Genomic DNA, 56,563 nt, shown 5'->3' on the forward strand with positions numbered 1-56,563 from the left:
TACGCAACCATTACCGCCATCACCTGCCACGACCAGGATCGTTGCTTCATCAACAAACTTCATTTTACTCTCCGTAAATCATTCGCCTGAGCGGGGGACAACTACAACCGCTTCACTTTTGCGCCAACGTCCCCAAAGACGATGACCAATGGCGGAATACATCGCGCCCGCAACCACGACAAACGCACCGATATAAGCCAACAGGTTTAACATCGGTTTGACGAAGAAATCGGGCCAGGCCATTGATAATAAATCTGAAAATAACAGCGTAAACAGCGGGGTAAGCGTAATCAGTGCGCTCACCTGTGCTGCCTGCCAGCGCGCCATCGCTTCCGCCAGGGCGCCATAACCGACTAACGTGTTCAGACCACAAAAGATCAGACACGCCAGCTGCCAGTCGCTTAACTGGGTAATGACTCCCGGCTTCGCCAGCGGCAACAGTGCAATAGTACATAAAGTGTACAGCAAAAACAGGATCTGCTGTGACGCCAGACGACGCAATAACACCTTTTGCGCGACGCCATAACTTACCCACACCGCCGCCGCACTCACGCCGAAAATCACACCCCAGGTGTAATCCGTCAGGCGGGTAAAGATCTCTATCAGACTGGTATTGAAGAACAACACCAGACCGCAAAGCAGCATCATTGCCCCAATCACCTGCGTGCCGCGCATCTTCTCTTTGAGGATAACGACACTGGCGATCATCATGCCAACCGGTGACAGCTGACCGATAACTTGCGAGGCGGTAGGGCTAAGATACTGCAGGGAAGAACTGAACAAGATGAAGTTGCCGAACAGACCACCTGTCGCAATCGCCAGTACAATAATCCAGCGCGGCTTGCGAAAAATGCGCATCGGCGGAAGCTTACCCTTGATTGCCAGGATAGTTCCCAGACCAACACCGGCCATCAGGAAGCGATAAAACACCACCGTTGGTGGTTCCATCACTTCAAGAACCTGCTTCATTGCAATGGGCAATGCGCCCCAGCACATCGCGGTGATGAGTGCCAGGAGAATACCAATGCCGGCTTGCTGCTTCATGCCCGTTTTCCCTACAGAAAAAATTACCGGGTTTCCAATGTAAAAAGCCCCGCAACACGTTGCGGGGCTTTAATCCGTTACCGGACCGAGAAAACCTTACTCAGCAACAATGCTGATGTATTTACGGTTGTTCGGGCCTTTAACTTCAAATTTCACTTTACCGTCTGCTTTAGCAAACAGAGTGTGGTCACGACCGCAACCTACGTTGTTACCAGCGTGGAATTTGGTGCCACGCTGACGAACGATGATGCTACCCGCCAGAACAGTTTCGCCACCGAAACGCTTAACGCCAAGGCGTTTAGCTTCTGAATCGCGACCGTTACGTGTGGAGCCGCCAGCCTTTTTATGTGCCATTTAAATCTCTCCTCAGGTCTTAGGCGCTGATGCCAGTAATTTTCACATCAGTGAACCACTGACGGTGGCCCTGCTGCTTACGGTAGTGTTTACGACGACGAAACTTAACGATCTTAATTTTCTCGCCACGACCATGAGCAACAACTTCAGCTTTGATAACGCCGCCATCAACGAAAGGAACGCCGATTTTGACTTCTTCACCGTTTGCGATCATCAGAACTTCAGCGAACTCAACAGCTTCGCCAGTTGCGATGTCCAGCTTTTCCAGGCGAACGGTCTGACCTTCGCTTACTCGGTGTTGTTTACCACCACTTTGGAAAACCGCGTACATATAAACTCCGCTTCCGCGCACATCCTCGTGTGATTCAGAGTGCGCTATAAATATTCACAATAGGGCGCGAATATTACGCAAAACGCGAGCCTTTGACAAGTGCTACCGTCAATACATGAAGAAAAAAAACACAACACGTACGGTAACGTTTATCTGAGGCGTTTTTTCAGTACAATCAGCGCTACTATTGATAAACCGAACCCTACGTTAACCCATTTGAAATGTGGAAAACAGGACTACAAGCCCGGCTTTTGCGATGAATTTAGAAAAAATCAATGAGTTAACCGCGCAAGATATGGCGGGTGTAAATGCAGCGATCCTGGAACAGCTCGACTCTGACGTTTCCCTAATCAATCAGTTGGGTTACTACATCGTCAGCGGTGGGGGCAAACGCATCCGTCCAATGATCGCTGTGCTGGCCGCTCGCGCGGTAGGCTATCAGGGGAATGCGCACGTCACTATTGCGGCGCTGATCGAATTTATTCATACCGCTACGTTGCTGCATGATGACGTTGTCGATGAGTCCGACATGCGTCGTGGCAAAGCCACCGCCAACGCGGCATTTGGCAATGCTGCCAGCGTGCTGGTCGGTGATTTTATCTATACGCGCGCCTTCCAGATGATGACCAGCCTCGGCTCGCTGAAGGTGCTGGAAGTGATGTCCAAAGCGGTGAACGTGATCGCGGAAGGCGAAGTTCTGCAGCTGATGAACGTCAACGACCCGGACATCACCGAAGAGAACTACATGCGGGTGATCTACAGCAAAACCGCACGTCTGTTTGAGGCAGCGGCCCAGTGCTCCGGTATTCTTGCTGGCTGTAGCGAGGAGCAGGAACGTGGCCTGCAGGATTACGGGCGCTATCTTGGCACCGCCTTCCAGCTGATCGACGATCTGCTCGATTACAGCGCCGATGGCGAGACGCTGGGCAAAAACGTCGGGGACGACCTCAATGAGGGCAAACCGACGCTCCCGCTGCTGCATGCCATGCGTAACGGCACCCCTGAACAGGCAAACCTGATCCGCGAAGCCATTGAACAAGGAAACGGCCGACACCTTCTGGAACCTGTACTGGAAGCAATGGCAACCTGTGGTTCACTGGAATGGACGCGTCAACGTGCCGAGGAAGAAGCGGATAAAGCCATCATCGCACTTCAGGTGATCCCTGACAGTCCATGGCGTGATGCCCTGATCGGTCTCGCCCATATTGCTGTACAACGCGATCGATAAGCAGTTCCAGGAACTCTCTTTTTCATGAAAAGAGAGTTCCGATAAGTTCCAAATAATATCCATAACGTTGTTAAAGAATCCGCTTACAGGCCGCATGATTAAAGCCCTGGCAAAATCTGAATGTTGCTTCCAGTAACGCGAACTTTTTAGAACCGCTGTTCGAAGAAGGTATAGTAAAAACGTCATTTAATTGAAATGACGTAAACGTACCAGAACAGAGGGACCGCTGAATGGATAAGAAATTTATCGACTGGCACTCGGCCGATATTATTGCCGCGCTGCGTAAAAAGGGAACATCACTGGCGGCAGAATCCCGTCGTAATGGCCTCAGTTCATCCACCCTGGCAAACGCGCTGACGCGCCCCTGGCCGAAGGGAGAACTGATCATTGCAACGGCGTTAGATACCGATCCCTGGGTCATTTGGCCATCACGCTACCATGACCCGCTAACCCACGAATTTGTCGACAGAACGCGCATGATGCGCCAGAGCAGAAAACAAAAAGAGCGCCAACAATGACGCTCCTTTAAACGGGACCAGCAACCCCCCGGTCGAAATGGCAGGGGGCTGCCTTAACGATTACTCGCCTTTCACACGCTCAATATTTGCGCCCAGGGCACGTAGTTTATCTTCGATGCGCTCATAGCCGCGATCGATGTGATAAATACGGTCCACCAGCGTTGTACCTTCCGCAATACAGCCCGCCAGCACCAGGCTCGCAGACGCACGCAGATCCGTCGCCATCACCTGCGCCCCGGACAATTTTTCCACACCATGACAGATCACGGTGTTGCTTTCGATCTCAGCATGGCCACCCATACGGATCAGTTCCGGTACGTGCATAAAGCGGTTTTCGAAGATGGTTTCGGTAATGAAGCCAGTCCCTTCTGCCACCAGGTTCAACAGAGTGAACTGCGCCTGCATATCGGTCGGGAACGCAGGATGCGGAGCAGTACGCACGTTCACGGCCTTAGGACGCTTACCGTGCATATCCAGGCTGATCCAGTCTTCACCGATTTCGATGTCCGCACCGGCATCACGCAGCTTAGCCAGTACCGCATCCAGCGTATCAGGCTGTGCATTGCGACAAACGATCTTACCGCCGGAGATGGCCGCTGCGACCAGGAAGGTCCCGGTTTCAATACGGTCAGGTAGAACGCGATACACGCCGCCGCCCAGGCGCTCAACGCCTTCAATGGTGATACGGTCGGTACCCTGGCCGGTGATCTTCGCCCCCAGCGTATTCAGGAAGTTCGCGGTGTCCACAATCTCTGGCTCACGCGCGGCGTTCTCGATAATGGTGGTACCTTCAGCCAGGGTTGCTGCAGACATAATGGTGACGGTTGCGCCAACGCTCACCTTATCCATCACGATATGCGCGCCCTGCAGGCGGCCATTGACGGAAGCTTTGACGTAACCCTCTTCCAGCTTAATTTCGGCGCCCAGCTTCTCGAGGCCGAAAATATGCAGATCGACCGGACGCGCGCCAATGGCACAGCCGCCCGGCAGTGAGACCTGGCCCTGACCAAAACGGGCCACCAGCGGACCCAGCGCCCAGATGGAAGCGCGCATGGTTTTCACCAGGTCGTACGGCGCGGAGAAGTTGTTCACGTTACTGGCGTCGATCCACACGGAGCCGTTACGTTCTACCTTGGTACCCAGCTGGCCGAGCAGCTTCATGGTGGTATCAATGTCTTTCAGTTTCGGGACGTTCTGGATCTCTACCGGCTCTTCCGCAAGCAGTGCGGCGAAAAGGATCGGCAGCGCGGCGTTTTTGGCACCGGAAATTGTGACTTCGCCCTGGAGACGCGTAGGTCCCTGAACACGAAATTTGTCCATGTGATTACTCTCTGTATGAATTCAACCGTGCTGCGGGCAACTCACCCTCAGCTCAAAAACCGTTCAGTTTGCGATCGCGTGCCCACTCAGTCGGGGTGAACGCCTTGATCGACAGGGCATGGATGCGATTATCCGCGATATATTCCATCAGCGGCGCATAAACAGCCTGCTGTTTTTTCACGCGGCTCATGCCGTCAAAGATCTCTCCCACAGCAATAACCTGAAAGTGGCTGCCGTCGCCGGAGACGTGGGCTTCCTGGAGGGCAAGTGCGTTCATCAGCACGGTCTGGATTTCATGATTTTCCATGGGATCTCTATCATCTGGTGTGAAAACAAGCCCAACATCTTAGAGCAAAGTGGCGCGGTCTTAAACAAGCAAAAAGCCCCGACGATGAAACAGTCGGGGCTTTTGATAGTAACGTACTGAAAAAATTAGCGAGGCAATACGTCTTCCGGCAAATTATAGAGCTGAGCCAGGGTGATGACGTTGTCGCTGGCGCCCGCCAGCGTCACCTGCCTGCCCTGCCCTTTGCCTGCTGCCACCAGATGAACCAGCAGCGCGACGCCTGCCGTATCCACGCGAGAAATGCCGCCAAGGTCGATACAGGAGATTCCCTGCATGGCTTCATGACGCGCATCCCACAGAGGATTCAGATAATCCTGATCCAGCTCGCCAGTGAGTAACAGCGTCTCGCCCTCACGGGTCCAGCTGAGCTGCGACGTCATTATTTCTTCTCATCCAGGGTGATTTTCTGACGCGAGATGCTGTTCAGCTGGGCAGTCAGGCCATCAATGCCCTTGGTGCGCAGCAGGTCACTCCATTCGTTCTGCTTGGTGGTAATCATGCTGACGCCTTCAGCAATCATGTCGTATGCCTGCCAGTTACCGTTCTGGCTGTTCTTACGCCACTGGAAGTCCAGACGCACTGGCGGACGACCGTTCGGATCGACGATGGTCACGCGAATAGGCAGGATGGTGGCAGAACCCAGCGGCTGTTCCGGCGCAATCTGATACGTCTGGCCGTGGTACATCGCCAGCGCCTGACCGTAAGCCTGCTTCAGGTACTCACGGAACGCCGCAAAATAGGCATCACGCTGGGCTGGCGTTGCGTCTTTGTAGTAACGACCCAGCACCAGGGCCCCGGCATATTTTACCTGCACATACGGCAGTAGCTCCTGATCAACCACCTCGCGCAGATAATCGGGATTGGACCGAATTTTCGGTTGCTCATTTTTAAGGCGATCGAAGGTTTTCTTAGCCGCCTCATTCATCTGTTGATAGGGATTGCTCTGATCGGCTGCGTTAGCGGCAGTCAAAGGGGCAATCATCAGCATGGCAACCATTAATAGTCGTTTAATCATGAATTACTTCTCCTGAGATGAATTCGTCGTGCCAACAGGCGGCGTAATGTCACTCTGCGCAGGTGTCTGAGCAGCTTGATTCTCGTCACCCCCTTTACTGTTGCTGTTGTAAAGGAACTGACCAATCATATCTTCCAGCACCATGGCTGACTTCGTATCCTGAATCACGCCACCGTCTTTAAGGATAGCCGTTCCCAGTTCGGGATCTTCAAAACCGATGTTCAGCGCCAGGTATTGTTCACCTAACAGGCCGGAGGTACGGATAGACAGGGAGCTGGTATCCGGGATGTGGTTGTAGCGCTCTTCAATATCCAGCGCAACGCGCGGCAGATAGGTTTTCTCGTCGAGAGTGATGTCGGCCACACGCCCGACCACGACCCCGCCAATACGCACCGGAGAACGGCTTTTCAGGCCACCGATATTATCGAAGGTGGCATAAATGCGGTATGTCGGCTCGGTACGGATCGTCGTGACATCTGCCACTTTGAAGCTTAAAAACAGTGCGGCCAGCAGTGCCAGCAAAACAAATACGCCTACCCAAATTTCTACTTTTTTCGTTTGCATGAACTCATTTCCCAAACATCAGTGCGGTGAGCACAAAATCCAGAGCCAGTATGGCCAGCGACGAATGCACAACAGTGCGGGTGGTTGCCCGGCTGATACCGGCAGACGTCGGGATGGCATCGTAGCCATTGAACAACGCAATCCAGGTGATCGTTATGGCAAATACCGCGCTTTTAATCAGGCAGTTAACCAGATCCAGACGCCAGTCAACGGCGCTCTGCATCGCCGACCAGAAGAAACCGGCATCGATTCCTTTCCACTGCACGCCAACCATCGATCCGCCCCAGATCCCCACCGCAACAAACAGGATAGTCAGCAGCGGCAAGGAGATCATGCCCGCCCAGAAGCGCGGCGCGATCACCCGACGCAGCGGATCCACCGCCATCATCTCCATACTGGAGAGCTGCTCGGTGGCACGCATCAGGCCAATTTCTGCCGTCAGCGCCGACCCGGCACGCCCGGCGAACAGCAGCGCAGCAACCACCGGCCCCAGCTCACGCAGCAGGGAGAGCGCCACCAGCATACCGAGGCTGGTTTCCGCACTGTAGGTGGTGAGGACCAGATACCCCTGCAGCCCCAGCACCATCCCGATGAAGACACCGGAAACGATGATAATGAGCATCGACAGCACGCCGACATTGTACAGCTGGCGAACCAGCAGAGGGGCATGTTTGCGGAATTCCGGTTTCCCGACCAGCGCATTGAATAACATCAACCCGGCACGCCCGAACGTCCTGATGGTTTTTATGCCACGGTGTCCAAGAGCGGCCAACGCATTTAACAGCATGAGTGGCTTAACTCCCTATTCCCAATAAATCTTTATGATAATCGCCCGCCGGATAACGGAACGGCACGGGGCCATCTGCAATACCGTCGAGGAACTGACGGACGCGGGCATCGCAGTTACTCTGTAATGCTTGTGCGCTACCGTGCGCCACAATTTTTTTATCCGCCACGATATAGGCGTAATCGGCAATGCTCAGCACTTCGGGTACGTCATGGGTGACCACAATACAGGTCACGCCCAGGGCGCTGTTCAGTTCAGAGATCAGTTTGACCAGCACGCCCATGGTGATGGGATCCTGGCCGACGAACGGCTCATCGAACATGATCAGATCGGGTTCCAGCGCGATCGCGCGCGCCAGGGCCGCGCGACGAGCCATCCCGCCGGAGAGTTCGGAAGGCATCAGTTTGGCTGCGCCACGCAGGCCGACAGCCTCGAGCTTCATCATGACGGTGCTTTTTAACAGTTCCGGCGGCAGATGCGTATGCTCACGCAGCGGATAAGCGACATTATCGAAGACGTTCATGTCAGTAAAAAGCGCGCCGGACTGAAAAAGCATGCTCATGCGTTTACGTACGGTATAAAGGCGCGAGCGGGACATCGCCGGGATATTTTCGCCGTCAAAGAGGATCTCGCCCTGGCTCGGCGGGATTTGCCCACCAATCAGGCGCAATAACGTCGTTTTACCAATGCCGGACGGGCCCATGATGGCGGTGATTTTACCGCGAGGCACGGTGAGAGAGATGTTGTCAAAAATGACCCGGCTGCTGCGCGTGAAGCTGACGCCACGGACATCGACTATATTCGCTCCATTCAGGCTCATGTACATTTCCTTTCTATTGCCGGTTCAGGATCAGCTTGATGCCTGATTTCGCCGCAAACCCAACATTTTTACAGAATATTACCTCTGCAGGTAAGCGAAAGCTGGCATTTGTTTTACTTTTACAACGCATAAAGTCAAAATTAGGAATACGTTACGTCTACAGACAGTATGCAGCGGCAGAGATTTTTTCTCGGTGGACCGGCGAGTATACCTGAAGAAAGGACTTTTGATGCTTCTTGCAACGGCACTGTTAATAATTGGTTTACTTTTGGTGGTCTACAGTGCCGACCGTCTGGTGTTCTCCGCATCAATTCTGTGTCGTTTATTGGGCGTTCCCCCCCTGATTATTGGGATGACGGTGGTCAGCGTAGGTACCTCCCTGCCGGAGATTATCGTCTCTGTCGCCGCCTCGCTGCACGATCAGGTTGATCTCGCCGTAGGAACGGCCATTGGCTCCAACATCGTCAACATCTTGCTCATCCTGGGACTTGCCGCACTGCTTCATCCATTTCGCGTGCATTCTGATGTTCTGCGACGCGAATTACCGCTAATGTTAATTGTCAGTCTGCTGGCCGGTTATGTGTTATATGACGGGCAGTTAACGCTTAGCGATGGCATTTTCCTGCTGGCACTGGCGGTCATCTGGCTGTTTTATATTGTTAAGCTGGCCCGGGCGGCAGAAAAGCAGGGCAATGACACCCTGACCCTTGAGCAGGTTGCAGAGCTACCGCGTGAGGGAAATTTACCTGTCGCGCTGCTCTGGCTGGGCGTGGCGTTAATCATCATGCCGATGGCGACGCAGATGATCGTTGATAATGCGACGGTGCTGGCCAACTACTTCGCCATGAGCGAATTAACCATCGGCCTGACGGTGATTGCCATTGGCACCAGTCTCCCCGAGCTGGCCACGGCGATTGCCGGCGCGCGTAAAGGCGAAGATGACATAGCGATTGGTAATATCATCGGTTCCAATATTTTCAATATTGCCATTGTGCTGGGTCTGCCGGCCCTGATTGCTCCCGGCGCCTTTAATCCGCTGGCGTTCAGCCGGGATTACGGCGTGATGGTGTTAGTCAGCGCTATCTTCGCCCTGCTCTGCTGGCGGCGTAAAAGGCAGATTGGTCAGGGCGCTGGCGCGCTGCTGACGGTGGGATTTATCGTATGGATGGCGATGCTGTACTGGCTCTCGCCTCTTCTCTCTGGGTAAACGGAAACGCATTATGTCGCAAATAGAATTGCAGCCGGGTTTTGACTTTCAGAAAGCAGGAAAAGAAGTTCTGGAGATAGAACGTGAAGGTCTGGCGCAGTTAGATCAATACATTAATCAGGATTTTACCCTCGCGTGTGAGAAAATTTTCCACTGCACCGGCAAAGTCGTGGTGATGGGGATGGGTAAATCCGGGCACATTGGTCGTAAAATGGCGGCCACCTTCGCCAGTACCGGCACCACCGCCTTTTTCGTTCATCCCGGTGAAGCGGCGCACGGTGACCTCGGCATGGTCTCAGCGCAGGATATCGTCATCGCGTTATCCAACTCGGGTGAATCAAATGAGATCCTGGCCCTGATCCCGGTGCTGAAGCGGCTCCACGTTCCCCTTATCTGTATCACCAGCCGCCCTGAGAGCAGCATGGCGCGCGCCGCTGATATCCATCTGTGCGTCAAAGTGCCAAAAGAGGCCTGCCCGCTGGGACTGGCACCGACCTCCAGCACCACCGCTGCGCTGGTAATGGGAGATGCGCTGGCCGTCGCCCTGCTCGAAGCCCGCGGCTTTACCGCCGAAGATTTCGCCCTCTCCCATCCGGGTGGTGCGCTGGGACGTAAATTGCTGCTGCGGGTGAATGACATCATGCATACCGGGGATGAAATTCCACGCGTCAGTAAAGAGGCCTCCCTGCGCGATGCGCTGCTGGAGATCACCCGTAAAAACCTCGGCATGACCGTCATCTGCGATGATCAGATGAAAATTGACGGGATTTTCACCGATGGGGATCTGCGCCGCGTGTTCGATATGGGTGTAGATGTTCGTAAGCTGGGTATCGCCGATGTGATGACCCCCGGGGGGATTCGGGTGCGTCCCGGCCTGCTTGCTGTCGAAGTATTAAACCTGATGCAGTCCCGCCATATCACCTCCGTCATGGTTGCTGATGGCGACCAGTTGCTGGGTGTGGTACATATGCATGATCTGCTGCGCGCAGGCGTAGTGTAATGAAGGATAAGACAATGATTAATGCGGGTGCATCCCTTGCAACCTGTTATGGCCCGGTCAGTGCGCAGATGATGTCGCAGGCCGAAAACATTCGCCTGCTGATTCTGGATGTCGATGGCGTGCTGTCTGACGGCCTGATTTATATGGGCAACAATGGCGAAGAGCTGAAGGCCTTCAACGTTCGTGATGGTTATGGCATTCGCTGTGCGCTCACGTCTGGCATAGAAGTTGCCATTATCACCGGGCGTAAGGCTAAACTAGTAGAAGATCGCTGCGAAACGCTGGGCATTACCCATCTCTATCAAGGACAATCCGATAAGATGGTCGCTTTCAGGGACTTACTTGGTAAACTGGCCATCGCCCCGGAAAACGTCGCCTACGTCGGAGACGATCTGATTGACTGGCCAGTGATGGCAGAAGTGGGTTTGAGCGTCGCCGTGGCTGATGCCCATCCGCTGTTGATCCCGCGCGCTGACTATGTCACCCGTATCAACGGTGGCCGCGGCGCAGTAAGAGAAGTCTGCGACCTGCTGCTGCTGGCGCAAGGTAAGCTTGATGAGGCCAAAGGGCAATCGATATGAGTAAAACCAGACGTTGGGTTATTATTCTGCTTTCGCTGGTAGCACTGGTACTGATTGGCGTGAATCTCGCTGACAAGGACGACGAACAAGCGCCGGCGGTCAATACTAACGATCCAACATACAAAAGCGATCATAGCGATACCGTGGTGTACAGCCCGGAAGGGGCTTTGAATTATCGCCTTATCGCTCAGCATGTTGAGTATTTTTCCGAACAGGGCGTCTCCTGGTTTACCCAACCGGTGATGACCACGTTTGATACCAATAAAGTGCCGACCTGGTCGATTAAATCAGACCGGGCAAAACTGACGAATGACCGTATGCTTTATCTGTATGGTCATGTTGAGGTGAATGCGCTGACCGCAGACTCACAGCTGCGCAAAATCACAACCGATAACGCACAGATTAACCTTGTGACGCAGGATGTCACGTCGCAGGATCTGGTTACGTTATACGGCACCACATTTAATTCCAGCGGTCTGAGAATGCGCGGGAACTTACGCAGCAAGAACGCAGAGCTGATTGAAAAGGTTAGAACCTCCTATGAAATTCCAAGCAAACAAACTCAGCCTTAAATTTGTTATTGCCAGCGCGCTGCTGGCCGTCAGCCTGCCCGCGCTTGCTGTAACGGGTGATACCGAGCAGCCGATTCATATCGAATCCGATACGCAGTCGCTCGATATGCAGGGCAACGTGGTGACCTTTACCGGCAATGTGGTCGTGACCCAGGGCACCATCAAAATCAACGCCGACAAGGTGGTGGTGACGCGTCCTGGCGGGGAAGACGGTAAAGAGATTATCGATGGCTACGGCAACCCGGCCACCTTCTACCAGATGCAGGACAACGGTAAGCCGGTGAAAGGCCGTGCCTCCCAGATGCACTACGAGCTGGCGAAAGACTTCGTGGTGCTGACCGGCAATGCGTTCCTGGAGCAGCTCGACAGCAACATCAAGGGCGACAAGATCACCTATCTGGTGAAAGAGCAAAAAATGCAGGCCTTCAGTGAAAAAGGCAAACGCGTAACCACCGTCCTGGTTCCATCGCAGCTGCAGGACAAAAACAACACTCAGGCCCCGGCACAGAAAAAGAGTAACTAATTCGTTATGGCAACATTAACTGCAAAGAATCTCGCCAAAGCCTACAAGGGCCGTCGCGTAGTGGAAGATGTCAGTTTGACCGTCAACTCCGGCGAAATTGTCGGCCTGTTGGGTCCTAACGGTGCGGGTAAAACCACTACCTTTTACATGGTGGTAGGGATTGTGCCGCGCGACGCGGGTAACATCATCATCGATGACGAAGATATCAGCCTGCTGCCGCTTCATGCACGTGCGCGTCGCGGTATCGGTTACCTGCCACAGGAAGCGTCGATCTTTCGCCGTCTGAGCGTCTTCGACAACCTGATGGCGGTGCTGCAGATCCGTGACGATTTGACCTCCGAGCAGCGTCAGGATCGCGCCAACGAGCTGATGGAAGAGTTCCATATCGAACATCTGCGCGACAACATGGGCCAGGCGCTCTCCGGTGGTGAACGTCGCCGTGTGGAAATTGCCCGCGCGCTGGCAGCCAACCCGAAATTTATTCTGCTTGATGAACCTTTTGCGGGCGTCGACCCGATTTCGGTTATTGATATCAAACGAATTATTGAGCATCTGCGCGACAGTGGTCTGGGCGTGCTTATCACCGACCATAACGTGCGTGAGACGCTGGCGGTCTGTGAGCGGGCTTACATCGTCAGCCAGGGCCATCTGATTGCCCACGGCACACCGCAGCAGATCCTCGAAGACGATCATGTTAAGCGCGTGTATCTTGGGGAAGACTTCAGACTCTGATAGGGTAGAAGTTCAGTCTCGCGTAAACGGAGAAAAATGCTCTGAACATGAAGCAAGGTTTGCAATTAAGGCTCAGCCAACAGCTGGCAATGACGCCGCAGCTCCAACAGGCCATTCGTCTGTTGCAGCTGTCGACGCTAGAACTCCAGCAGGAGCTCCAGCAAGCGCTGGACAGCAATCCCCTGCTTGAGCAAACCGATCTTCACGACGAGGTAGAAACTCAGCAAACTCAGGACACCGAAAATCTCGACAGCGTTGATGCGCTGGAGCAAAAAGAGATGCCTGACGAGCTTCCTCTGGATGCCAGCTGGGATGAGATCTATACCGCAGGCACGCCATCCGGCACGCGCGCAGACTACCAGGATGATGAATTACCGGTGTATCAGGGCGAGACCACCCAGTCGCTGCAGGATTACCTGATGTGGCAGGTGGAGCTCACGCCGTTTTCCGATACCGATCGCGCCATCGCTACCTCCATTGTCGATGCCGTCGATGAGACCGGCTATTTGACCGTGTCGCTGGACGACATTCTGGAAAGCATCGGTGATGATGAGATCGATCTTGAAGAGGTCGAAGCGGTTCTGAAGCGTGTTCAGCGTTTCGATCCGGTCGGCGTCGCAGCACGCGATTTACGTGACTGCCTGCTGATTCAACTTTCGCAGTTCGTTAAAGAGACGCCGTGGCTGGAAGAGGCTCGCCTGATCGTCAGCGAGCATCTGGATCTGCTGGCCAACCACGACTTCCGCTCATTGATGCGCGTAACGCGCCTGAAAGAAGAGATCCTGAAAGAAGCGGTTAATCTGATTCAGTCGCTGGATCCACGACCGGGGCAGTCTATCCAGACCAGCGAGCCCGAGTACGTTATTCCCGATGTGCTGGTGCGCAAGCATAACGGCCTGTGGGTTGTGGAACTGAATTCCGACAGCATCCCGCGCCTGCAAATCAATCAGCACTACGCCTCGATGTGCACCAGCTCGCGCAACGATTCGGATAACCAGTTTATCCGCAGCAATCTGCAGGAGGCGCGCTGGCTGATCAAGAGCCTCGAGAGCCGCAATGACACCCTGCTGCGCGTCAGCCGCTGCATCGTCGAACAACAGCAGGCGTTTTTTGAGCAGGGTGAAGAATTTATGAAGCCGATGGTGCTGGCCGATATCGCCCAGGCCGTCGAGATGCATGAATCGACGATTTCCCGTGTGACGACGCAGAAGTATCTGCACAGTCCGCGCGGTATTTTTGAGCTTAAGTATTTTTTCTCCAGCCACGTCAATACCGAAGGCGGCGGCGAAGCCTCGTCGACGGCCATTCGGGCGCTGGTGAAAAAATTGATCGCCGCGGAAAACCCCGCGAAACCACTGAGCGACAGTAAGTTAACCACCATGCTGTCCGATCAAGGTATCATGGTGGCACGCCGTACTGTTGCGAAGTATCGAGAGTCTTTATCCATTCCGCCGTCAAACCAGCGTAAACAACTGGTCTGACACAACCGATAAGGAAGACACTATGCAGCTCAACATCACTGGACACAACGTCGAAATTACTGAGGCCTTGCGCGAATTTGTGAATACAAAATTCGCCAAGCTTGAGCAGTACTTCGAGAGGATCAATCAGGTCTACATTGTGTTAAAAGTGGAAAAAGTGACTCATATCTCGGATGCGACCCTGCATGTCAACGGAGGCGAAATTCATGCCAGTGCGGAAGGACAAGACATGTACGCGGCTATCGACGGCTTGATTGACAAGCTCGCACGACAGCTAAACAAACATAAAGATAAACTGAAACAACACTAATTGTCCGGGCAGTTAACGGGTGCAGGTTGGCCTGTTGTGAAACACAACGGGCCCTTTGTACAGTTAGCGCTTAGGTGAAATTATGATGAATAACGATTCAACTCTACAACTGAGCAGTGTCCTTAATCAGGAATGTACCCGCAGTGCCGTCCACTGCCAGAGCAAAAAACGTGCGCTGGAGATCATCAGTGAACTGGCCGCAAAACAGCTGAGCCTGCCGCCACAAGTGGTATTTGAAGCGATTCTGACCCGTGAAAAAATGGGCAGTACCGGCATCGGCAACGGCATCGCCATTCCCCATGGCAAACTTGAAGAGGATACCCTGCGTGCTGTAGGGGTGTTTGTTCAGCTGGAAACACCTATCGCCTTTGATGCTATTGATAACCAGCCTGTCGATTTGCTGTTTGCCCTGCTGGTGCCAGCGGATCAGACCAAAACACATTTGCACACCCTCTCGCTGGTGGCCAAACGCCTGGCGGATAAAACCATCTGTCGCCGTTTGCGCGCGGCTCAGAGCGATGAGGAGCTTTATCAAATCATTACGGAAACGGAAGGCAATCAGGATGATGCGTAATCGGGTGATGGCGTTGACATCTGTAGTCCTGAGGAGAAACGGTACATGGTGCTGATGATCGTCAGCGGTCGTTCAGGGTCCGGAAAATCGGTGGCCCTGCGAGCGCTGGAAGATATGGGCTTTTACTGCGTGGATAACCTGCCGGTAGTGCTGCTGCCCGAGCTGGCGAAATCACTGGCCGATCGGCAGATTTCCGCCGCGGTCAGCATCGACGTGCGTAACATGCCGGAATCCCCGGAGATCTTTGAGCAGGCGATGAGCAGTTTGCCGGAGGCGTTTTCACCTCAGCTGCTGTTCCTTGATGCCGATCGCAACACGCTGATCCGTCGCTACAGCGATACCCGTCGTCTGCATCCGCTCTCCAGCAAAAACCTGTCGCTGGAAAGCGCCATTGACCAGGAGAGCGATCTACTGGAGCCGCTGCGCTCCCGCGCCGATCTGATCGTTGATACCTCCGAAATGTCTGTCCATGAACTGGCGGAAATGCTGCGTACCCGCCTGCTGGGCAAACGCGAGCGCGAGCTGACGATGGTGTTTGAATCCTTCGGCTTTAAGCACGGTATTCCGATCGATGCAGACTATGTGTTTGACGTGCGCTTCCTGCCGAACCCGCACTGGGATCCGAAGCTGCGTCCGATGACCGGCCTGGATAAACCCGTCGCCGCGTTCCTTGACAGGCATACGGAAGTGCATAACTTTATCTATCAGACGCGCAGCTACCTTGAACTCTGGTTGCCGATGCTGGAGACAAACAATCGCAGCTACCTGACGGTGGCGATTGGCTGTACTGGGGGCAAACACCGTTCGGTCTATATTGCTGAGCAACTGGCTGACTATTTCCGCTCGCGCGGCAAAAACGTGCAGTCCCGTCATCGTACGCTGGAAAAACGCAAAACATGACCGTAAAGCAGACCGTTGAGATCACCAATAAGCTGGGCATGCATGCACGCCCGGCGATGAAGTTATTTGAACTGATGCAAGGGTTTGACGCGGAGGTTCTGCTGCGTAATGACGAGGGCACCGAAGCCGAAGCCAACAGCGTAATTGCCCTGCTGATGCTCGACTCCGCCAAGGGCCGACAGATCGAAATCGAAGCTACCGGCCCGCAGGAAGAAGAGGCGCTGGCAGCAGTCATTGCGCTGTTCAACGCCGGCTTTGATGAGGATTAATGCAGCTTATTGGCCTGCATAAACCCTTCCCCGCCTAACTGCCGCATCTGGCGCAGGATCCACGCCTGACGGTTGCGTACATAGCCTGAAGGCGCACTGGCCTTAAAGCGGATGGGGTTCGGTAGCACGGCGGCCAGCAGCGCGGCCTCGGATGCCGACAGACGGCTAGCGGGTTTATGGAAATAGCGCTGGGCAGCAGCTTCGACACCAAACACCCCCTCGCCAAACTCCGCGATATTCAGGTATACCGTCAGGATGCGTTTTTTACTCCACACCGTTTCGATCCCCAACGTCAGTCCGGCTTCAAATCCTTTTCTCATCCAGCTGCGTCCGTCCCACAAAAACAGGTTTTTCGCCGTTTGCTGAGAAAGGGTTGATGCGCCGCGAATGCGGCTCTCATTACGCTCGTTGTGCGCTAACGCCTTTTCTATTGCCCCAACATCAAACCCCCAGTGATCCGGGAATTTCTGATCCTCGGCGGCAATAACGGCTAGCCCCATCCACGGCGAGATCTCATCCATACTCACCCAGTCAGAATGGGCGATATAGCTGAAATCGCCTCGCAGCCAGCTCCCCAACTGACGTTCAATCATCACCGCGGAAAACGGTACCGGCAGGAAGCTGAACAGGGCGATACCGCCGCCCCAGAAGACCGCCATCACCACCAGGACACGAATGACGATCCGTCTTACCCAGCCGGATCGGGGACGCTTCAATCTCATGCCGTCAGCACCAGCACGCGGGTGACCAGCTTCTCAATACCTGTCGCAGCTTCGGCAATGTTCTCCGCCAGCATATACGCGGGGGTGGTCACGATTCGGTTCTCTTCGTCGACCACGATATCGTCTAACGGACACGGAATATGCTCTCCGCCCATGTCTTCGATGGCTTCAGCGGTATCAATGTCGGTGCCGATAGTCAGACGCAGCGGGATATCAAAGATGGCTGGCAGCATCGCCGGGGCGATACAGATAAAGCCCAGCGGTTTACCGGCCTCATGCATCTGCAGCGCCAGGGTTTTTAAATCGCTATCCACCTGGCAGGCGCTGCCCTGGTGGGCAAAATCACTGAGGTTTTTTGCGGCACCAAAACCGCCCGGCACAATTAGCGCATCCAGTTCGGCAGCATGGGCCTCACTGAGCGGACGGATCTGCCCGCGGGCGATCCGCGCCGCCTCAATCAGGACATTTCGGCTTTCCGCCAGCGGTTCACCGGTAAGGTGGTTGATGACATCGGACTGAGTTTTGTCTGGTGCGAAACAGACCGCTTCTGCACCGTTGCGCGCCAGCGCCAGCAGCGTCAGAACCGCTTCATGTATTTCAGAACCATCGTAAACACCGCACCCGCTCAGTACTACGCCGACCTTTTTCATCCTGCGATCCCTCTCGAAAAATGTTACATGCACATTAAAAATTCTGATTAAAACGGTGTGCTTCACACATTTAACTGATTCATGTAACAAAGTATTTAAGATTTGCTATCTTAACTGCGTGCGGCCTGAATTTTCCGGCTACGCCATTATCCTAAAAATAACCTATCAAGGCGCAGCCAAGATTTCCCTGGTGTTGGCGCAGTATTCGCGCACCCCGGTTTAGCCGGGGTCATTTTTTTCTGCTCTCCACCCAGGCTTTCAGGACGGCCACATCGTTCTGCCACTCCTGCTTCATCTCTTCAACCCATTCACCCACGTTATCTTCCCACGCCGGTAAATCCGGGGACTGGATCTGTTTACCCAGCTGCTGCAGATGGCGCAAACCAATAGAACCGGCGGCACCTTTGATCTTATGGCCCTCTTCAACAACGCCTTTTTGATCCCGCGCCGTCAGGTTGGACTCCAGCACGTTCAGATAGCCTGGCATCATTTTTTCGAACATGGCTACACCGTCAGTGATCAACTTCGGACCCACCAGATCGATGTACTGCTCCAGCATCTCGATATCCAGCAAAGACTGCGCTTTTTCCGTATCTACCGTCGTCATGGTGCTCTCCTCTTCGTCACTGGTGTCCCAGTACTTCTTAATCATGGCGGTTAAGGCAGGTACCGCCAGCGGTTTGCTCAGTACATCGTCCATCCCGGCATCAAGGTACTCTTTTTTGTCTTTCAGCACGTTAGCAGTCAGCGCCACCAGCGGCGGCAATTCGTCGCTGGCGTAACGGCTGGTCAGTTCACGGGAGATGTCCAGCCCGGTCATGTCCGGGAGCTGAATATCCAGCAGCACCAGATCGTATTCCCCTGGGGTGAACATCTCCAGTGCGGCCTTGCCGGTCATGGCGACATCGACGCTGCTGCCGAGTTTCTCCAGCACCGAGCGCGCCACAATCACGTTCAGTTCAATATCTTCCACCAGCAGCACGTGCAGAGCAGGCAGCGGCATATCGTCATGGGCAAAGGTATCTTCGACCTCTTCCGCCACGGCCGGAGCACGAACGCTCAGTTTAAACACCGAGCCGTGTCCAGGGTTGCTGCTCACCGTAATGTCGCCCCCCATGCTCTTCGCCAGGCGACGTGATACCGCCAGGCCAATGCCGGTGCCAGTGGCGGGCTTGCCTCCCTGGCTGTCTTTAACCTGATAATACATGGCGAAGATCTTGTCCTGCTCCTCCTGCGGAATCCCGATCCCGGAATCTTCCACCTCGAAGTGCAGCATTTCGCCTTCGCCGTAACGCACGCGAACCGCCACCTGGCCGCTCTGGGTAAACTTGACCGCATTGCTGATCAAGTTCCAGAGGATCTGGCGCAGGCGCGTGCCGTCAGTCACCACTTTGTGTGGCAACGGCAGCGTTGGCTCCATCACAAAGCGTAGCCCTTTCTGCTGCGCCTGCAGGCCGGAGAGATTTTCCAGATCGGCCAGGAAACCGGTGAAGTCCACCGGCTGGTTATCCAGCTGGACTTTGCGCCGCTCCATCTTATCCATATCGATAATATCGTTGAAGATATTGCCGAGCGTGACCGCTGAAACGTGGATCGTTTTCAGATATTTCTCCTGCTCGGTCGTCAGGTCGGTATCGAGCAGAATGCGGCTTAATCCCACAATGCCGTTAAGCGGGGTACGCAGCTCATGGCTGATGGTGGAGATAAAGGTGGTTTTATCGCGGCTGGCGCGCTCGAGGGCATCCTGATAGCGCTTACGCTCGGTAATGTCGCGCCCGAAGCCCATCAGCCCGTGGCGTTTCCCGACCCGGTCGTAATACGGCACTTTGCGGATTTCGAAGCAGGCTTTGCGCCCGTCCGGGTAGTCGAGCCACTGCTCGTAGGTCAGGGAGACGTTATGACGGAATACCTTCTCGTCGGTTTCGATAACTTTGGCGGCCGCCTCGGGTGAGTAGACGTCCTGGGGGCGCAGACTGACGAGCTGCTTTTCGCTTTTGCCGGTCAGGAGCTCCATCGCCCGGTTACAGCCGGAGAACTCTTTATCTTCATTGCGGTAGAAGACCAGATCCGGGGAGGCGTCGAGGAAAGAGCGCAGGAATGAGGATTGCTGCTCAAGCTGGATCTGCGTCTGCTCGCGCTCCTTCATTTCGATTTTCAGCTGTTCCAGGGTGGTCTGGCGCTCGGCCTCGGCTTTCTCACGATCTGAGATCTCCTGGTTCAGTTGAGCGATGTTATCTTTCAGCTGCACGTTGAGCTTCAGATCGCGTTCGCGCATCTCCTCCAGCTTTTCCACTACCCTGGTCAGCCGCTGGCGGGACTCCTCCAGCTGTTCAACCACTACCGAGAGGAAATAGACCGCCCAGGGGGTGATCAGCAGGCCGAAGAAAATAGACCGAATGAGGTCAATGCTCTCAACCTGGCCGTGCAGCACCATGGTAATGGCCATCTGCACCACAATCGCCAGCACCACCAGCGCCAGCGCCAGCAGCAGGGAGAAGCGTACCAGGCCGAGCTTCATCATCAGATCGACATAGTATTGCGCCAGTAACCGAATTTGCTTCATAGGGGATCTCTTCACGACGTCATCGCACAATAATACTCAAATTCCAGGCAAGACGTTGAAGGTTGTGCAAAAAAGTGAGGGGTAGAACAGAGGATGCACCTCACCTCCCAAAGGAGGAGGTGAGGTGTCAGGGGTCAGGAGCGCTTCAATAGCATCCAGAGGCTGATCAGGAAGAAGGAGGCGCTTGGCAGCAGCGCGCCAATAACCGGCGGGATACCGTAAACCAAGGTCAGCGGACCAAAAATCTGATCGAGGACGTAGAAGACGAAACCGAAGCTGATGCCGGTCACGACACGTACCCCCATCGGAACGCTACGCAGCGGGCCGAAGATAAACGACAGCGCCATCAGCATCATCACCGCCACGGAGAGCGGCTGGAAGATCTTGCTCCACATATTGAGCTGATAACGTCCGGCGTCCTGGCCACTCGACTTCAGGTACTTCACGTAATTGTGCAGGCCGCTGATGGACAGCGCATCCGGATCCAGCGCCACCACGCCGAGCTTGTCGGGGGTCAGGTTGGTTTTCCAGGTGCCAGTGACCGTCTGCGAACCGGTGATCTGTTTTGGATCCTGCAGGTTTGACTCATCCACTTGGGACAAACGCCAGACCTTTTTCTCCGTATCGAAGGTCGCAGAGGTCGCATAACGCACTGCCTGCAGACGACGCTGATCGTTAAAGCTGTAGATGCTCACGCCGCCGAGCGTGTTCTCGCCGGTAACGCGTTCGATATAGACAAAGTTATTCCCGTCTTTCGCCCACAGCCCCTGCTGGGTCGAGAGCAGCGAGCCGCCATACATCATCTGCGCACGATAGTTACGCGCCATCTGCTCGCCCTGCGGCGCAACCCACTCACCCATCGCCATGGTCAGGAATACCAGTGGGATCGCGGTTTTCATCACCGACAGCGCAACCTGCATACGGGTAAAGCCCGATGCCTGCATCACCACCAGCTCACTGCGCTGCGCCAGCATCCCCAGCCCCAGCAGAGCGCCTAACAGCGCCGCCATCGGGAAGAAGATCTGCACGTCTTTCGGAATACTGAGCAGGGTATACATACCCGCCCCCAACGCATCATAGCTCCCCTGCCCGGCCTTTTTCAGCTGGTCGACAAACTTGATGATGCCGGAGAGCGACACCAGCATAAATAACGTCATCATGATGGTGGTAAAGATGGTTTTACCGATATAGCGGTCAAGAACGCCAAACGCCTGCATTACACCGCTCCTTTACGCGTAAACCGGGCTCGTACACGGCGCATCGGCACGGTATCCCACAGGTTGAGGATGACCGCCAACAGCAGATAGAGTCCGTTAATCACCCAGGTCCAGATAACCGGGTCGATTTTTCCTTTACCGCCATTCGATTTGATCGAGGTCTGCAGCAGGAAGAACACCAGATAAAGCAGCATCGCGGGCAGCATGGAGAGCACGCGGCCCTGACGTGGGTTGACCACGCTGAGCGGCACCACCATCAACGCCATCATAAAGACGGTGAATACCAGAGTCAGTCGCCAGTGCAGCTCCGCGCGGGCGCGATTGGTATCGGTGTTGATAAGCGTACGCATGCTCATCTGCTCAGTATCGGTAGGATCCAGCGCCACCGTCTGATGACCAATAATCGCCTGATAGTTCTGGAAGTCGGTAATGCGGAAATCACGCAGCATCGCCGTGCCTTCAAAGCGAGTGCCCTGGTTCAGGGTCACGATCTGCGAACCGCTTTTATCCTGGGCGAGCTGACCGGAATCGGCCACCACCACGGACGGACGGGCATTACCTTTGGTACGGATTTGCGCGAGGAAGACGTCGTTAAAGCGGCTGCCATCCACGCTTTCAATAAACAGCACGGAGTTACCGTCGGTTGCCTGCTGGAACTGCCCCTGCGCCAGTGCGGCCATGCCGGGGTTCGCTTTCGCTTCAGCCAGCACTTCGTCCTGATGTCGCGAGGAGACGGGGCCGGCCCACATCACGTTCACCGCGGCCACGATGCCGGTAAACAGCGCCAGGACCATCGCAGCTTTAATCAGTACCGCTTTGCTCAGACCACATGCGTGCATGACGGTGATTTCACTTTCGGTATAGAGTTTACCGAGCGTCATCAGCAGTCCGAGGAAAAGGCTTAATGGCAGGATAAGCTGCGCCATTTCAGGCACGCCTAACCCGAGCAGAGAAAGCACCAGATTTGTGGGAATTTCACCGTCGACCGCCGCGCCGAGGATCCTCACCAGTTTCTGACAGAAAAAGATCAGAAGCAGGATGAAGAGTATCGCCAGCTGGCTTTTGAGCGTCTCCCGCACCAGATATCTTATGATTATCACATTAAATACGCCCGTAAAAACCCGTCTCTTTGCAGGAAAATCGCTTGTTTCATGGCTTAAACGTCATTTATTCTCTTGAGTCGTCGAAATCATCGCTAAGATTAGAACACCCGGCGGATTCGCGCTTCAGTAGTTACTATGACGTGTCGAAACCGTAATAACGTAAGATTAACACGAAGTCACCGCAACAGCGGGCATGAGTTACGAAAGGTTTCAATTCTATCCGTAGCTGCCGCTGTTGTCTTTAAGATTCAGGAGCGTAGTTCATGGAGTTCAGTGTAAAAAGCGGTAGCCCGGAGAAACAGCGGAGTGCCTGCATCGTCGTCGGCGTGTTTGAACCCCGCAGACTCTCTCCGATCGCAGAACAACTCGATAAAATCAGCGACGGCTACATCAGCGCCCTGCTGCGCCGTGGCGAGCTGGAAGGCAAACCGGGTCAGACGCTGCTGCTGCATCATGTGCCGAACGTACTGTCCGAGCGCATCCTGCTGATTGGCTGTGGCAAAGAGCGCGAGCTGGATGAGCGCCAGTACAAACAGGTTATTCAGAAAACGATTAATACACTGAATGATACTGGCTCAATGGAGGCCGTGTGCTTCCTGACCGAACTGCACGTCAAAGGCCGCAACACCTACTGGAAAGTGCGCCAGGCGGTTGAGACCGCAAAAGAAACCCTCTACAGCTTCGATCAGCTGAAAACCACTAAAAGCGAACCTCGTCGTCCGCTGCGTAAAATGGTCTTTAACGTTCCGACTCGTCGTGAGCTGACCAGCGGCGAGCGCGCCATTCAGCATGGTCTGGCGATCGCTGCAGGTATCAAAGCCGCGAAAGATCTGGGCAACATGCCGCCAAACATCTGTAACGCCGGTTATCTTGCCTCCCAGGCGCGCCAGCTGGCTGACTCCTACAGCAAAAATGTCGTCACCCGTGTGATTGGCGAGCAGCAGATGAAAGAGCTGGGGATGCACTCCTACCTGGCCGTCGGCAACGGTTCACAAAATGAATCCCTGATGTCGGTCATCGAGTACAAGGGCAACCCATCTGAAGACGTGCGTCCGATTGTGCTGGTCGGTAAAGGCCTGACCTTCGACTCCGGCGGTATCTCCATCAAACCGGCCGAAGGCATGGATGAGATGAAGTACGACATGTGCGGTGCGGCGGCGGTCTACGGTGTGATGCGTATGGTGGCGGAACTCCAGTTGCCTATCAACGTGATCGGCGTGCTGGCAGGCTGTGAAAACATGCCGGGCGGCCGCGCCTATCGTCCGGGCGACGTGCTCACCACCATGTCCGGCCAGACCGTTGAAGTGCTGAACACCGACGCCGAAGGCCGTCTGGTGCTGTGCGACGTGCTGACTTACGTAGAACGCTTCGAGCCTGAAGCGGTGATCGACGTGGCAACCCTGACCGGTGCCTGCGTGATTGCGCTGGGTCACCACATCACCGGCCTGATGTCGAACCACAACCCGCTGGCCCATGAGCTGATCGGTGCTTCCGAACAGGCGGGCGACCGCGCCTGGCGTCTGCCGATGGCTGATGAGTACCAGGAGCAGCTGGAGTCCAACTTTGCAGATATGGCCAACATCGGTGGGCGTCCTGGCGGTGCCATTACCGCAGCCTGCTTCCTGGCGCGCTTTACCCGCAAATACAACTGGGCCCACCTGGACATCGCCGGTACCGCATGGCGTTCCGGTAAAGCCAAAGGCGCCACCGGCCGCCCGGTTGCCCTGCTGTCGCAGTTCCTGCTGAACCGCGCCGGGTTTAACGGCGAAGAGTAATGTTAAACGCCGGGTGGCGGCTTCGCCTTACCCGGCCTACAACGGCAACAAACCGTAGGCCCGGTAAGCGCAGCGCCACCGGGCAATACGTTTAAACTCACCACAAGAAGCCCCATATATGAAAAACGCGACGTTCTATCTTCTGGACAATGACACACAACAGGATGGCCTCAGCGCCGTCGAACAGCTGGTGTGTGAGATTGCCGCAGAACGTTGGCGCGGTGGAAAACGCGTGCTGATTGCCTGTGAAGATGAGCAGCAGGCCATCCGTCTGGATGAAGCCCTGTGGGCACGACCGCCGGAAAGTTTTGTTCCGCATAATCTCGCGGGGGAAGGACCACGCGGTGGGGCACCGGTGGAGATCGCCTGGCCGCAAAAACGCAACAGCAGCCCACGGGATATTTTAATCAGCCTGCGTACCGGCTTTGCAGATTTTGCCACCGCTTTCACAGAAGTGGTAGACTTTGTCCCTCACGAAGATTCTTTGAAACAACTGGCGCGCGAACGCTATAAAGCGTACCGCCTGGCTGGTTTTAACCTGAATACGGCAACCTGGAAATAATGGAAAAGACATACAACCCACGCGATATCGAACAGCCGCTTTACGAGCACTGGGAACAGCAGGGCTATTTCAAGCCTAACGGCGACGAAAGCAAAGAGTCCTTCTGCATCATGATCCCGCCGCCGAACGTCACCGGCAGTTTGCATATGGGGCATGCCTTCCAGCAGACCATCATGGATACCATGATCCGTTACCAGCGCATGCAGGGCAAAAACACCCTGTGGCAGGCGGGTACCGACCATGCGGGTATTGCTACCCAGATGGTGGTCGAACGTAAAATTGCCGCTGAAGAAGGTAAAACCCGCCACGACTACGGTCGCGACGCGTTCATCGACAAAATCTGGCAGTGGAAAGCGGAATCCGGCGGCACCATTACCCGTCAGATGCGCCGTCTCGGCAACTCCGTGGACTGGGAGCGCGAGCGCTTCACCATGGACGAAGGCCTGTCCAACGCCGTTAAAGAAGTGTTTGTCCGTCTGTATAAAGAAGACCTGATCTACCGTGGCAAGCGCCTGGTAAACTGGGATCCAAAACTGCGCACCGCCATCTCTGACCTGGAAGTGGAAAACCGCGAGTCTAAAGGCTCCATGTGGCATATCCGCTATCCGCTGGCCGACGGCGCGAAAACCGCAGACGGTAAAGATTACCTGGTGGTGGCCACTACCCGTCCGGAAACCCTGCTGGGCGATACCGGCGTGGCCGTTAACCCGGAAGATCCGCGTTACAAAGATCTGATCGGTAAATTCGTGGTGCTGCCGCTGGTAAACCGCCGTATTCCGATTGTGGGCGATGAACACGCCGACATGGAAAAAGGCACCGGCTGCGTGAAGATCACTCCGGCACACGACTTTAACGACTATGAAGTGGGTCGTCGTCACGCCCTGCCGATGATCAACATCCTGACCTTTGATGGCGACATCCGCGAAAGCGCGGAAGTGTATGACACCAAAGGCGAAGAATCTGACGTCTATTCCAGCGATATCCCGGCTGAGTTCCAGAATCTGGAGCATTTTGCCGCGCGTAAAGCGGTAGTTGCCGCTGTTGACGCCCTGGGCCTGCTGGAAGAGATCAAACCGCACGACCTGACCGTTCCTTACGGCGACCGTGGCGGCGTGGTGATCGAACCGATGCTGACCGACCAGTGGTACGTGCGTGCCGACGTGCTGGCAAAACCGGCTGTTGAAGCGGTTGAAAACGGCAGCATCCAGTTCGTGCCAAAACAGTACGAAAACATGTACTTCTCCTGGATGCGCGATATCCAGGACTGGTGTATCTCCCGTCAGCTGTGGTGGGGTCACCGTATTCCGGCGTGGTACGACAACGAAGGCAATGTCTACGTTGGCCGCACCGAAGACGAAGTGCGTCAGGAAAACAACCTGAGCGCTGACGTCGCCCTGCGTCAGGACGAAGACGTGCTGGATACCTGGTTCTCTTCCGCGCTGTGGACCTTCTCCACCCTCGGCTGGCCAGAGAATACCGATGCGCTGCGTCAGTTCCACCCAACCAGCGTGATGGTCTCCGGCTTCGACATTATCTTCTTCTGGATCGCCCGCATGATCATGATGACCATGCACTTCATCAAAGATGAAGATGGCAAGCCGCAGGTTCCGTTCCATACCGTCTACATGACCGGTCTGATCCGTGACGACGAAGGCCAGAAGATGTCCAAGTCCAAGGGTAACGTTATCGACCCGCTGGACATGGTTGACGGTATCTCGCTGGAAGATCTGCTGGAGAAACGTACCGGCAACATGATGCAGCCGCAGCTGGCTGAGAAGATCCGCAAGCGCACCGAGAAGCAGTTCCCGGACGGCATCGAGCCACACGGCACCGACGCCCTGCGTTTCACCCTGGCGGCGCTGGCCTCAACCGGTCGCGACATCAACTGGGACATGAAACGTCTGGAAGGTTACCGCAACTTCTGTAACAAGCTGTGGAACGCCAGCCGCTTTGTGCTGATGAACACCGAAGATCAGGATTGCGGCTTTAACGGCGGCGAAATGACTCTGTCGCTGGCTGACCGCTGGATCCTGGCGGAATTCAACCAGACCACCAAAGCGTTCCGTGAGGCGCTGGACAGCTACCGCTTCGATATCGCGGCAGGCATCCTGTACGAGTTCACCTGGAACCAGTTCTGTGACTGGTACCTGGAGCTGACCAAGCCGGTGATGAACGGCGGATCTGAAGCGGAGCTGCGCGGCACGCGCAACACCCTGATTACCGTTCTGGAAGGTCTGCTGCGCCTGGCGCACCCGATCATCCCGTTCATTACCGAAACCATCTGGCAGCGCGTGAAGGTGATTGCCGGTATCAATGCCGATACCATCATGCTGCAGCCGTTCCCGGCCTTCGATGCTGCGCAGGTTGATGAAGCTGCCGCTGCCGATACCGAGTGGCTGAAGCAGGCGATCGTTGCCGTGCGTAACATCCGTGCAGAGATGAACATCTCCCCGGGTAAACCACTGGCACTGCTGCTGCGTGGTTGTAGCGAGGCTGCGGTTCGTCGCGTGACGGAGAACAACACCTTCCTGCAGACCATGGCGCGTCTGGAGAGCATCACCGTGCTGCCGGCAGATGATAAAGGTCCGGTCTCCGTGACCAAAATCATCGACGGTGCCGAACTGCTGATCCCGATGGCTGGCCTGGTTGACAAAGAGGCTGAGCTGGCGCGTCTGGCAAAAGAAGTGGCTAAAGTTGAAGTTGAAATCGGTAAGATCGAAAGCAAACTGTCTAACGAAGGCTTTGTCGCCCGCGCACCGGAAGCGGTTATCGCTAAAGAGCGTGAGCGTCTGGTTGGTTTCGCCGATGCTAAAGCGAAACTGATCGAGCAACAGGCTGTCATTAGCGCGCTGTGATGAGTGAAGCTATGCATGTAAATGCCTCTGTAACGGCGCATCTGCGCCGTATCACCGCCACGGATAACCCGGCAATCGCCGGCGTTATCCGCCGGGTATCTGCCGAATACGGCCTGACGGCCGATAAAGGTTATACCGTTGCGGATCCCAATCTCGATGAACTGTACGCGGTGTACAGCCAGCCGGGACATGCCTATTGGGTGGTGGAGCAGAATGGCCAGGTTGTGGGTGGCGGTGGCGTTGCGCCGCTCTCCTGCAGCGAGCCGGACATCTGCGAACTGCAAAAAATGTATTTCCTGCCCGTCGTCCGTGGACAAGGCTTAGCCAAAAAACTGGCGTTACAGGCACTGGATCATGCCCGCGCGCAGGGTTTTAAACGCTGCTATCTTGAAACCACCGCCTTTCTGACCGACGCCATCAGACTGTACGAACATCTCGGCTTTGAGCATATCGACCAGCCGCTGGGATGTACCGGCCATGTTGATTGCGAAGTGCGAATGTTGAAAACGTTATAATTCCTTTCCTGCCCCCTTCTGTTAAGCGGCTGTAAACTGAATGCTCTACACTCTCAGTTCCACACCATCAGGGGGTAATATCATGTCGAAGATAAAAAGCTACGCCGCACCGCAGGCGGGTGCAGAACTTGAGCTGTACGAATACGATGCGGGCGAGCTGAAAGCAGAAGACGTTGAAGTCCAGGTTGATTACTGCGGGATCTGCCATTCCGATCTGTCGATGATCGATAACGAATGGGGCTTTTCGCAATACCCACTGATTGCCGGGCACGAAGTGATTGGCCGCGTGGTGGCCCTGGGCAGTGCCGCGCAGGAAAAAGGGCTGAAGATTGGCCAACGCGTGGGCATCGGCTGGACTGCACGCAGCTGTGGTCACTGCGACGCCTGTATCAGCGGTAACCAGATTAACTGTCTGGAAGGCGCCACCCCTACCATTCTGAATAACGGCGGTTTCGCTGACAAACTGCGCGCCGACTGGCAGTGGGTCATTCCTCTTCCTGAGCAGATGGATATCGAATCTGCCGGTCCGCTGCTGTGCGGCGGGATCACGGTCTTTAAACCACTGCTGATGCACCACATCACCGCCACCAGCCGCGTGGGGGTAATCGGTATTGGTGGCCTGGGCCATATTGCCATCAAGCTTCTGCATGCGATGGGCTGTGAAGTGACGGCGTTCAGCTCCAACCCGGCGAAAGAGCAGGAAGTGCTGGCGATGGGTGCTGACAAGGTGGTGAACAGCCGCGATCCTGAGCTGTTGAAAGCCCTGGCCGGTCAGTTTGATCTGATCATCAACACCGTTAACGTCGATCTCGACTGGCAGCCGTACTTTGAAGCGCTGGCCTACGGCGGTAATTTCCATACCGTGGGTGCTGTCCTGAAGCCACTGCCGGTTCCGGCGTTCACGCTGATTGGCGGCGATCGCAGCGTGTCGGGTTCTGCGACGGGTACACCTTATGAGCTGCGTAAGCTGATGAAATTTGCCGGCCGCACCAAAGTCGCGCCGACCATCGAGATGTACCCGATGTCGAAAATCAACGACGCTATCCAGCACGTCCGTGACGGCAAAGCTCGTTACCGCGTGGTGCTGAAAGCAGACTTTTAAGCTGTTGTTGCCCGGTGGCGGGGCGGTCTGATGCCCTCACCCCGTCCCTCTCCCACCGGGAGAGGGAGCAAACATTAAAAACGGTAACGGTTGTTACCGTTTTGCATTTACCTCGCCACCCGGCAATTTCCCACTACCGCACCAGGGCCGCAAATACCTCAGCCACTGCCACCGCCCCAGGATCGGCTACCCCGTCAAGATTCTCTTTATTCACATAGGATGAGCGCCCCGCTCCGGCTTTGCTCATACTCGCCGTGGCATCCGCCCCCTCTTGTGCAGCCCTGGCGGCAGCCTGAATATCCCCTGTCTGAAACGCTTCCAGCGCGGGCTGGAGCGCGTCGATCAAGGTGCGATCCCCGCGATCGGCCCCGCCATACTGTTTCATTTGCGCAAGCCCGGTCAGCAAGGCAGCGGGCAAGGCTTTCCCGCTCCGCAGTGCCTGCCCGGCGGCGGTAAAGAAGATCGACATCAACACCCCGCTCGATCCCCCCATCACCGTCGCCAGCCGCTCGCCCACCACCAGCAGCAGCTGCGGCAGATCGTTCAGCGGCAGGCGCTCCTCCTCCAGCCATTGCGCAATGTCCCGTGCACCTTGCGCAAAGGTCGACCCTGTATCGCCATCCCCCACTTTTGCATCCAGGGCGTTAAGGCGATTTTCCAGGGCGATTAAGCAACCCGTGGCCGCGGCGAGGTACTGCGCGACGTTCGCATTCGTTGACGGGGTAAATTCCTCGCTGTCATGCAGCGGGGTGTGTGCCAGCGAACGCAGCGGCGCAAAGGCCACCGACTTTTGCCAGCCCAGCGTCTCTACCGGCGCGTTGAGCGCCTCCTCAAAGTCCGGGTTCAGCTTCAGCAGGGACAAGGAAAAGCCCTTCATGTCCAGCGAACTCACCAGCGGTGCCGGACCAATCAAATACGCGATCTGATCTTTCAGCGCCGAATGCGCCAGCTCTTTGGTCAGCAGCGCCATCTCCAGCGCCGAGACGCCGCCGAGGTTATTGATCAGCACCGCCAGCCGCCCAACACCTGCCTGCGCCAGCAAGGGTTTCACCAGCGTCTCGATAATCGCCCTACTGTTTTGCGTCTCGACCACCGACGCCCCGGGCTCACCGTGGATCCCCAGACCCAACTCGACGTGACCTTTTCTGATGCGCCCCGCTTCATCGTCATCGTCGCTGCCCGGCAGATTGCAGGTCTGCATCGCCACGCCCAGACTCCAGAGATTATCGCAGGCCTGAAGGGCCATATCCCGCACGTCCCTCAGCGATTTCCCCTGTTCGGCAGCATGCCCGGCAATTTTATGCACCAGCGCGGTTCCGGCAATGCCCCGCGGCTGTTTGTTATCCGGGAGAGCGATATCATCGGCCACAATCACCATCTCCACTTTGAGCCCGAAGCGCTTGGCTTTTTCTGCTGCGAGGCCAAAGTTGAGACGATCCCCGGTGTAGTTTTTGACGATCAGCAGACAGCCCTGCTCGCCGGTCACCGCCACGATGGCATTAAGCACCGCCTCTACGCTCGGGGAAGCAAACAGATCGCCGCAGACGGCAGCGGTCAGCATCCCTTTACCCACAAACCCCGCATGCGCCGGTTCATGACCGGATCCGCCGCCGGAAATCACCGCCACGCGGCTTTTATCCCAGTCGGCGCGCACCACCACACGGATCGCCGGATCGCTATCCAGTTTGACGAGATTGCCGTGCGGGGCGGAGATGAGCATACCTTCAATGGCGTCATTAACCAGCTGTTTGCGGTCATTAAAGAAGAATCTGGACATAGCTTTCCAATATGTTGTGAATCGTATGCAAAAGCATAGTCCGTGCTGGATATCGCGCCGCAAAGTCAGAAATTGACCCGCTCTTTTTGCCGTCAGGTTGCCTATACTCCACGCAGGACTGAACGAGGAAGCCGACCATGAGTACACCCCTGCTGATTGCCCGGACGCGGGATAACGAACAATTTCTCCTGCCCGCAATGGCTAACCGACATGGCCTGATTACCGGTGCCACCGGCACGGGTAAAACCGTGACGCTGCAAAAGCTGGCCGAGTCATTTTCGAGTATTGGCGTGCCGGTTTTTATGGCCGATGTTAAAGGCGATCTCAGCGGCGTTGCCCGGGAAGGGGTCGGCTCGGAAAAGCTCCTTGAACGGCTGAACAACATCGGCGTTACCGACTGGCAACCACAGGGTAATCCGGTGGTGGTCTGGGATATTTTCGGGGAGAAAGGGCACCCGGTGCGCGCCACTGTGTCCGATCTCGGCCCGCTGCTGCTGGCGCGCCTGCTCGACCTCAACGAGGTACAGACTGGCGTGCTGAACATCATCTTCCGCATTGCCGACGATCAGGGGCTGCTGCTGCTCGATTTCAAAGATCTGCGGGCCATTACGCAGTACATCGGGGATAACGCCAAATCTTTCCAGAATCAGTATGGCAATATCAGTAGCGCCTCCGTGGGGGCTATCCAGCGTGGATTGCTGACGCTGGAGCAACAGGGTGCTGAACACTTCTTTGGCGAACCTATGCTGGATATCAAAGACTGGATGCGCACCGACAGCAACGGCAAAGGCATCATCAATATTCTGAGTGCGGAAAAGCTCTACCAGATGCCAAAGCTCTACGCCGCCAGCCTGCTGTGGATGCTCTCCGATCTCTTTGAGCAACTGCCGGAGGCGGGCGACCTGGAAAAACCGAAGCTGGTCTTCTTCTTTGACGAAGCCCATCTGCTGTTCAGCGATGCCCCGCAGGTGCTGCTGGATAAGATCGAACAGGTGATCCGCCTGATCCGCTCTAAAGGCGTGGGTGTCTGGTTTGTTTCGCAGAACCCCGCCGATATTCCCGATAACGTGCTGGGCCAGTTGGGCAACCGTGTCCAGCATGCCCTGCGCGCCTTTACGCCAAAAGATCAGAAGGCGGTGAAAGCCGCAGCGCAGACCATGCGCGCCAACCCGGCCTTTGATACCGAAGCGGCCATTCAGGCGCTGGGGACCGGCGAGGCGCTGATCTCTTTTCTTGATGCCAAAGGCAGCCCATCAGTGGTAGAGCGCGCAATGGTAATCGCCCCCAATTCCCGGATGGGGCCGATCGGTGACGATGAGCGTAACGGGCTGATTAACCACTCCCCGGTCTATGGGAAATACGAAGACGACGTCGATAGAGAATCGGCGTACGAGATGCTGCAAAAAGGGGTACAGGCCAGCCCGGCCCAGCAGGAGGCCCCCGCCGCAAAGGGCCAGTCGGTTGAGGTCGATGATGGGCTCCTCGGCGGGTTGAAAGACATCCTGTTTGGCAGCACCGGCCCGCGCGGCGGAAAACGCGACGGGGTGGTGCAGACCATGGCGAAAAGCGCGGCGCGTCAGGTGACGAATCAGATTGTACGCGGTGTGCTGGGCAGCTTATTAGGCGGACGCCGACGGTAACGCAGGCATCCACGGCGTGCCCAGCGCCGAGCCCTGAACCCCCTGCTCGTTCAGGTAGCGATCCAGCTCCACCATCCCCGTCCAGCGGTTCTCGCACCACAGCGGTGCCAGCAGCGTTGGACGGCGGGCACTGGCGGAGATGCGGTGATACACCACCTCTGGCGGCGTGTGGCGGATCATCTCTCCGGACGTCGCCACGTAGTCGTCCAGCTCAATACCATTCAGTCGCCCGGCTTCCCAGGCTTTAGCCATAATGCTGCCCGTCACGATATGCAGCGGGTGCAGCTTAATACCGTCGACGCCGGTCTCTACCACGCGGTGCAGCGTTTCCAGGCCGTGATGCTGTTCTTCTCCCGGCAGGCCGACAATCAGATGGGTACAGACCTTCAACCCACGCTCGCGTGCCAGCCGGGTGGTGCGTTGATAGCAGGCAAAATCATGACCGCGGTTGATACGGTGCAGGGTTTTATCGTGGGCGGTCTGCAATCCCAGCTCCAGCCAGATCTCATACCCCTGCTCTTTGTATTCGCTGAGCAGATCCAGCACCGCCTCCGGCACGCAGTCAGGCCGTGTCCCGACGCAGAGCCCGACGATATTGGCCTGGCTCACCGCCTGCTGATACATGGAGCGCAGCACCTGCACTTCCGCCCATGTGCTGGTATAGGCCTGAAAATAGGCCAGATACTGATTTGCCCGGTTAACCCGCGTTGCCTGGTGGGCGAGCTGTGCCGCGATAGACTGATGCTGCTGCGCTTCGTCGGCAAACGAGGCCACATTACAGAAGGTACAGCCGCCACGCCCGATAGTGCCGTCGCGGTTCGGGCAGCTAAATCCCCCGTGGAGCGACAGCTTATGGACCTTCTGCCCGTAGCGGCGTGAAAGATCCCCACCAAACATATTGACTAATTTCTGTAACTGCATAATCTGATAGACCGCCCCATTGAAAGGGGACAAGCCTGCCATTTTTCACCTCCGACGGCGATGACCTGGATCAATCGTCCCGGCGTGCTTTTATCCTTTGCATAAATACCCAGGATAATTGCAATTTCATTCATCGCCTTTCTAATTACTTTTCCTTATGTTCGACAGGATTTTTTCATTTATATCGCCTGCGCTGAAAAACAGTGACATCATGCGGGCCACTACCAATAAGCAGTATTAAATCCTGCTTAAATCGCACTATTTAGCATGCTACCGCTCTAATACCGCTTTCATATAGTGAGTAAGATCACACTCCCCTAAAGCCCACAGCAAGGTTACCGGGATGTGAATCCCGTTAAATACCTAATAAAATCAGATTGATAACCTTCCTTTAGCACATTTTTGTATAAATAAGATTGCCATTTGACCTGTGTACGGATTCCCGATAAGTTGGAAATCCGCTGGAAGCTTTCTGGATGAGCAGCCTGCTCATCATATTTATGCAGTAGTTGAGATTCCCTCTGAAGCAAGTCCTCAAACTTGTTTGACCTGTGCGAAAAGGATATTAAGAGGGCGAATGCGAGGTACGCGTATGAAACGCAAACCCCGTCGCCGCGCTCTTGCTGTGCCTGTGCGCCACGGTCCGGAGAGAAGTCCCGAAGAGCCTGGGGAGGTTCACTGATATGTTGTACGATAAATCCCTTGAGAAGGATAACTGTGGTTTCGGCCTGATCGCCCACATAGAAGGCGAACCTAGCCACAAGGTAGTGCGTACCGCTATACACGCACTGGCCCGTATGCAGCACCGTGGCGCTATCCTTGCGGATGGTAAAACCGGCGACGGTTGCGGTCTGCTGCTGCAAAAACCGGATCGTTTCTTTCGCATCGTAGCGGAAGAGCGCGGCTGGCGTTTAGCCAAAAACTACGCTGTCGGCATGCTGTTCCTGAATCAGGACGCGGAAAAAGCCGCCGTATCGCGCCGCATCGTCGAAGAAGAACTTCAACGCGAAACCCTGTCTATCGTCGGCTGGCGCGAAGTGCCCACCAACGAAGGGGTACTCGGTGAAATCGCCCTCTCCTCGCTGCCTCGTATCGAGCAAATCTTTGTCAACGCGCCTGCGGGCTGGCGTCCACGTGATATGGAACGCCGCCTGTTTATCGCCCGTCGCCGCATTGAAAAACGTCTCCAGGAAGACAAAGAGTTCTACGTCTGTAGCCTCTCGAACCTGGTGAACATCTATAAAGGTCTGTGTATGCCGGCTGACCTGCCGCGCTTCTACCTGGACCTGGCGGACCTGCGTCTGGAATCGGCCATTTGCCTGTTCCACCAGCGCTTCTCCACCAACACCGTTCCACGCTGGCCACTGGCTCAGCCGTTCCGCTATCTGGCGCACAATGGCGAGATCAACACCATCACTGGTAACCGCCAGTGGGCACGCGCCCGTACCTATAAATTCCAGACCCCGTTGATCCCGGATCTGCACGATGCAGCGCCGTTCGTCAACGAAACCGGCTCTGACTCCAGCTCCATGGATAACATGCTGGAACTGCTGCTGGCCGGCGGGATGGATATCGTCCGCGCCATGCGCCTGCTGGTTCCGCCAGCCTGGCAGAACAACCCGGATATGGATCCTGAGCTGCGTTCCTTCTTCGACTTCAACTCCATGCACATGGAGCCGTGGGATGGCCCGGCCGGTATCGTGATGTCCGATGGGCGCTTTGCCGCCTGTAACCTCGACCGTAACGGCCTGCGCCCGGCGCGCTACGTCATCACCAAAGACAAGCTGATCACCTGCGCCTCTGAAGTGGGGATCTGGGATTACCAGCCTGACGAAGTGGTCGAGAAAGGCCGCGTAGGGCCTGGCGAGCTGATGGTAATCGACACCCGCGGCGGTCGCATCCTGCACTCTGCAGAAACCGATAACGATCTGAAAAGCCGTCATCCGTACAAAGAGTGGATGGAGAAAAACGTTCGCCGTCTGGTGCCGTTTGAAGATCTGCCGGATCAGGACGTGGGCAGCCGCGAGCTGGATGACGATACCCTCGCCAGCTACCAGAAACAGTTTAACTACAGCGCGGAAGAGCTGGACTCGGTTATCCGCGTGTTAGGCGAAAACGGCCAGGAAGCGGTCGGCTCCATGGGTGATGATACCCCGTTTGCCGTGCTCTCCAGCCAGCCGCGTATCATTTACGATTACTTCCGTCAGCAGTTCGCGCAGGTGACCAACCCGCCGATCGATCCGCTGCGTGAAGCCCACGTGATGTCGCTGGCCACCAGCATCGGTCGTGAGATGAACGTCTTCTGCGAAGCCGAAGGCCAGGCTCACCGTCTGACCTTTAAATCGCCGATCCTGCTGTACTCCGATTTTAAACAGCTCACCACCCTGCAAGAGGAGCACTACCGCGCCGACACGCTCGATATCACCTTCGACGTGACCGAAGCGACCCTCGAAGAGACGGTGAATGCGCTGTGTGACAAAGCGGAACAGATGGTGCGTAACGGCACCGTTCTGCTGGTGCTGTCCGACCGTAACATTGCGAAGAACCGCCTGCCGGTTCCGGCACCAATGGCCGTCGGTGCTATCCAGACCCGTCTGGTCGATAAGAGCCTGCGCTGCGACGCCAACATCATTGTGGAAACCGCCAGCGCGCGTGACCCACACCACTTCGCGGTGCTGCTGGGCTTCGGTGCGACGGCAATCTACCCGTACCTGGCCTACGAAACGCTGGCCAAGCTGGTAGACGGCCAGGCCATCGACAAAGATTACCGTACCGTGATGCTGAACTACCGTAACGGCATCAATAAAGGCCTGTACAAGATCATGTCCAAGATGGGCATCTCGACCATCGCCTCTTACCGCTGCTCGAAGCTGTTCGAAGCTGTCGGTCTGCATGACGACGTGGCCGACCTCTGCTTCCAGGGCGTGATCAGCCGTATCGGCGGAGCGGGCTTTAGCGACTTCCAGCAGGATCTGCTGAACCTCTCCAAACGCGCCTGGTTGGCTCGTAAGCCACTGGATCAGGGCGGACAGCTGAAGTATGTCCACGGCGGTGAATACCACGCCTATAACCCGGACGTGGTGCGTACCCTGCAACAGGCCGTCCAGAGCGGCGAGTACAGCGATTATCAGCAGTATGCCGAGCTGGTGAACAACCGTCCGGCGGCCACGCTGCGCGATCTGCTGGCGGTGAACCCGGGCGATACCGCTGTAAGCATTAACGACGTTGAACCGGCCACGGAACTGTTCAAACGCTTTGATACCGCCGCGATGTCTATCGGCGCGCTGAGCCCGGAAGCCCACGAGGCGCTGGCAGAAGCGATGAACAGCATCGGCGGCAACTCCAACTCCGGCGAAGGCGGTGAAGATCCGGCGCGCTACGGCACCAACAAAGTGTCGCGCATCAAGCAGGTCGCTTCCGGCCGCTTCGGTGTGACTCCGGCGTACCTGGTCAACGCCGACGTAATCCAGATTAAAGTTGCCCAGGGTGCGAAACCGGGCGAAGGCGGACAGTTACCGGGTGACAAAGTGACCCCGTATATCGCCAAACTGCGCTACTCGGTACCGGGCGTGACGCTGATCTCCCCGCCGCCGCACCACGATATCTACTCTATCGAGGATCTGGCGCAGCTGATTTTCGACCTGAAACAGGTCAACCCGAAAGCGATGATCTCCGTGAAGCTGGTTTCCGAGCCGGGCGTGGGCACTATCGCCACCGGCGTGGCAAAAGCCTATGCGGATCTGATCACCATCGCCGGTTACGACGGCGGCACCGGGGCGAGCCCGCTCTCCTCCGTGAAATATGCGGGCTGTCCGTGGGAGCTGGGCCTGGTGGAAACCCAGCAGGCGCTGGTGGCGAACGGTCTGCGTCACAAGATCCGTCTGCAGGTGGATGGCGGTCTGAAAACCGGCCTCGACATCATTAAAGCGGCGATCCTCGGTGCAGAGAGCTTTGGCTTCGGTACCGGTCCGATGGTGGCGCTGGGCTGTAAATACCTGCGTATTTGTCACCTGAACAACTGCGCAACCGGCGTTGCAACCCAGGACGAGAAGCTGCGTAAGAACCACTATCACGGCCTGCCGTTCAAAGTGACCAACTACTTTGACTTCATCGCCCGCGAAACCCGCGAGCTGATGGCGCAGCTGGGCGTGACGCGTCTGGTGGATCTGATTGGCCGTACCGACCTGCTGAAAGAGCTGGACGGATTCACGGCTAAGCAGCAGAACCTGAAGCTGTCCCGTCTGCTGGAAACGGCTGAACCGCATCCGGGCAAAGCGGTGTACTGCACCGAGAACAACCCGCCGTTCGACAATGGCGTGCTGAACGCCCAGCTGTTGCAGCAGGCGAAGCCGTTTGTGGATGAGAAGCAGAGCAAAACCTTCTGGTTTGACATTCGCAACACCGACCGTTCCGTCGGCGCAACGCTCTCGGGCTACATTGCGCAGACCCACGGCGACCAGGGCCTGGCTGCCGATCCGATTACCGCTCACTTCAGCGGCACCGCGGGCCAGAGCTTCGGCGTGTGGAACGCCGGTGGCGTTGAGCTGTACCTGACTGGCGATGCCAACGACTACGTCGGTAAAGGCATGGCAGGCGGTCTGCTGGCGGTGCGTCCTCCGGTCGGCTCTGCCTTCCGCAGCTGCGATGCCAGCATCATCGGCAATACCTGTCTGTACGGTGCCACCGGGGGTCGTCTGTTTGCCGCAGGGCGTGCAGGTGAGCGTTTCGCGGTGCGTAACTCCGGTGCCATCACCGTGGTGGAAGGTATCGGCGATAACGGCTGTGAATACATGACCGGCGGGATCGTCTGCGTGCTGGGCAAAACCGGCGTCAACTTCGGGGCAGGTATGACCGGTGGTTTCGCCTACGTCCTGGACGAAAGCGGTGACTTCCGCAAACGCGTGAACCCGGAGCTGGTGGAAATCCTGGACGTTGAATCTCTGGCGATCCATGAGGAGCATCTGCGTGGCTTGATCACCGAGCACGTGCACCATACCGGTTCCGTGCGCGGCGAAGAGATCCTGGCGAACTGGCCGGCGTTCTCTGCGAAATTCGCGCTGGTTAAACCGAAGTCCAGCGATGTTAAAGCCCTGTTGGGTCACCGTAGTCGTAGCGCAGCAGAGCTGCGTGTGCAGGCGCAGTAAGGAATTCAGATGAGCCAGAATGTTTACCAGTTTATCGACCTGCAGCGTGTGGATCCGCCGAAGAAGCCGCTGAAGATCCGTAAAATTGAATTTGTTGAAATTTACGAGCCGTTTTCCGAAGGCCAGGCCAAAGCTCAGGCAGACCGCTGCCTCTCCTGCGGTAACCCGTACTGCGAGTGGAAATGCCCGGTGCATAACTACATCCCGAACTGGCTGAAGCTGGCCAACGAAGGGCGTATTTTCGAGGCCGCCGAACTGTCTCACCAGACCAACACCCTGCCGGAAGTGTGCGGCCGCGTGTGTCCTCAGGACCGTCTGTGTGAAGGTTCCTGTACCCTCAACGGCGAGTTCGGTGCGGTGACTATCGGCAACATAGAACGCTATATCAACGATAAAGCGTTCGAGATGGGCTGGCGCCCGGATATGACCGGCGTGCGTCAGACTGACAAACGTGTGGCGATCATCGGCGCAGGTCCGGCAGGCCTGGCCTGTGCCGACGTCCTGACCCGTAACGGCGTGAAAGCGGTGGTGTTTGATCGTCATCCGGAGATCGGCGGTCTGCTGACCTTCGGTATCCCGGCCTTCAAGCTGGAAAAAGAGGTGATGACCCGCCGCCGTGACATCTTCACCGGCATGGGCATTGAGTTCAAACTCAATACCGAAGTGGGCCGTGACGTGCAGCTCGACGATCTGCTGAAAGATTACGACGCCGTATTCCTGGGCGTCGGCACCTATCAGTCGATGCGTGGCGGGCTGGAAAACGAAGATGCCAACGGCGTATTCGATGCCCTGCCGTTCCTGATTGCCAACACCAAGCAGATGATGGGTTACGGCGAAACTGCCGCTGAGCCCTACGTCAGCATGGAAGGCAAACGCGTGGTCGTGCTGGGTGGCGGTGATACCGCGATGGACTGCGTGCGCACCTCCATTCGTCAGAATGCGACGCACGTGATCTGCGCCTATCGTCGTGACGAAGAGAACATGCCGGGCTCAAAACGCGAAGTGAAAAACGCGCGTGAAGAGGGCGTCGAGTTCCAGTTCAACATCCAGCCTCTGGGTATTGAAGTGAATGCTAACGGCAAGGTCAGCGGCGTGAAGATGGCGCGTACCGAAATGGGCGCCCCGGATGCCAAAGGCCGTCGTCGTGCGGAGATCGTTGCCGGTTCCGAGTATGTGATCCCGGCTGATGCGGTAGTGATGGCGTTTGGTTTCCGTCCTCACAGCATGGAGTGGCTGGCGAAGCACAGCGTTGAGCTGGACTCTCAGGGCCGCATCATCGCCCCGGAAGGCAGCGAAAACGCCTTCCAGACCAGCAACCCGAAAATCTTCGCCGGTGGTGATATCGTTCGTGGTTCTGACCTGGTGGTAACCGCCATTGCCGAAGGCCGTAAAGCGGCAGACGGCATCATGAACTTCCTCGAAGTCTAAACATTACGGCCCGACGGAATATGCTCCCGCCGGGCCGTAGAAAGCATGTTTTTAGATTACAAAAAAAGGGCCTGAGGCCCTTTTTTTATTTCACAACGCGCAGTGCCGGACGGCCGCCACGCGGAGGTGGTGTATCATCAGGATCATCATCGTGATCCGGTTTATCCCCGTCGATGATCGACATGACCGTTTCGCTTTCGGTTCCGCCGTTTTCATCGTTGAGCGTGGCACCCTCTTCATCGTATGCCGCTTCCGGCTCGAACATGGTGCCTGCGCCGTTTTCACGGGCATAGATGGCCAGTACGGCAGCCAGCGGCACAGAGACCTGGCGCGGCACACCACCGAAGCGGGCATTGAAGCGAACTTCATCGTTCGCCAGCTCCAGACCACCCACAGCTCGCGGGGCAATGTTCAATACGATTTGACCGTCACGTGCATATTCCATAGGAACCTGCACGCCCGGCAACGTCACATCCACAACCAGGTGCGGCGTGAGCTGGTTATCCAGCAGCCATTCATAGAAGGCGCGCAGCAGATACGGACGGCGTGGAGACAGCTGTGACATTTCCACAATCATTAACCCCGGCCGAGACGCATTTCACGTTCAGCTTCTGTCAGTGAAGCCAGGAAAGAGTCGCGCTCGAAGACACGCGTCATGTAGCCTTTCAGCTCTTTCGCACCCGGGCCGCTAAATTCGACGCCCAGAATCGGCAGACGCCACAGCAGCGGAGCCAGATAGCAATCGACCAGACTGAATTCGTCGCTCAGGAAGAACGGACGCTGACCGAATACCGGTGCAATCGCCAGCAGCTCTTCACGCAGCTGTTTACGTGCAGCATCGGCTTCTGAAGAAGAACCCTTCACAATAACGTTCATCAGCGTATACCAGTCTTTCTCGATACGCTGCATGTACAGGCGGCTTTCACCACGTGCAACCGGGTAGACCGGCATCAGTGGCGGATGAGGGAAACGCTCATCCAGGTATTCCATAATGATACGGGATTCCCACAGGGTCAGCTCACGATCCACCAGCGTTGGTACGCTCTGGCTTGGATTGAGATCGATAAGATCCTGAGGCGGGTTATCCTTTTCCACATGCTCGATCTCAAAACTGACACCCTTCTCGGCCAGCACGATACGAACCTGATGGCTATAAATGTCAGTAGGACCAGAAAACAGCGTCATTACCGAACGTTTGTTGGCAGCGACAGCCATGAAAACCTCCAGGTATATTCAGAATTTTTACTGCTACCAGCCATACAGGCTAGCCAGATGTTTTGTTGTCCATCCCTGAGAATTTCTCCTCTTGTTCAAAAAGAGAACAAAAATCGAGCATTCACCGTTATCTGGACAGAAAAGTGGATGATAGTTTACCAGATTTTGCGGCCTTTGTGGTGAGGCGATTCTGGAAATGCGGAAAAAGAGGGCAGAAAGGACGTCTGATTGTGGATAACCCGGGCGTTACCCATAAAAAAACCCGCCGAAGCGGGTTTTTCGCCAATTGTTGTCTGCCGAAGCAGAAACCAATTAACGTTTGGAGAACTGTGGACGACGACGTGCTTTACGCAGACCGACTTTCTTACGTTCAACCTGACGAGCATCACGAGTAACGAAGCCTGCTTTACGCAGTTCGCCACGCAGGGACTCGTCGTACTCCATCAGAGCGCGGGTGATACCGTGACGGATCGCACCAGCCTGACCAGAGATACCACCACCTTTAACAGTGATGTACAGATCCAGTTTCTCAACCATGTCGACCAGTTCCAGCGGCTGACGAACTACCATGCGGGCAGTTTCACGACCGAAGTACTGTTCCAGAGAACGTTGGTTGATTACGATTTTACCACTGCCCGGTTTGATGAACACGCGAGCGGCGGAGCTTTTGCGGCGACCAGTGCCGTAGTATTGATTTTCAGCCATTGCCTATAATCCCGATTAGATGTCAAGAACTTGCGGTTGCTGTGCCGCGTGGTTGTGCTCGTTACCTGCGTAAACTTTCAGTTTACGGTACATAGCACGACCCAGCGGGCCTTTTGGCAGCATGCCTTTAACCGCGATTTCAATCACACGCTCAGGACGGCGGGCAATCATCTCTTCAAAGGTCGCTTGTTTAATACCGCCGATGTGGCCGGTGTGGTGATAGTACACTTTGTCAGTACGCTTGTTGCCGGTTACAGCAACTTTGTCAGCGTTCAGAACGATGATGTAATCACCAGTATCTACGTGCGGAGTGTATTCCGCTTTGTGCTTACCGCGCAGGCGACGAGCCAGTTCGGTAGCCAGACGGCCCAGAGTTTTACCGGTCGCGTCAACAACATACCAGTCGCGTTTTACGGTTTCTGGTTTAGCTGTAAAAGTTTTCATTAAAAGCTTACCCAAATAAATAAGTTACACGTTGGTGAACACCCAAACGTTTAGTAGTTGAGGTTCACACGACATTGTCCAGCAAACCTACCCCTTCGAATAGCCTATGCCGGCGCAGAGAAAGTTTTGGGAAAAAAACCTTCTTGTAACGTGGGGTCGCAAGATTATAGAGAAGTCAGGGGTAAAGGTCGACCCCTAATTGTGATTTGCCGCGGGTTTTTCCGGGGTGAGGAAAGTGCGGTCTGGTGCCCTCACCCCCAGCCCCTCTCCCACGGGGAGAGGGTGGCATTTATTATGGCATGTGCTCGCGCTTCAGGTACTCTTCGCTTTGCATCTCCTGCAGGCGCGACAGACAGCGCTGGAACTCAAACTTCAGCCGCTCCCCCTGATAGATGTCATATAAAGGCACGGCGGCGCTCACCACCAGCTTGACGTGGCGTTCGTAAAACTCATCGACCAGCGCGATAAAGCGTCGGGCTTCGCTCTCCATTAGCGTGGTCATCACCGGGACATCAAACAGCATCACCGTATGGAACAGGCGTGAGAGCGCAATATAGTCGTGCTGGCTGCGGGCATCGACACACAGGGTCGCAAACGACACGGCGAGGGTTTGATTGACGGTACCCAGGGTTTGCAGCGGGCGATGATTCACCTCCAGCACGGCAGCGTTATCACGCTCGGCCCCGGCCAGCGCCAGCCACAGTTTGTCCATCTGCCGTTGCGTATCGTCGTTCAACGGCGAAATCCACAGATGAGCCTGAGTCAGCGTCCGCAGACGATAGTCGACGCCAGCATCGACATTCATGATGTCGCAATGCGCTTTTATCGCATCGATAGCGGGCAGGAAGCGAGCGCGTTGCAGACCGTTACGGTACAGCTCATCCGGTGGGATGTTGGAGGTTGCCACCAGCGTAATGCCCCGGGCAAACAGCGCTTTCATCAACCCACCCAGCAGCATGGCGTCGGTAATATCTGACACAAAAAACTCATCAAAGCACAGCACGTCGGTTTCGGCTTTAAAGCGTTCGGCAACGATATCCAGCGGATCGCTTTGCCCCTGCAGGGCGGTCAGCTCTTCATGCACCCGCAGCATAAAGCGGTGAAAATGCAGACGCTGCTTACGCGTTCCCGGCAGGCTCTGGTAAAACAGATCCATCAGCCAGGTTTTACCGCGCCCTACCCCTCCCCACATATATAAACCGCGTACCGGCGTGACGCTCTGCGGCGCTTTCTTACCCAGCAGCCGTCCAAACGCAGCCTTGAGTCCTGCCGCAGGTGCGGTCCCGGTCGGCTGGGTGGTCAATGACTGCCAGATACTGTCCAGACGATTTACCGCTTCACGCTGTACATTATCTGGCTGGTGGGAGCCCTCATTCAGGGCCTGTTGGTAACGCGATGTCGGGGAAAGGCTTTGCATAATCTTATTGTTATTCCTTCAATTAATACCCGCCAGCCTGCTCAGTTGGCGAAAAAAAGGCCGTTCTACAGTACGCGATGATGCGGTGGGATTCCACTTCTAAGGAAATAGCGGTTATAGTGGCATAATCAGGCACAGGCATGAAGCCGAGCCAACACCCTACGGAATCACAAGACAACGGGAGAAGTTCATGACCTGGGAATATGCGCTAATTGGTTTAGTCGTCGGCATCGCTATTGGCGCCGTGGCCATGCGTTTTGGAAATCGTAAATTGCGCCAGCAACAGGCGTTACAGTACGAACTGGAAAAGAACAAAGCTGAGCTGGATGAGTATCGCGAAGAGCTGGTAAGCCACTTTGCCCAGAGCGCCGAGCTGCTGGACAACATGGCCCATGATTACCGCAAGCTTTATCAGCACATGGCGAAAAGCTCCAGCAGCCTGCTGCCGGAGATGAGCGCGGAGAACAATCCGTTCCGCAACCGTCTGGCGGAGTCCGAAGCCGGTAACGATCAGGCGCCCGTACAGATGCCACGTGACTACTCCGAAGGTGCATCCGGCCTGCTGCGCGGTGGCGCAAAGCGCGATTAATCGCACATCACAAATAAATTTTACGGGCGCAGCCCTTGCGCCCGTCCTTTCTTCCCGACCCCAGCTATTATTTAGTCAAACACCTCATTGTCCAGCGTTTTAAAATTCAATAACATCAGACTGTTTTGGGCCGTTATTCCTCCATTCCAGGTTGCGAGAGCCAGCATAAATGAACAAAAAAAATCAGCTGTTGAGCGCGTTAGCATTGAGTATCGGATTATCGCTGTCGGCATCATATCCGGCGGCGGCCGCAATCCCCTCGCAGGTGCCGGGCCAGGCGGCGCTCCCGAGCCTTGCCCCGATGCTGGAAAAAGTCCTGCCTGCTGTCGTCAGCGTGCAGGTTGAAGGCACCGCTGTGCAAAGTCAGCGCATCCCGGAGGAGCTGAAAAAGTATTTTGGCGATGAGGCCCCTGACCAGGCCCAGCCTTTTGAGGGTCTCGGCTCCGGCGTGGTGATCGATGCCGCGAAAGGCTATGTCCTGACCAATAACCACGTTATCAGCCATGCCGATAAAATCAGCGTCCAGATGAACGATGGTCGCGAGTTCGAGGCCAAACTGATTGGCGGGGACGATCAGAGTGATATCGCCCTGCTGCAGTTACAGAACCCAACCGGCCTGACGCAGATCGCCATCGCGGATTCCGATAAGTTACGCGTCGGGGATTTCGCCGTCGCGGTCGGTAACCCCTTCGGCCTCGGCCAGACGGCCACCTCCGGCATCGTTTCTGCCCTGGGTCGCAGTGGCCTGAACCTCGAAGGGCTGGAAAACTTTATCCAGACTGACGCCTCCATTAACCGCGGTAACTCCGGCGGCGCCCTGCTGAACCTGAACGGGGAGCTGATCGGCATTAACACCGCCATTCTGGCGCCTGGCGGCGGCAGCGTCGGGATCGGTTTTGCCATCCCCAGCAATATGGCCCGCACCCTGGCACAGCAGCTGATTGAGTTTGGCGAAGTCAAACGTGGGCTGCTGGGCATCAAAGGCACGGAAATGAGCGCGGATATTGCCAAAGCGTTCAACCTGAACGTGCAGCGCGGCGCCTTCGTCAGCGAAGTGTTACCGAATTCCGGCTCGGCAAAAGCGGGCGTCAAATCCGGGGACGTGATCGTCAGCCTGAATGACAAACCGTTAAGCAGCTTTGCCGAACTGCGTTCGCGCATTGCTACCACGGAGCCGGGTGCCACGGTTAAGCTCGGCATTCTGCGTGACGGCAAGCCGCTGGATCTGCAGGTCACGCTGGATAAAAGCACCTCATCATCCGCCAGCGCAGAGATGATTGCCCCGGCGCTGCAAGGGGCGACCTTAAGTGACGGGCAGTTGAAAGACGGCACTAAAGGCATCACCCTCGACAGCGTCGAGAAGAGCAGCCCTGCCGCCCAGGCCGGTCTGCATGAGAATGACGTGATCATCGGGGTGAACCGCGTTCGTGTGCAGTCCATCGCCGAAATGCGCAAAGTGCTGGAAGGCAAACCGACCGTTATCGCCCTGCAGATCGTGCGCGGTAACGATACACTCTATATTTTGCTGCGTTAAGCCTGTACGCGTCCGGACATCGCCACGTGTGATGTCCGGATAAGTCATGCTATGCTGCTTGCGATCTTCCCTTAACGACGCCCGTATCATGGTTTTAAAGCTCATTCGTTCGGTCGCCATCGGCCTGGTTGTAGGTGGCCTGTTACTGGTCGCGATGCCCTCTTTACGTCAGTTTAATCAGCTGGCTGCGCCGCAATTTGACAGCGCAGATGAAACACCTGCCAGTTACAATCAGGCAGTACGCCGCGCCGCGCCTGCGGTGGTTAACGTCTATAACCGCGGCCTGAACAGCACCAGCCATAATCAGCTGGAGATCCGTACCCTGGGCTCCGGGGTGATCATGGATGAACGCGGCTACATCATTACCAACAAACATGTGATCAACGATGCCGATCAGATCATCGTTGCGCTGCAGGACGGTCGCGTCTTTGAGGCCCTGCTGGTGGGTTCTGACAGCCTGACGGATCTGGCGGTCCTCAAAATTAATGCCACGGGCGGCCTGCCCATCATCCCTATCAACCGTAAACGTACCCCGCATATCGGTGACGTGGTGCTGGCGATCGGTAACCCCTACAACCTTGGGCAGACCATCACCCAGGGGATTATCAGCGCGACGGGGCGGATCGGCCTGAACCCCTCCGGGCGGCAGAACTTCCTGCAGACGGACGCCTCCATCAACCACGGCAACTCCGGCGGCGCGCTGGTGAACTCGCTGGGCGAGCTGATGGGCATCAATACCCTCTCGTTTGATAAGAGCAACGACGGGGAAACGCCCGAAGGCATTGGCTTCGCCATCCCGTTCCAGCTGGCCAACAAGATTATGGATAAGCTCATTCGAGACGGACGGGTGATCCGTGGCTACATTGGCATTGGCGGACGTGAGATTGCTCCGCTGCATACCCAGGGTGGCGGCATCGATCAGATCCAGGGGATTGTGGTTAACGAAGTCACTCCCGGCGGCCCGGCGGCGGAAGCTGGCATCAAGGTTAACGACGTTATCGTCTCGGTGAACGGTAAACCGGCGTTGTCGGCCCTCGAGACCATGGATCAGGTGGCTGAGATCAGGCCTGGCTCCATCATTCCGGTGGAAGTGATGCGGGATGATAAGAAGCTGACCCTGCAGGTGACCATTCAGGAATACCCGGCCACCAACTAAGTCAGCAGACATAAAAAAACCGGAGTCAGTGCTCCGGTTTTTTATTGCCCTGACGGGAAGTGCGTCGCTTACTTGTTAACGAACTCTTCGCCCAGAACGATATCGTTCTTCAGGGTATCCAGCATGCCGGCCATTGCCTGCTGCTCGAACGCGCTCAGGGTGCCGATAGATTTACGCTCTTCAATACCGTTTTTGCCCAGCAGCAGCGGCTGAGAGAAGAAGCGTGCATGCTCGCCGTCGCCTTCAACGTACGCACATTCGATCACGCCTTGCTCGCCCTGCAGGGCGCGCACCAGAGAGAGACCGAAACGTGCTGCCGCCTGACCCATAGAGAGGGTTGCAGAGCCGCCACCCGCCTTCGCTTCCACCACTTCGGTGCCAGCGTTCTGGATACGTTTGGTCAGGTCAGCCACTTCCTGCTCGGTGAAGCTGACGCCTGGGATCTGGGACAGCAGTGGCAGAATGGTCACGCCAGAGTGGCCGCCGATAACCGGCACTTCCAGCTCGGTTGGCTGCTTGCCTTTCAGTTCCGCTACAAAGGTGTTGGAGCGGATGATGTCCAGCGTGGTCACGCCAAACAGTTTGTTCTTGTCATACACGCCCGCTTTTTTCAGCACTTCTGCTGCGATAGCAACAGTGGTGTTAACCGGGTTAGTGATGATCCCGATGCAGGCTTTCGGACAGGTTGTCGCGACCTGCTGAATCAGGTTCTTAACGATACCGGCATTCACGTTGAACAGATCGGAACGATCCATGCCTGGCTTACGCGCCACGCCTGCGGAGATCAGCACAACGTCTGCGCCTTCGAGCGCCGGGCGCGCATCTTCACCGGAGAAGCCTTTGATTTTGACAGCCGTTGGGATGTGGCTCAGGTCAACCGCCACACCAGGGGTTACCGGGGCAATGTCGTACAGAGAGAGTTCTGAGCCTGCAGGCAGCTGAGTTTTCAGTAGTAGGGCAAGCGCCTGGCCGATACCGCCAGCAGCGCCGAGGACTGCGACTTTCATCCTAAACTCCTTATTATGGTGAGCTAACTTTCTGTTACTCCGTCGCGGCGACCTTAATTCAGCAGATCAATAATTACAATCTTCATGGTTTGAGAATTAGCGGTCACGCGCTTTTCGCTTCTGCCGGAAGGCTATCAGGCGTTATGCGATAACTAAGCAACGAATCAAGAGGGGGTTACAATACACCCTCGCCATCCACCAAAACAACATCAATTTGATAACATTTAATTTACTTTTAAGCTTATTTGCGAGGCGTGACGCAGGCATGTTCCTTGATAACGAAATTTGATAAAATCACTCCCTTTCATAACATTATTTCAGCCTAAGATTGGGCAGATAGTTTGCATAAAAATTCATCCATGTGCATAATAATGTTGTTTCTACCGCTATATTTCGGGTGATTTATGCGAATCTCTTCTAAACAAGAAGAATTGGTTAAGGCGTTCAAAGCGCTGCTTAAAGAAGAAAAGTTTAGTTCTCAGGGTGAGATCGTTCAGGCCTTACAGGAAGAAGGCTTCGAAAATATCAACCAGTCGAAAGTCTCCCGCATGTTAACCAAATTTGGCGCGGTACGTACCCGCAACGCCAAAATGGAGATGGTTTACTGTCTGCCTGCTGAACTGGGCGTACCGACCACCTCGAGCCCGCTGAAGAATCTGGTGCTGGATATCGACTATAACGATGCGGTGGTGGTGATCCACACCAGCCCGGGCGCTGCCCAGTTGATTGCGCGTCTGCTCGACTCGCTCGGCAAAGCAGAAGGTATTCTCGGCACCATCGCCGGCGACGATACCATCTTCACCACCCCGGCTAATGGTTTCTCGGTGAAAGACCTCTACGAAGCCATTCTGGTGCTGTTCGAACAGGAACTCTGATCTTCTTCCCTGCTGCCTGGCGCAGCGGGGAATCTTCGGCTCCCGCCTCGTTTTGCCTTACAATCTGTTATCTGCGATTTAACAAATAGTGCGTTTTTCCACTTCAATTCATTCATATAGTGGATGATACTTTCACGACCGCACGAATAATCAAATTCTCCTATCCACCTGATTTTGCTAAAAATAAGCCTCTGGCACGCGTCTGACTCCCGCTTTTTTATTCTCTTCAGTTATAAAACATCGTCTGCTTAATACGTAATTTCACGAGAAACAATTAGCATGGTATTAATTTTTGCCGTTATTAGTGTATACTTGATTTTGTGATGAGGGTCACGAAACGAAGACCCCAGTAAAGAATATGACGAGGAAAAGAATCATGAAAATCAAAACAACCGTAGCCACTCTAAGCGTTCTGTCTGTCCTGTCTTTCGGTGCCTTTGCCGCCGATTCAATTAATGCCGATCAGGCCCAGTCCCGCGAATCTATCGGTACTGTTTCTGTTGGTGCAATCGGTACTTCTCCGATGGACATGAACCAGATGCTGAACAAAAAAGCGCAGGAACAGGGTGCCTCCTCCTACCGCGTGATCGAAGCGCGTACCGGTGACCACTGGCATGCTACTGCTGAGCTGTACAAATAAGACGTACTGCGCATAACCCGAACTATCCGTTATCTCAGTTCAACGACACCAGGCATAAAAATAGCAGCACAACCCTTCTTGCCGTTGAACGTGCCCTGTAAGGAGTAAAGACTATGAACACTAAATTAATCATCGCCACCCTTGGTTTAGCTTCCGTTCTCTCATTCGGTGCCAGCGCAGCTGTGCATCAGGTTACCGCGGAGCAAGCACAAAACCTGCAATCAATGGGTAGCGTAGGCGTGACTGAAGTTGCCGGTTCTCCAATGGATATCCGTCAGGCCCTGGCCGCAAAAGCTGAAAAAGCGGGCGCCAGCAGCTATCGCATTACCGAGATGAATACAGGCGACCACTGGCATGCCACGGCCGAGCTGTACAAATAAACCCTCGTCGTATTGAACTACGACTTGCCCCTGCCTCGCAGGGGCTTTTTTTTGCCTTTTACGGACGAACGTTAAAGCGAATCTGACCTTCCAGCTCCTCTTCCGCCTCATCAAACAGTAGGATCAACGCCCCGAAGCGCCTGCGCAGTTTTTCCGGTAAATGGGTAAACTCGATTTCAAGCGGCAGCGGCAACTGGTTACCGGTGACAATCTCCCACAGAGAATCCAGGTCCGTCACGCTCTCCCGTCTTATGCCAAAGGTTCGTGAAAATTCACGATAAAAGTCTTCCTGACTGTCGATTTCATCAAAATCAAACGTATAGATATTCATTTCCAGCCACCCCGTCCAGGCGGGCGGCTGCCGCCGCCCTGTCGATTATAATCCCCCGATATGCAGGGTTTTCACTTCCAGGAACTCCTCCAGTCCCAATACTGACCCTTCACGGCCCAGCCCTGACTCTTTTACCCCGCCAAACGGACCCAGTTCGGTGGAGACCGCACATTCGTTAACCCCGATCATCCCACTCTCAATAGCCTGTGAGACGCGGAATACCCGCTGCAGATTCTGAGTGTAGAAATAGGCGGCCAGACCAAACGGCGTATTATTGGCGCGCTGAATCACCTCCTCTTCGGAGGTAAAACGGAAGCAGGCCGCAACGGGCCCAAAGGTCTCTTCGCTGGCGAGCATCATGCCTTCATGACAATCGCCCAACACCGTTGGCTGCCAGAAGTTGCCGCCCAGCTCGTGCGCCTTGCCGCCTGCCAGTACCGTCGCCCCTTTGGCGACCGCGTCCTCGACATGCTCGCGCACTTTGTCCACGGCGGCAGGTTCAATCAGTGGCCCGACTACGGTGCCCTCCTCCAGGCCGTTCCCTACTTTTAAGTCGTTTACGGCGGCGGCGAGCTGGCTGACAAAGGCGTCATATACCGACTCCTGAATATAGAAACGGTTGACGCTGACGCAGACCTGGCCGGCATTGCGGAATTTATTGGCGATGGCGCCCTTCACAGCGGCATCGATATCGGCATCGTCAAAGACGATATAAGGCGCGTTCCCGCCCAGCTCCATCGAAACTTTTTTCATGGTCTCGGCGGCATTGCGTACCAGCGTTTTGCCGACCGCCGTCGAGCCGGTAAAAGAGATTTTGCGCACCTCATGACTGGCCATGATCGCATCGCTGATCTCGGAGGTACTGCCCGCCACCGCGTTGAGTACGCCATCCGGGACGCCTGCTTTTTTGGCCAGGGTCAGCAGGGCAAAGGCGCTGAGCGGCGTATTGTTAGCTGGCTTGATCACCCCGGTACAGCCTGCGGCCAGTGCCGGGCCGAGTTTACGGGTCAGCATCGCCATCGGGAAATTCCACGGTGTGATTGCTGCCACCACACCAATGGGTTCGCGGGTGGCCAGAATGCGGGAGCCGGGTTTCACAGGGGGAATGATTTCACCGTTGGCGCGTTTGGCCTGCTCGGCGAACCACTGAATAAAGCTGGCCGCATACTCGACCTCGCCCTCCGCCTCTTTCAGCGGTTTACCCTGCTCGGTGGTCATCAGTTGTCCAAGCCACTGCTTGTTCTCAATGATGAGTTCATACCAGCGATAGAGGATGGCCGAGCGTTCTTTTGCGGTTCTGGCACGCCACGCCGGGAAAGCACGGCTCGCGGCGGCGATAGCCTCTTCGGTCTCTTTGGTGCCCGCTTTGGCCACGCTGGCAATCACCTCACCAGTGGCCGGGTTAACGACATCGAATGTGGTATCGAGCGTTTTCCATACGCCATCGACCAAATATCCTGTCTGAAATAGCGCACTGTCCTGAAGAGCCTGGGTAGTCATGTATCCTCCCATTCGGGGTTTAAGTACTTGCCCGAATAAGTATAGTCACAAAAAAACCGACGCTTACGGCGTCGGTTTTCAGGAGGATCAGCTGTCGGTCAGGGCATTCTGGTATCGATGCAACATCCCCACCAGCCGCTGCACCGGTTCGGTCACCTGTCGCGGTGCCTCCCAGATGCGCAGTTTTTCCTGATAGATGTCCAGCTCCGCCAGCAGCTGGGCAAAGTAGCGTCGCCGCTTATCGTCGCTGGAGGCCGACATGACGTGATCGGCAGTGCGTCGCAGCTGGCGATGGAACGCAGAGAGATCGTCATTGATCGGTACCGGTGCGTTGCGCAGACGCTGGTGAGCGATGATCAAGGTCAGAGCCAGCCGGAATTTCGCGATATCGCCCGGGAATTTGTTCAGCAGTAAAAACAGCTGCTGATAGAGCGCGGGGAGATGGTTCTCCTTGCGCCGGGCGGTATTGGTGGTCATCGCTGAAACGGCCGCGGAGACAAACTGGTTCAGCAGCACGCGCCCGGTACGGGCCTGGGAGTTATCACGTACCAGCAGAATGACCATCATCGCGAGGAAACAACCAACAATCTGCCCCAGCGCGCTGTCGAGGAACTGGCTGAAGTGGAACGTCATCGGGTTATCCAGCACCAGAATATTGATGGTACTGGCCAGCGCCCCGAGCGAGCCCAGGCGGCGCTTCTGCACTTCTATACCAATAAAGAAAGCCATCACCGCAAGGCTGATACAGAGCAGCAGCATACTTTGCTGGGTCGAGGGCAGAACCACCAGGAAATAGAAGGCGCCCAGCGGGAGCGCTGCCAGGGTGCCGTACAGAAAATCGAGCGCCACCATCCGCGGATTGGGCAGACGCATCGCCAGCGAGGTGACCACGGCGATCATCACCATCGCACCGCTGCCGGAGGTCCAGCCGGTCCACAGCCAGAACAGCGTCCCGAGCATGCAGGCAAGCGTGGTGCGCCAGAAGTTGACCATCGCGTGGTGACGTTCCGCCGACTCGGCTTTGACCACCACCTCGCCCTGCAGGACTTCCTCTTCGGTGGCGCTGATTTTGGTATTGCCGATCACCCCACGTTTGAGCAGCAGGTAGCGCGTCGCCGCGCCAACCCAGGTATAGATAGTGACCGGGGTGTCACGTTCGCCGGTCCAGGCGATGACTCGCCGCATGCGTTTGAGCTGTTTATGCACATCCTGGACCGTCTCGACGGGGACGGCAAACTGTTCCCGGAAGGTCTCAGTGATCGCCTCGGGGCGGGTATTCTGGATCAGATAGGTTTCACAGGCCTGGGTGATCAGCGTTAAGGAGACGGTATTCAGCGCCTTCAGGCGGCGGTTTGCCCGTGACCAGCGCGACGACTCCATATTGAGGTTGCTGCGCATCCCTTCCAGAGCGGTGGTACGACGCACCAGCGCACTCCAGGCGTTATCGACCTCTTCACTGTCGCCATGCTTAATGCACAGCTGCATCAGCTGGTACTGGGCAACGATCAGCGCGTCCAGCTCGCGATCGACCTCCTGCTTAATCGAGCGGGGAGAGAACAAGAGATCCGCCACGATCGCACAGACAATCCCCATCACAATCTCACTGCAGCGCTCCACGGCAAACTGCGGCGTCAACAGCGGATTGGTCTCGATGGTGATGATAATGATCAGGGCGGTATAGCCGGAGAGCCCCCAGGCGTAGGAGTTTTCCACCCGCACCAGGGAGGAGATCCAGGTGCAAAAACCGGCCCAGATACAGCACACCATCAGCATCAGCAGCGGGGTACGGATCATCAGGATGACGATGGTCAGGGCAGCGATACAGCCGATAAAGGTGCCGACAATACGCAGCATCCCACGGTAGCGGATGGCGCCGGAGTAAGGTTCCCCCCCCGCCGCAAACGCCGGGCCTGCCGCAACAATCGCTGCCGTCAGTACCGCCCAGCGGGGGGTTTCCAGCTGAAAGTGAAAGCCGATGAACAGCGCCAGCACGATGGCGAAGGCCAGCTTAACCGCGAAGCGCAGGTGCTGGTTGGCGATGGAGAAGATGCCCATGGCGATTAACCGAACTCGCGCAAGCGATGGGCAATTTTGCGGAACAACGAATCATCGCGGGCGTCACGGTCTTTCTCGCCGGTGATGACGACGGTGGCGGTGGTACCCGCCGGCCACAGGTTGCCCTGCTGATCGTCGAGTCGAATACGCACCGGCACGCGCTGGGCCAGACGCACCCACTCCAGATTGGAGTCAACGGTCGCCATCCCTTTGCTGTCGCGGGTGGCGCTGGAGTTGGTCACCCCTGCCGCCACGCTGTCGACCGTTCCTTTCAGGACACGGTTGCTGCCCAGGGGGGTGATTTCTACCCGATAGCCAGGACGGACGTTTTCCAGCTTGGTCTCTTCCATATAGGCGAGCACATAGAAGGAGTGCTGTTTGACCAGCGCCACGGCGGTAGAGCCGCGGGTAATAAACTCGCCGGTATAGACGTTGAGGTTAGTCACCCAGCCGTCGGACGGGGCGCGGATCACGGTACGCTCAAGATCGAGCTTTGCCAGATCCCGCGTGGCCTCGGCCTTCGCCATCTGATGCAGCACGGTTTGCAGCACGTTGTTAGACTGGTCGATCTCCTCGCGGGACATCGCCTGCACGCCGAGCTGATTACGGCGCCCTGCCTCGCGGCGTTTTTCCGCAGCCAGTGCTTTGTAGTAGGCAACATCGGCTTCCGCTTCTTCCAGCGCTTTCTGGTAGCGCGGCTGATCAACGGTAAACAGCACCTGATCCTTTTTCACCAGCTGGTTATCATGCACATTGACGGCAGTAATAAGCCCCGCGACATCCGGGGCAATGGCGACGATGTCGGCGCTAAAGCGTGCATCGCGCGTCCAGGGTGATTCGGTGTAGTAAACCCACGCGCGAAAAATAGCGATGAACGCGAGGAGAACCAGTGCCAGAGTAATGGCGGTACGGGAGATTTTTCTTGTTAGCGTTTTCACATCTACCTCAAACAAACAGTCGCGATACCAGATAGAACAGGCAGCAATACAGCGCGGAATTGAACAATGCAGGGTGCCAGACGAAATCATAGATCCCGGTAGGAGCCAGCACCTTTCGCACCAGCCAAAAAATCGCCAGTGATAAAAGCAGTTCGAAGAAAATCGGGGGGAACGATAATCCGAACACCACGATAACGGGAAACAGACTCATGTTGACCTTGATTAGAGCGAGCAGGCGAAAGAATTATTCAGCATACGGCACCGCAGAAGGGGCAAGAAAAGCCGGGCGAGAGTGGCGTAGCTATAATGTATAAATAATATATTAGCGTAACTGTTATGCTGTTATCTATCATATGTGATCTAAATCACTTTTAAGCCAGAGTGAATAATGGAACGTCTAAAACGGATGTCGGTTTTTGCCAAAGTCGTTGAGCTGGGCTCCTTTACCGCCGCAGCCAGGCAACTACAGATGAGCGTCTCATCAATCAGTCAGACCGTCGCCAAACTGGAAGATGACCTCCAGGTGAAGCTGCTTAACCGCAGCACCCGCAGCCTGGGCCTGACCGAAGCCGGCAAAATCTACTATCAGGGCTGTCGGCGGATGCTGTATGAGGCCCAGTCGGTACACGAACAGCTTTATGCTTTCAACAACACCCCTATCGGCACGCTGCGTATCGGGTGCTCTTCAACTATGGCACAAAATGTCCTGGCGGGAATGACCGCCGAGATGTTGCAGGAGTATCCGGGACTGACGGTTAATCTGGTCACCGGCATTCCCGCCCCGGATCTGATTGCCGATGGACTGGATCTGGTGATCCGCGTCGGGGCCTTGCAGGATTCCAGCCTCTTCTCCCGCCGCCTGGGCAGTATGCCGATGGTGGTGTGCGCGGCGAAAAAGTACCTCGCCAAAGCGGGGATCCCGGAGAAACCGGCGGATCTCAGCAATCACGCCTGGCTGGAGTACAGCGTGCGCCCGGACAATGAATTTGAGCTGATTGCCCCCGAAGGGCTTTCGACAAAACTGCTGCCGCAGGGCCGCTTTGTCACCAACGATCCGATGACCATCTCCCGCTGGCTGGTGGCCGGGGCCGGGATCGCTTACGTCCCGCTGATGTGGGTGATCAATGAGATCAACAGCGGCGAGCTGGAGATCCTCTTCCCGCGCTATCAGTCGGATCCGCGCCCGGTGTATGCGGTCTATACCGAAAAGGACAAACTGCCGCTGAAGGTGCAGGTGTGCATTAACTATCTGACGGATTATTTCGTGCAGGTGGCGGCGCTGTTTCAGGAGATGCGGGGAAGGAAGGAATAACCCTCTCCCACAGGG

At 55.9% G+C, this 56,563-nt stretch carries 57 protein-coding genes (1 of these 57 cut by a window edge); 28 read left to right on the forward strand and 29 right to left on the reverse strand.

All coding sequences use genetic code 11. The annotated features are described in order from the left end of the window. From cgtA to rplU, 4 genes are all read right to left on the reverse strand, one after another. Positions 1 to 63, reverse strand: the beginning of a protein-coding gene (cgtA, locus tag SOM40_RS20635) for an Obg family GTPase CgtA (protein ID WP_106994822.1). Its footprint begins 1,113 nt before the window's first position; the window shows 63 of its 1,176 coding nt (coding positions 1-63); its start codon is at positions 61 to 63; its stop codon lies off the left edge, out of view. Between the two features lie 15 nt (positions 64 to 78). After that, on the reverse strand, positions 79 to 1,044 hold the full coding sequence (locus SOM40_RS20640; protein WP_106994823.1) for a DMT family transporter: 966 nt from the start codon (positions 1,042 to 1,044) through the stop codon (positions 79 to 81). Positions 1,045 to 1,140: 96 nt separating this feature from the next. Beyond that, positions 1,141 to 1,398 (reverse strand): 50S ribosomal protein L27, encoded by a 258-nt coding sequence (gene rpmA / locus SOM40_RS20645; protein ID WP_007673187.1) that lies wholly within the window; start codon positions 1,396 to 1,398, stop codon positions 1,141 to 1,143. Positions 1,399 to 1,417: 19 nt separating this feature from the next. After that, positions 1,418 to 1,729, reverse strand: a complete 312-nt coding sequence (rplU, locus tag SOM40_RS20650) for a 50S ribosomal protein L21 (protein ID WP_106994824.1) — start codon at positions 1,727 to 1,729, stop codon at positions 1,418 to 1,420. Positions 1,730 to 1,985: 256 nt separating this feature from the next. On the opposite strand from rplU, the gene ispB reads away from it, so the two are divergent. Both ispB and sfsB read left to right on the forward strand, forming a co-directional pair. Beyond that, positions 1,986 to 2,957, forward strand: coding sequence for an octaprenyl diphosphate synthase (ispB, locus tag SOM40_RS20655; RefSeq protein WP_166184226.1), 972 nt, complete (start codon positions 1,986 to 1,988; stop codon positions 2,955 to 2,957). Between the two features lie 230 nt (positions 2,958 to 3,187). Next, positions 3,188 to 3,475 carry a DNA-binding transcriptional regulator SfsB gene (gene sfsB / locus SOM40_RS20660; RefSeq protein WP_106994826.1) on the forward strand — a complete coding sequence of 96 codons (288 nt, stop codon included), beginning with the start codon at positions 3,188 to 3,190 and terminating at the stop codon, positions 3,473 to 3,475. A gap of 60 nt (positions 3,476 to 3,535) precedes the next feature. Here the strand turns inward: sfsB and murA are convergent, their stop codons facing one another. The 7 genes from murA to mlaF form a co-directional block, all read right to left on the reverse strand. After that, complete coding sequence (murA, locus tag SOM40_RS20665) at positions 3,536 to 4,795, reverse strand: UDP-N-acetylglucosamine 1-carboxyvinyltransferase (protein ID WP_106994827.1); 1,260 nt, start codon at positions 4,793 to 4,795, stop codon at positions 3,536 to 3,538. A gap of 52 nt (positions 4,796 to 4,847) precedes the next feature. Continuing rightward, the gene (ibaG, locus tag SOM40_RS20670) at positions 4,848 to 5,102 is read right to left on the reverse strand and encodes a BolA family iron metabolism protein IbaG (protein WP_032614457.1); all 255 of its coding nucleotides are present in this window, start codon (positions 5,100 to 5,102) and stop codon (positions 4,848 to 4,850) included. A 125-nt stretch (positions 5,103 to 5,227) separates the two neighbouring features. Next, positions 5,228 to 5,521: a lipid asymmetry maintenance protein MlaB gene (gene mlaB / locus SOM40_RS20675; RefSeq protein WP_106994828.1), complete on the reverse strand. Its 294-nt coding sequence runs from the start codon at positions 5,519 to 5,521 to the stop codon at positions 5,228 to 5,230. Beyond that, on the reverse strand, positions 5,521 to 6,156 hold the full coding sequence (mlaC, locus tag SOM40_RS20680) for a phospholipid-binding protein MlaC (protein WP_320531073.1): 636 nt from the start codon (positions 6,154 to 6,156) through the stop codon (positions 5,521 to 5,523). The genes mlaB and mlaC overlap by 1 nt, the downstream gene beginning before the upstream one ends. 3 nt (positions 6,157 to 6,159) lie before the next feature. Then, positions 6,160 to 6,720, reverse strand: coding sequence for an outer membrane lipid asymmetry maintenance protein MlaD (gene mlaD / locus SOM40_RS20685; protein WP_320531072.1), 561 nt, complete (start codon positions 6,718 to 6,720; stop codon positions 6,160 to 6,162). 4 nt (positions 6,721 to 6,724) lie between these two features. Next, positions 6,725 to 7,507 carry a lipid asymmetry maintenance ABC transporter permease subunit MlaE gene (gene mlaE, locus SOM40_RS20690; RefSeq protein WP_106994831.1) on the reverse strand — a complete coding sequence of 261 codons (783 nt, stop codon included), beginning with the start codon at positions 7,505 to 7,507 and terminating at the stop codon, positions 6,725 to 6,727. A 7-nt stretch (positions 7,508 to 7,514) separates the two neighbouring features. Next, positions 7,515 to 8,327: a phospholipid ABC transporter ATP-binding protein MlaF gene (gene mlaF, locus SOM40_RS20695; protein WP_106994832.1), complete on the reverse strand. Its 813-nt coding sequence runs from the start codon at positions 8,325 to 8,327 to the stop codon at positions 7,515 to 7,517. A 229-nt stretch (positions 8,328 to 8,556) separates the two neighbouring features. On the opposite strand from mlaF, the gene SOM40_RS20700 reads away from it, so the two are divergent. From SOM40_RS20700 to npr, 11 genes are all read left to right on the forward strand, one after another. Next, on the forward strand, positions 8,557 to 9,534 hold the full coding sequence (locus SOM40_RS20700; RefSeq protein ID WP_106994833.1) for a calcium/sodium antiporter: 978 nt from the start codon (positions 8,557 to 8,559) through the stop codon (positions 9,532 to 9,534). A 13-nt stretch (positions 9,535 to 9,547) separates the two neighbouring features. Beyond that, positions 9,548 to 10,534, forward strand: coding sequence for an arabinose-5-phosphate isomerase KdsD (gene kdsD, locus SOM40_RS20705; RefSeq protein ID WP_320531071.1), 987 nt, complete (start codon positions 9,548 to 9,550; stop codon positions 10,532 to 10,534). Positions 10,535 to 10,548: 14 nt separating this feature from the next. Next, on the forward strand, positions 10,549 to 11,115 hold the full coding sequence (gene kdsC / locus SOM40_RS20710) for a 3-deoxy-manno-octulosonate-8-phosphatase KdsC (RefSeq protein ID WP_106994894.1): 567 nt from the start codon (positions 10,549 to 10,551) through the stop codon (positions 11,113 to 11,115). Continuing rightward, positions 11,112 to 11,687: an LPS export ABC transporter periplasmic protein LptC gene (gene lptC, locus SOM40_RS20715; RefSeq protein WP_106994835.1), complete on the forward strand. Its 576-nt coding sequence runs from the start codon at positions 11,112 to 11,114 to the stop codon at positions 11,685 to 11,687. The genes kdsC and lptC overlap by 4 nt, the downstream gene beginning before the upstream one ends. Next, positions 11,656 to 12,210 (forward strand): lipopolysaccharide ABC transporter substrate-binding protein LptA, encoded by a 555-nt coding sequence (gene lptA, locus SOM40_RS20720; RefSeq protein WP_106994836.1) that lies wholly within the window; start codon positions 11,656 to 11,658, stop codon positions 12,208 to 12,210. Before lptC ends, lptA begins: the two co-directional genes overlap by 32 nt. Before the next feature lie 6 nt (positions 12,211 to 12,216). After that, positions 12,217 to 12,942 carry an LPS export ABC transporter ATP-binding protein gene (gene lptB, locus SOM40_RS20725; protein WP_106994837.1) on the forward strand — a complete coding sequence of 242 codons (726 nt, stop codon included), beginning with the start codon at positions 12,217 to 12,219 and terminating at the stop codon, positions 12,940 to 12,942. A gap of 47 nt (positions 12,943 to 12,989) precedes the next feature. Continuing rightward, on the forward strand, positions 12,990 to 14,423 hold the full coding sequence (gene rpoN, locus SOM40_RS20730; protein ID WP_106994838.1) for an RNA polymerase factor sigma-54: 1,434 nt from the start codon (positions 12,990 to 12,992) through the stop codon (positions 14,421 to 14,423). A 22-nt stretch (positions 14,424 to 14,445) separates the two neighbouring features. Then, the gene (gene hpf / locus SOM40_RS20735) at positions 14,446 to 14,733 is read left to right on the forward strand and encodes a ribosome hibernation promoting factor (RefSeq protein ID WP_106994839.1); all 288 of its coding nucleotides are present in this window, start codon (positions 14,446 to 14,448) and stop codon (positions 14,731 to 14,733) included. Between the two features lie 82 nt (positions 14,734 to 14,815). Further along, entirely contained in the window at positions 14,816 to 15,307 is a 492-nt protein-coding gene (gene ptsN / locus SOM40_RS20740; RefSeq protein ID WP_039031625.1) for a PTS IIA-like nitrogen regulatory protein PtsN, read from the forward strand. A 45-nt stretch (positions 15,308 to 15,352) separates the two neighbouring features. Further along, positions 15,353 to 16,207 (forward strand): RNase adapter RapZ, encoded by an 855-nt coding sequence (gene rapZ, locus SOM40_RS20745; RefSeq protein WP_106994840.1) that lies wholly within the window; start codon positions 15,353 to 15,355, stop codon positions 16,205 to 16,207. After that, positions 16,204 to 16,476 carry a PTS phosphocarrier protein NPr gene (gene npr, locus SOM40_RS20750; protein ID WP_047058971.1) on the forward strand — a complete coding sequence of 91 codons (273 nt, stop codon included), beginning with the start codon at positions 16,204 to 16,206 and terminating at the stop codon, positions 16,474 to 16,476. The genes rapZ and npr overlap by 4 nt, the downstream gene beginning before the upstream one ends. Here npr and mtgA read toward each other — a convergent pair. The 5 genes from mtgA to lptF all read right to left on the reverse strand — a co-directional run bounded on the left by mtgA (position 16,473) and on the right by lptF (position 22,728). Beyond that, positions 16,473 to 17,198 (reverse strand): monofunctional biosynthetic peptidoglycan transglycosylase, encoded by a 726-nt coding sequence (gene mtgA / locus SOM40_RS20755; RefSeq protein ID WP_371811733.1) that lies wholly within the window; start codon positions 17,196 to 17,198, stop codon positions 16,473 to 16,475. The two genes, npr and mtgA, sit on opposite strands and share 4 nt — an antisense overlap. After that, complete coding sequence (elbB, locus tag SOM40_RS20760; protein ID WP_320531070.1) at positions 17,195 to 17,848, reverse strand: isoprenoid biosynthesis glyoxalase ElbB; 654 nt, start codon at positions 17,846 to 17,848, stop codon at positions 17,195 to 17,197. The genes mtgA and elbB overlap by 4 nt, the downstream gene beginning before the upstream one ends. Before the next feature lie 229 nt (positions 17,849 to 18,077). Continuing rightward, the gene (arcB, locus tag SOM40_RS20765) at positions 18,078 to 20,411 is read right to left on the reverse strand and encodes an aerobic respiration two-component sensor histidine kinase ArcB (protein WP_106994843.1); all 2,334 of its coding nucleotides are present in this window, start codon (positions 20,409 to 20,411) and stop codon (positions 18,078 to 18,080) included. 134 nt (positions 20,412 to 20,545) lie between these two features. After that, positions 20,546 to 21,628, reverse strand: a complete 1,083-nt coding sequence (lptG, locus tag SOM40_RS20770; protein ID WP_166184242.1) for an LPS export ABC transporter permease LptG — start codon at positions 21,626 to 21,628, stop codon at positions 20,546 to 20,548. Further along, entirely contained in the window at positions 21,628 to 22,728 is a 1,101-nt protein-coding gene (gene lptF, locus SOM40_RS20775) for an LPS export ABC transporter permease LptF (RefSeq protein ID WP_320531069.1), read from the reverse strand. The genes lptG and lptF overlap by 1 nt, the downstream gene beginning before the upstream one ends. Positions 22,729 to 22,994: 266 nt before the next feature. Between lptF and pepA the strand changes: the two genes are divergently transcribed. From pepA to ahr, 5 genes are all read left to right on the forward strand, one after another. Then, positions 22,995 to 24,506, forward strand: coding sequence for a leucyl aminopeptidase (pepA, locus tag SOM40_RS20780; RefSeq protein ID WP_106994846.1), 1,512 nt, complete (start codon positions 22,995 to 22,997; stop codon positions 24,504 to 24,506). Positions 24,507 to 24,624: 118 nt separating this feature from the next. After that, positions 24,625 to 25,068: a DNA polymerase III subunit chi gene (gene holC, locus SOM40_RS20785; RefSeq protein WP_106994847.1), complete on the forward strand. Its 444-nt coding sequence runs from the start codon at positions 24,625 to 24,627 to the stop codon at positions 25,066 to 25,068. Beyond that, positions 25,068 to 27,923, forward strand: a complete 2,856-nt coding sequence (locus SOM40_RS20790; protein ID WP_320531068.1) for a valine--tRNA ligase — start codon at positions 25,068 to 25,070, stop codon at positions 27,921 to 27,923. The genes holC and SOM40_RS20790 overlap by 1 nt, the downstream gene beginning before the upstream one ends. Beyond that, a complete protein-coding gene (locus SOM40_RS20795; protein WP_371811735.1) occupies positions 27,923 to 28,438 on the forward strand; it encodes a GNAT family N-acetyltransferase in 516 nt (171 codons plus the stop codon). Before SOM40_RS20790 ends, SOM40_RS20795 begins: the two co-directional genes overlap by 1 nt. An 82-nt stretch (positions 28,439 to 28,520) precedes the next feature. Then, positions 28,521 to 29,540 carry an NADPH-dependent aldehyde reductase Ahr gene (gene ahr / locus SOM40_RS20800; protein ID WP_166184249.1) on the forward strand — a complete coding sequence of 340 codons (1,020 nt, stop codon included), beginning with the start codon at positions 28,521 to 28,523 and terminating at the stop codon, positions 29,538 to 29,540. 133 nt (positions 29,541 to 29,673) lie between these two features. Here ahr and SOM40_RS20805 read toward each other — a convergent pair whose 3' ends face one another. Next, positions 29,674 to 31,317: a dihydroxyacetone kinase subunit DhaK gene (locus SOM40_RS20805; protein ID WP_320531067.1), complete on the reverse strand. Its 1,644-nt coding sequence runs from the start codon at positions 31,315 to 31,317 to the stop codon at positions 29,674 to 29,676. Between the two features lie 137 nt (positions 31,318 to 31,454). Between SOM40_RS20805 and SOM40_RS20810 the strand changes: the two genes are divergently transcribed. After that, positions 31,455 to 32,957, forward strand: coding sequence for a helicase HerA-like C-terminal domain-containing protein (locus SOM40_RS20810; protein WP_320531066.1), 1,503 nt, complete (start codon positions 31,455 to 31,457; stop codon positions 32,955 to 32,957). Here SOM40_RS20810 and mnmL read toward each other — a convergent pair. Continuing rightward, entirely contained in the window at positions 32,937 to 33,878 is a 942-nt protein-coding gene (mnmL, locus tag SOM40_RS20815) for a tRNA modification radical SAM protein MnmL/YtqA (RefSeq protein WP_320531078.1), read from the reverse strand. The two genes, SOM40_RS20810 and mnmL, sit on opposite strands and share 21 nt — an antisense overlap. 683 nt (positions 33,879 to 34,561) lie before the next feature. Here mnmL and gltB point away from each other — a divergent pair. Then, complete coding sequence (gltB, locus tag SOM40_RS20820) at positions 34,562 to 39,022, forward strand: glutamate synthase large subunit (protein WP_166184255.1); 4,461 nt, start codon at positions 34,562 to 34,564, stop codon at positions 39,020 to 39,022. 9 nt (positions 39,023 to 39,031) lie between these two features. Continuing rightward, on the forward strand, positions 39,032 to 40,450 hold the full coding sequence (locus SOM40_RS20825) for a glutamate synthase small subunit (RefSeq protein ID WP_320531065.1): 1,419 nt from the start codon (positions 39,032 to 39,034) through the stop codon (positions 40,448 to 40,450). Positions 40,451 to 40,535: 85 nt separating this feature from the next. On the opposite strand, the gene sspB is transcribed toward SOM40_RS20825, so the two are convergent. The 5 genes from sspB to zapE form a co-directional block, all read right to left on the reverse strand. Continuing rightward, the gene (gene sspB, locus SOM40_RS20830; RefSeq protein ID WP_106994896.1) at positions 40,536 to 41,021 is read right to left on the reverse strand and encodes a ClpXP protease specificity-enhancing factor; all 486 of its coding nucleotides are present in this window, start codon (positions 41,019 to 41,021) and stop codon (positions 40,536 to 40,538) included. A gap of 5 nt (positions 41,022 to 41,026) precedes the next feature. Next, entirely contained in the window at positions 41,027 to 41,665 is a 639-nt protein-coding gene (gene sspA, locus SOM40_RS20835) for a stringent starvation protein SspA (RefSeq protein ID WP_106994855.1), read from the reverse strand. A gap of 312 nt (positions 41,666 to 41,977) precedes the next feature. Next, positions 41,978 to 42,370, reverse strand: coding sequence for a 30S ribosomal protein S9 (gene rpsI, locus SOM40_RS20840; protein WP_003025138.1), 393 nt, complete (start codon positions 42,368 to 42,370; stop codon positions 41,978 to 41,980). A 15-nt stretch (positions 42,371 to 42,385) separates the two neighbouring features. Continuing rightward, positions 42,386 to 42,814, reverse strand: a complete 429-nt coding sequence (rplM, locus tag SOM40_RS20845; RefSeq protein ID WP_024551131.1) for a 50S ribosomal protein L13 — start codon at positions 42,812 to 42,814, stop codon at positions 42,386 to 42,388. Between the two features lie 292 nt (positions 42,815 to 43,106). Further along, on the reverse strand, positions 43,107 to 44,231 hold the full coding sequence (gene zapE / locus SOM40_RS20850) for a cell division protein ZapE (protein WP_106994857.1): 1,125 nt from the start codon (positions 44,229 to 44,231) through the stop codon (positions 43,107 to 43,109). Positions 44,232 to 44,421: 190 nt separating this feature from the next. On the opposite strand from zapE, the gene zapG reads away from it, so the two are divergent. The 3 genes from zapG to degS all read left to right on the forward strand — a co-directional run bounded on the left by zapG (position 44,422) and on the right by degS (position 47,510). Then, entirely contained in the window at positions 44,422 to 44,820 is a 399-nt protein-coding gene (zapG, locus tag SOM40_RS20855; RefSeq protein WP_106994858.1) for a Z-ring associated protein ZapG, read from the forward strand. Between the two features lie 169 nt (positions 44,821 to 44,989). Further along, positions 44,990 to 46,354 (forward strand): serine endoprotease DegQ, encoded by a 1,365-nt coding sequence (gene degQ / locus SOM40_RS20860; protein ID WP_106994859.1) that lies wholly within the window; start codon positions 44,990 to 44,992, stop codon positions 46,352 to 46,354. Positions 46,355 to 46,442: 88 nt separating this feature from the next. Next, positions 46,443 to 47,510, forward strand: a complete 1,068-nt coding sequence (gene degS / locus SOM40_RS20865; protein WP_106994860.1) for an outer membrane-stress sensor serine endopeptidase DegS — start codon at positions 46,443 to 46,445, stop codon at positions 47,508 to 47,510. Between the two features lie 68 nt (positions 47,511 to 47,578). Here degS and mdh read toward each other — a convergent pair whose 3' ends face one another. After that, complete coding sequence (gene mdh, locus SOM40_RS20870; RefSeq protein ID WP_320531064.1) at positions 47,579 to 48,517, reverse strand: malate dehydrogenase; 939 nt, start codon at positions 48,515 to 48,517, stop codon at positions 47,579 to 47,581. Between the two features lie 404 nt (positions 48,518 to 48,921). Here mdh and argR point away from each other — a divergent pair, with 404 nt between their 5' ends. The 3 genes from argR to yhcN (SOM40_RS20885) all read left to right on the forward strand — a co-directional run bounded on the left by argR (position 48,922) and on the right by yhcN (SOM40_RS20885) (position 50,412). Beyond that, positions 48,922 to 49,392: a transcriptional regulator ArgR gene (argR, locus tag SOM40_RS20875; RefSeq protein ID WP_032614540.1), complete on the forward strand. Its 471-nt coding sequence runs from the start codon at positions 48,922 to 48,924 to the stop codon at positions 49,390 to 49,392. A 376-nt stretch (positions 49,393 to 49,768) separates the two neighbouring features. Then, a complete protein-coding gene (gene yhcN, locus SOM40_RS20880; RefSeq protein WP_106994862.1) occupies positions 49,769 to 50,032 on the forward strand; it encodes a peroxide/acid stress response protein YhcN in 264 nt (87 codons plus the stop codon). Positions 50,033 to 50,145: 113 nt separating this feature from the next. Beyond that, positions 50,146 to 50,412, forward strand: a complete 267-nt coding sequence (gene yhcN / locus SOM40_RS20885) for a peroxide/acid stress response protein YhcN (RefSeq protein WP_106994863.1) — start codon at positions 50,146 to 50,148, stop codon at positions 50,410 to 50,412. A 58-nt stretch (positions 50,413 to 50,470) separates the two neighbouring features. Here yhcN (SOM40_RS20885) and SOM40_RS20890 read toward each other — a convergent pair whose 3' ends face one another. From SOM40_RS20890 to aaeX, 5 genes are all read right to left on the reverse strand, one after another. Continuing rightward, positions 50,471 to 50,743, reverse strand: a complete 273-nt coding sequence (locus SOM40_RS20890) for a barstar family protein (protein WP_106994864.1) — start codon at positions 50,741 to 50,743, stop codon at positions 50,471 to 50,473. Between the two features lie 45 nt (positions 50,744 to 50,788). Then, positions 50,789 to 52,243 (reverse strand): NAD-dependent succinate-semialdehyde dehydrogenase, encoded by a 1,455-nt coding sequence (locus SOM40_RS20895; RefSeq protein WP_106994865.1) that lies wholly within the window; start codon positions 52,241 to 52,243, stop codon positions 50,789 to 50,791. Positions 52,244 to 52,330: 87 nt separating this feature from the next. Beyond that, entirely contained in the window at positions 52,331 to 54,298 is a 1,968-nt protein-coding gene (aaeB, locus tag SOM40_RS20900; protein ID WP_261644879.1) for a p-hydroxybenzoic acid efflux pump subunit AaeB, read from the reverse strand. 5 nt (positions 54,299 to 54,303) lie between these two features. Continuing rightward, positions 54,304 to 55,236 (reverse strand): p-hydroxybenzoic acid efflux pump subunit AaeA, encoded by a 933-nt coding sequence (gene aaeA, locus SOM40_RS20905; RefSeq protein ID WP_106994897.1) that lies wholly within the window; start codon positions 55,234 to 55,236, stop codon positions 54,304 to 54,306. A gap of 7 nt (positions 55,237 to 55,243) precedes the next feature. Then, entirely contained in the window at positions 55,244 to 55,447 is a 204-nt protein-coding gene (gene aaeX / locus SOM40_RS20910) for a p-hydroxybenzoic acid efflux pump operon protein AaeX (RefSeq protein WP_032614553.1), read from the reverse strand. Positions 55,448 to 55,624: 177 nt separating this feature from the next. Between aaeX and aaeR the strand changes: the two genes are divergently transcribed. Further along, positions 55,625 to 56,548: an HTH-type transcriptional activator AaeR gene (aaeR, locus tag SOM40_RS20915; RefSeq protein WP_106994867.1), complete on the forward strand. Its 924-nt coding sequence runs from the start codon at positions 55,625 to 55,627 to the stop codon at positions 56,546 to 56,548. The last annotated feature ends 15 nt before the right edge of the window (positions 56,549 to 56,563 follow it).

The sequence above is a fragment of the Leclercia sp. CFBP8987 genome (assembly GCF_034044995.2).
Taxonomy (GTDB): domain Bacteria; phylum Pseudomonadota; class Gammaproteobacteria; order Enterobacterales; family Enterobacteriaceae; genus Enterobacter; species Enterobacter tamurae.

Bases quoted from the DNA above. Each gene is read 5' to 3' on its own strand.
- holC (WP_106994847.1), top strand. From the start codon at position 24,625: ATGAAAAACGCGACGTTCTATCTTCTGGACAATGACACACAACAGGAT.
- rapZ (WP_106994840.1), top strand. From the start codon at position 15,353: ATGGTGCTGATGATCGTCAGCGGTCGTTCAGGGTCCGGAAAATCGGTG.
- mlaD (WP_320531072.1), bottom strand. From the start codon at position 6,720: ATGCAAACGAAAAAAGTAGAAATTTGGGTAGGCGTATTTGTTTTGCTG.
- kdsD (WP_320531071.1), top strand. From the start codon at position 9,548: ATGTCGCAAATAGAATTGCAGCCGGGTTTTGACTTTCAGAAAGCAGGA.
- mlaC (WP_320531073.1), bottom strand. From the start codon at position 6,156: ATGATTAAACGACTATTAATGGTTGCCATGCTGATGATTGCCCCTTTG.
- rpmA (WP_007673187.1), bottom strand. From the start codon at position 1,398: ATGGCACATAAAAAGGCTGGCGGCTCCACACGTAACGGTCGCGATTCA.
- rpsI (WP_003025138.1), bottom strand. From the start codon at position 42,370: ATGGCTGAAAATCAATACTACGGCACTGGTCGCCGCAAAAGCTCCGCC.
- mnmL (WP_320531078.1), bottom strand. From the start codon at position 33,878: ATGCAGTTACAGAAATTAGTCAATATGTTTGGTGGGGATCTTTCACGC.
- SOM40_RS20895 (WP_106994865.1), bottom strand. From the start codon at position 52,243: ATGACTACCCAGGCTCTTCAGGACAGTGCGCTATTTCAGACAGGATAT.
- lptC (WP_106994835.1), top strand. From the start codon at position 11,112: ATGAGTAAAACCAGACGTTGGGTTATTATTCTGCTTTCGCTGGTAGCA.
- arcB (WP_106994843.1), bottom strand. From the start codon at position 20,411: ATGAAGCAAATTCGGTTACTGGCGCAATACTATGTCGATCTGATGATG.
- SOM40_RS20700 (WP_106994833.1), top strand. From the start codon at position 8,557: ATGCTTCTTGCAACGGCACTGTTAATAATTGGTTTACTTTTGGTGGTC.
- lptA (WP_106994836.1), top strand. From the start codon at position 11,656: ATGAAATTCCAAGCAAACAAACTCAGCCTTAAATTTGTTATTGCCAGC.
- rplU (WP_106994824.1), bottom strand. From the start codon at position 1,729: ATGTACGCGGTTTTCCAAAGTGGTGGTAAACAACACCGAGTAAGCGAA.
- SOM40_RS20825 (WP_320531065.1), top strand. From the start codon at position 39,032: ATGAGCCAGAATGTTTACCAGTTTATCGACCTGCAGCGTGTGGATCCG.
- npr (WP_047058971.1), top strand. From the start codon at position 16,204: ATGACCGTAAAGCAGACCGTTGAGATCACCAATAAGCTGGGCATGCAT.
- SOM40_RS20805 (WP_320531067.1), bottom strand. From the start codon at position 31,317: ATGTCCAGATTCTTCTTTAATGACCGCAAACAGCTGGTTAATGACGCC.
- SOM40_RS20795 (WP_371811735.1), top strand. From the start codon at position 27,923: ATGAGTGAAGCTATGCATGTAAATGCCTCTGTAACGGCGCATCTGCGC.
- mtgA (WP_371811733.1), bottom strand. From the start codon at position 17,198: ATGAGATTGAAGCGTCCCCGATCCGGCTGGGTAAGACGGATCGTCATT.
- murA (WP_106994827.1), bottom strand. From the start codon at position 4,795: ATGGACAAATTTCGTGTTCAGGGACCTACGCGTCTCCAGGGCGAAGTC.
- elbB (WP_320531070.1), bottom strand. From the start codon at position 17,848: ATGAAAAAGGTCGGCGTAGTACTGAGCGGGTGCGGTGTTTACGATGGT.
- zapG (WP_106994858.1), top strand. From the start codon at position 44,422: ATGACCTGGGAATATGCGCTAATTGGTTTAGTCGTCGGCATCGCTATT.
- ptsN (WP_039031625.1), top strand. From the start codon at position 14,816: ATGATGAATAACGATTCAACTCTACAACTGAGCAGTGTCCTTAATCAG.
- ahr (WP_166184249.1), top strand. From the start codon at position 28,521: ATGTCGAAGATAAAAAGCTACGCCGCACCGCAGGCGGGTGCAGAACTT.
- mdh (WP_320531064.1), bottom strand. From the start codon at position 48,517: ATGAAAGTCGCAGTCCTCGGCGCTGCTGGCGGTATCGGCCAGGCGCTT.
- sfsB (WP_106994826.1), top strand. From the start codon at position 3,188: ATGGATAAGAAATTTATCGACTGGCACTCGGCCGATATTATTGCCGCG.
- aaeR (WP_106994867.1), top strand. From the start codon at position 55,625: ATGGAACGTCTAAAACGGATGTCGGTTTTTGCCAAAGTCGTTGAGCTG.
- rpoN (WP_106994838.1), top strand. From the start codon at position 12,990: ATGAAGCAAGGTTTGCAATTAAGGCTCAGCCAACAGCTGGCAATGACG.
- degQ (WP_106994859.1), top strand. From the start codon at position 44,990: ATGAACAAAAAAAATCAGCTGTTGAGCGCGTTAGCATTGAGTATCGGA.
- aaeX (WP_032614553.1), bottom strand. From the start codon at position 55,447: ATGAGTCTGTTTCCCGTTATCGTGGTGTTCGGATTATCGTTCCCCCCG.
- gltB (WP_166184255.1), top strand. From the start codon at position 34,562: ATGTTGTACGATAAATCCCTTGAGAAGGATAACTGTGGTTTCGGCCTG.
- zapE (WP_106994857.1), bottom strand. From the start codon at position 44,231: ATGCAAAGCCTTTCCCCGACATCGCGTTACCAACAGGCCCTGAATGAG.
- yhcN (WP_106994863.1), top strand. From the start codon at position 50,146: ATGAACACTAAATTAATCATCGCCACCCTTGGTTTAGCTTCCGTTCTC.
- hpf (WP_106994839.1), top strand. From the start codon at position 14,446: ATGCAGCTCAACATCACTGGACACAACGTCGAAATTACTGAGGCCTTG.
- aaeB (WP_261644879.1), bottom strand. From the start codon at position 54,298: ATGGGCATCTTCTCCATCGCCAACCAGCACCTGCGCTTCGCGGTTAAG.
- mlaB (WP_106994828.1), bottom strand. From the start codon at position 5,521: ATGACGTCGCAGCTCAGCTGGACCCGTGAGGGCGAGACGCTGTTACTC.
- mlaE (WP_106994831.1), bottom strand. From the start codon at position 7,507: ATGCTGTTAAATGCGTTGGCCGCTCTTGGACACCGTGGCATAAAAACC.
- rplM (WP_024551131.1), bottom strand. From the start codon at position 42,814: ATGAAAACTTTTACAGCTAAACCAGAAACCGTAAAACGCGACTGGTAT.
- degS (WP_106994860.1), top strand. From the start codon at position 46,443: ATGGTTTTAAAGCTCATTCGTTCGGTCGCCATCGGCCTGGTTGTAGGT.
- mlaF (WP_106994832.1), bottom strand. From the start codon at position 8,327: ATGAGCCTGAATGGAGCGAATATAGTCGATGTCCGTGGCGTCAGCTTC.
- SOM40_RS20640 (WP_106994823.1), bottom strand. From the start codon at position 1,044: ATGAAGCAGCAAGCCGGCATTGGTATTCTCCTGGCACTCATCACCGCG.
- lptB (WP_106994837.1), top strand. From the start codon at position 12,217: ATGGCAACATTAACTGCAAAGAATCTCGCCAAAGCCTACAAGGGCCGT.
- ispB (WP_166184226.1), top strand. From the start codon at position 1,986: ATGAATTTAGAAAAAATCAATGAGTTAACCGCGCAAGATATGGCGGGT.
- lptG (WP_166184242.1), bottom strand. From the start codon at position 21,628: ATGCAGGCGTTTGGCGTTCTTGACCGCTATATCGGTAAAACCATCTTT.
- ibaG (WP_032614457.1), bottom strand. From the start codon at position 5,102: ATGGAAAATCATGAAATCCAGACCGTGCTGATGAACGCACTTGCCCTC.
- kdsC (WP_106994894.1), top strand. From the start codon at position 10,549: ATGATTAATGCGGGTGCATCCCTTGCAACCTGTTATGGCCCGGTCAGT.
- argR (WP_032614540.1), top strand. From the start codon at position 48,922: ATGCGAATCTCTTCTAAACAAGAAGAATTGGTTAAGGCGTTCAAAGCG.
- SOM40_RS20790 (WP_320531068.1), top strand. From the start codon at position 25,068: ATGGAAAAGACATACAACCCACGCGATATCGAACAGCCGCTTTACGAG.
- yhcN (WP_106994862.1), top strand. From the start codon at position 49,769: ATGAAAATCAAAACAACCGTAGCCACTCTAAGCGTTCTGTCTGTCCTG.
- sspA (WP_106994855.1), bottom strand. From the start codon at position 41,665: ATGGCTGTCGCTGCCAACAAACGTTCGGTAATGACGCTGTTTTCTGGT.
- pepA (WP_106994846.1), top strand. From the start codon at position 22,995: ATGGAGTTCAGTGTAAAAAGCGGTAGCCCGGAGAAACAGCGGAGTGCC.
- SOM40_RS20810 (WP_320531066.1), top strand. From the start codon at position 31,455: ATGAGTACACCCCTGCTGATTGCCCGGACGCGGGATAACGAACAATTT.
- SOM40_RS20890 (WP_106994864.1), bottom strand. From the start codon at position 50,743: ATGAATATCTATACGTTTGATTTTGATGAAATCGACAGTCAGGAAGAC.